Source organism: Dysgonomonas sp. 520, assembly GCF_010501095.1.
GTDB lineage: Bacteria > Bacteroidota > Bacteroidia > Bacteroidales > Dysgonomonadaceae > QVMP01.
In genome coordinates this window covers 49,280-106,950 of record NZ_QVMP01000002.1, presented here as the reverse complement: position 1 = coordinate 106,950, position 57,671 = coordinate 49,280, and the positions used below count along the sequence as shown (strand labels likewise).

Annotated in this window: 49 protein-coding genes and 1 tRNA gene (1 of these 50 cut by a window edge); 34 read left to right on the top strand and 16 right to left on the bottom strand. The window is 40.7% G+C overall.

Going from position 1 to position 57,671, the window contains the following annotated elements; all coding sequences use genetic code 11:
- From D0T56_RS16870 to D0T56_RS01780, 18 genes are all read left to right on the top strand, one after another.
- Positions 1-223, top strand: partial view of a histidine kinase gene (locus D0T56_RS16870; protein ID WP_370458777.1) — the 3' portion only. Its footprint begins 1,553 nt before the window's first position; 223 of the gene's 1,776 nt are visible here — the last part of the coding sequence; the start codon falls outside the window, past its left edge; the stop codon is at positions 221-223.
- A gap of 113 nt (positions 224-336) precedes the next feature.
- Positions 337-1,086 (top strand): LytTR family DNA-binding domain-containing protein, encoded by a 750-nt coding sequence (locus tag D0T56_RS01860; protein ID WP_163318445.1) that lies wholly within the window; start codon positions 337-339, stop codon positions 1,084-1,086.
- Between the two features lie 72 nt (positions 1,087-1,158).
- Positions 1,159-2,166, top strand: coding sequence for a 23S rRNA pseudouridine(2604) synthase RluF (gene rluF / locus D0T56_RS01855; RefSeq protein WP_163318444.1), 1,008 nt, complete (start codon positions 1,159-1,161; stop codon positions 2,164-2,166).
- A 144-nt stretch (positions 2,167-2,310) separates the two neighbouring features.
- On the top strand, positions 2,311-2,754 hold the full coding sequence (locus D0T56_RS01850; RefSeq protein ID WP_163318443.1) for a thioesterase family protein: 444 nt from the start codon (positions 2,311-2,313) through the stop codon (positions 2,752-2,754).
- Between the two features lie 17 nt (positions 2,755-2,771).
- On the top strand, positions 2,772-3,443 hold the full coding sequence (locus D0T56_RS01845; protein ID WP_163318442.1) for a 2-C-methyl-D-erythritol 4-phosphate cytidylyltransferase: 672 nt from the start codon (positions 2,772-2,774) through the stop codon (positions 3,441-3,443).
- Between the two features lie 358 nt (positions 3,444-3,801).
- Entirely contained in the window at positions 3,802-5,751 is a 1,950-nt protein-coding gene (locus tag D0T56_RS01840; protein WP_163318441.1) for an Ig-like domain-containing domain, read from the top strand.
- 401 nt (positions 5,752-6,152) lie between these two features.
- Positions 6,153-6,956, top strand: a complete 804-nt coding sequence (locus tag D0T56_RS01835) for a DUF3108 domain-containing protein (RefSeq protein ID WP_163318440.1) — start codon at positions 6,153-6,155, stop codon at positions 6,954-6,956.
- 161 nt (positions 6,957-7,117) lie between these two features.
- Positions 7,118-8,068, top strand: coding sequence for a type IX secretion system membrane protein PorP/SprF (locus tag D0T56_RS01830; protein ID WP_163318439.1), 951 nt, complete (start codon positions 7,118-7,120; stop codon positions 8,066-8,068).
- A gap of 78 nt (positions 8,069-8,146) precedes the next feature.
- Positions 8,147-9,568: an SUMF1/EgtB/PvdO family nonheme iron enzyme gene (locus D0T56_RS01825; protein WP_163318438.1), complete on the top strand. Its 1,422-nt coding sequence runs from the start codon at positions 8,147-8,149 to the stop codon at positions 9,566-9,568.
- Positions 9,569-9,598: 30 nt separating this feature from the next.
- Positions 9,599-10,654: a gliding motility protein GldL gene (gldL, locus tag D0T56_RS01820; protein WP_163318437.1), complete on the top strand. Its 1,056-nt coding sequence runs from the start codon at positions 9,599-9,601 to the stop codon at positions 10,652-10,654.
- Positions 10,655-10,685: 31 nt separating this feature from the next.
- Positions 10,686-12,254 (top strand): gliding motility protein GldM, encoded by a 1,569-nt coding sequence (gene gldM, locus D0T56_RS01815; protein WP_163318436.1) that lies wholly within the window; start codon positions 10,686-10,688, stop codon positions 12,252-12,254.
- A 49-nt stretch (positions 12,255-12,303) separates the two neighbouring features.
- Complete coding sequence (gene gldN / locus D0T56_RS01810; RefSeq protein WP_163318435.1) at positions 12,304-13,347, top strand: gliding motility protein GldN; 1,044 nt, start codon at positions 12,304-12,306, stop codon at positions 13,345-13,347.
- A gap of 104 nt (positions 13,348-13,451) precedes the next feature.
- Positions 13,452-13,525: transfer RNA gene (locus tag D0T56_RS01805), tRNA-Ala, on the top strand.
- Positions 13,526-13,591: 66 nt separating this feature from the next.
- Entirely contained in the window at positions 13,592-13,960 is a 369-nt protein-coding gene (locus D0T56_RS01800) for a hypothetical protein (RefSeq protein ID WP_163318434.1), read from the top strand.
- 92 nt (positions 13,961-14,052) lie between these two features.
- The gene (locus D0T56_RS01795) at positions 14,053-14,613 is read left to right on the top strand and encodes a hypothetical protein (protein WP_163318433.1); all 561 of its coding nucleotides are present in this window, start codon (positions 14,053-14,055) and stop codon (positions 14,611-14,613) included.
- Between the two features lie 510 nt (positions 14,614-15,123).
- Positions 15,124-15,609, top strand: a complete 486-nt coding sequence (locus tag D0T56_RS01790; protein ID WP_163318432.1) for a hypothetical protein — start codon at positions 15,124-15,126, stop codon at positions 15,607-15,609.
- Positions 15,610-15,742: 133 nt separating this feature from the next.
- Entirely contained in the window at positions 15,743-18,535 is a 2,793-nt protein-coding gene (gene uvrA, locus D0T56_RS01785; RefSeq protein ID WP_163318431.1) for an excinuclease ABC subunit UvrA, read from the top strand.
- Between the two features lie 203 nt (positions 18,536-18,738).
- On the top strand, positions 18,739-19,803 hold the full coding sequence (locus D0T56_RS01780) for an ROK family protein (protein ID WP_163318430.1): 1,065 nt from the start codon (positions 18,739-18,741) through the stop codon (positions 19,801-19,803).
- Positions 19,804-19,844: 41 nt separating this feature from the next.
- Here the strand turns inward: D0T56_RS01780 and D0T56_RS01775 are convergent, their stop codons facing one another.
- Positions 19,845-20,753 carry an AraC family transcriptional regulator gene (locus D0T56_RS01775; RefSeq protein ID WP_163318429.1) on the bottom strand — a complete coding sequence of 303 codons (909 nt, stop codon included), beginning with the start codon at positions 20,751-20,753 and terminating at the stop codon, positions 19,845-19,847.
- 322 nt (positions 20,754-21,075) lie between these two features.
- On the opposite strand from D0T56_RS01775, the gene D0T56_RS01770 reads away from it, so the two are divergent.
- Both D0T56_RS01770 and guaB read left to right on the top strand, forming a co-directional pair.
- Positions 21,076-21,909: a hypothetical protein gene (locus D0T56_RS01770; protein ID WP_163318428.1), complete on the top strand. Its 834-nt coding sequence runs from the start codon at positions 21,076-21,078 to the stop codon at positions 21,907-21,909.
- A gap of 417 nt (positions 21,910-22,326) precedes the next feature.
- Positions 22,327-23,802, top strand: coding sequence for an IMP dehydrogenase (guaB, locus tag D0T56_RS01765; RefSeq protein WP_163318427.1), 1,476 nt, complete (start codon positions 22,327-22,329; stop codon positions 23,800-23,802).
- A gap of 68 nt (positions 23,803-23,870) precedes the next feature.
- Here the strand turns inward: guaB and D0T56_RS01760 are convergent, their stop codons facing one another.
- The 9 genes from D0T56_RS01760 to D0T56_RS01720 form a co-directional block, all read right to left on the bottom strand.
- On the bottom strand, positions 23,871-24,806 hold the full coding sequence (locus D0T56_RS01760) for a YeiH family protein (RefSeq protein ID WP_255490972.1): 936 nt from the start codon (positions 24,804-24,806) through the stop codon (positions 23,871-23,873).
- Between the two features lie 83 nt (positions 24,807-24,889).
- Positions 24,890-25,159, bottom strand: coding sequence for a 30S ribosomal protein S15 (gene rpsO / locus D0T56_RS01755; protein ID WP_163318425.1), 270 nt, complete (start codon positions 25,157-25,159; stop codon positions 24,890-24,892).
- A gap of 77 nt (positions 25,160-25,236) precedes the next feature.
- Positions 25,237-26,010: a prephenate dehydrogenase/arogenate dehydrogenase family protein gene (locus D0T56_RS01750; protein ID WP_163318424.1), complete on the bottom strand. Its 774-nt coding sequence runs from the start codon at positions 26,008-26,010 to the stop codon at positions 25,237-25,239.
- 40 nt (positions 26,011-26,050) lie between these two features.
- Positions 26,051-27,091, bottom strand: coding sequence for a glycosyltransferase family 2 protein (locus D0T56_RS01745; RefSeq protein ID WP_163318423.1), 1,041 nt, complete (start codon positions 27,089-27,091; stop codon positions 26,051-26,053).
- An 18-nt stretch (positions 27,092-27,109) separates the two neighbouring features.
- The gene (locus D0T56_RS01740) at positions 27,110-28,177 is read right to left on the bottom strand and encodes a M20 family metallo-hydrolase (RefSeq protein WP_163318422.1); all 1,068 of its coding nucleotides are present in this window, start codon (positions 28,175-28,177) and stop codon (positions 27,110-27,112) included.
- Between the two features lie 85 nt (positions 28,178-28,262).
- Complete coding sequence (locus D0T56_RS01735) at positions 28,263-28,598, bottom strand: YegP family protein (RefSeq protein ID WP_163318421.1); 336 nt, start codon at positions 28,596-28,598, stop codon at positions 28,263-28,265.
- A 79-nt stretch (positions 28,599-28,677) separates the two neighbouring features.
- Positions 28,678-29,763: a CapA family protein gene (locus D0T56_RS01730; protein WP_163318420.1), complete on the bottom strand. Its 1,086-nt coding sequence runs from the start codon at positions 29,761-29,763 to the stop codon at positions 28,678-28,680.
- Positions 29,764-29,771: 8 nt separating this feature from the next.
- The gene (locus D0T56_RS01725; RefSeq protein WP_163318419.1) at positions 29,772-30,476 is read right to left on the bottom strand and encodes a hypothetical protein; all 705 of its coding nucleotides are present in this window, start codon (positions 30,474-30,476) and stop codon (positions 29,772-29,774) included.
- A gap of 131 nt (positions 30,477-30,607) precedes the next feature.
- The gene (locus tag D0T56_RS01720; RefSeq protein WP_163318418.1) at positions 30,608-30,811 is read right to left on the bottom strand and encodes a hypothetical protein; all 204 of its coding nucleotides are present in this window, start codon (positions 30,809-30,811) and stop codon (positions 30,608-30,610) included.
- Positions 30,812-30,884: 73 nt separating this feature from the next.
- Between D0T56_RS01720 and D0T56_RS01715 the strand changes: the two genes are divergently transcribed.
- On the top strand, positions 30,885-31,652 hold the full coding sequence (locus tag D0T56_RS01715) for a 4Fe-4S binding protein (RefSeq protein WP_163318417.1): 768 nt from the start codon (positions 30,885-30,887) through the stop codon (positions 31,650-31,652).
- A gap of 16 nt (positions 31,653-31,668) precedes the next feature.
- Here D0T56_RS01715 and D0T56_RS01710 read toward each other — a convergent pair whose 3' ends face one another.
- The gene (locus D0T56_RS01710) at positions 31,669-32,574 is read right to left on the bottom strand and encodes an RluA family pseudouridine synthase (RefSeq protein WP_163318416.1); all 906 of its coding nucleotides are present in this window, start codon (positions 32,572-32,574) and stop codon (positions 31,669-31,671) included.
- A gap of 98 nt (positions 32,575-32,672) precedes the next feature.
- Here D0T56_RS01710 and D0T56_RS01705 point away from each other — a divergent pair, with 98 nt between their 5' ends.
- From D0T56_RS01705 to D0T56_RS01680, 6 genes are all read left to right on the top strand, one after another.
- Complete coding sequence (locus D0T56_RS01705; RefSeq protein ID WP_163318415.1) at positions 32,673-34,826, top strand: S9 family peptidase; 2,154 nt, start codon at positions 32,673-32,675, stop codon at positions 34,824-34,826.
- Positions 34,827-35,074: 248 nt separating this feature from the next.
- Entirely contained in the window at positions 35,075-35,917 is an 843-nt protein-coding gene (gene lipA / locus D0T56_RS01700; RefSeq protein ID WP_163318414.1) for a lipoyl synthase, read from the top strand.
- Between the two features lie 152 nt (positions 35,918-36,069).
- Positions 36,070-37,212 (top strand): hypothetical protein, encoded by a 1,143-nt coding sequence (locus D0T56_RS01695; protein WP_163318413.1) that lies wholly within the window; start codon positions 36,070-36,072, stop codon positions 37,210-37,212.
- 127 nt (positions 37,213-37,339) lie between these two features.
- On the top strand, positions 37,340-39,253 hold the full coding sequence (dxs, locus tag D0T56_RS01690) for a 1-deoxy-D-xylulose-5-phosphate synthase (RefSeq protein ID WP_163318412.1): 1,914 nt from the start codon (positions 37,340-37,342) through the stop codon (positions 39,251-39,253).
- 1 nt (position 39,254) lies between these two features.
- On the top strand, positions 39,255-40,592 hold the full coding sequence (gene trkA, locus D0T56_RS01685) for a Trk system potassium transporter TrkA (protein ID WP_163318411.1): 1,338 nt from the start codon (positions 39,255-39,257) through the stop codon (positions 40,590-40,592).
- Positions 40,593-41,013: 421 nt separating this feature from the next.
- A complete protein-coding gene (locus D0T56_RS01680) occupies positions 41,014-42,474 on the top strand; it encodes a TrkH family potassium uptake protein (protein WP_163318410.1) in 1,461 nt (486 codons plus the stop codon).
- Positions 42,475-42,551: 77 nt separating this feature from the next.
- Here D0T56_RS01680 and D0T56_RS01675 read toward each other — a convergent pair whose 3' ends face one another.
- The 3 genes from D0T56_RS01675 to D0T56_RS01665 form a co-directional block, all read right to left on the bottom strand.
- Positions 42,552-43,148 carry an HAD-IB family hydrolase gene (locus D0T56_RS01675; RefSeq protein ID WP_163318409.1) on the bottom strand — a complete coding sequence of 199 codons (597 nt, stop codon included), beginning with the start codon at positions 43,146-43,148 and terminating at the stop codon, positions 42,552-42,554.
- A 3-nt stretch (positions 43,149-43,151) separates the two neighbouring features.
- A complete protein-coding gene (locus D0T56_RS01670; RefSeq protein WP_163318408.1) occupies positions 43,152-44,039 on the bottom strand; it encodes a decaprenyl-phosphate phosphoribosyltransferase in 888 nt (295 codons plus the stop codon).
- Between the two features lie 95 nt (positions 44,040-44,134).
- Positions 44,135-45,463 carry a DUF6080 domain-containing protein gene (locus tag D0T56_RS01665; protein WP_163318407.1) on the bottom strand — a complete coding sequence of 443 codons (1,329 nt, stop codon included), beginning with the start codon at positions 45,461-45,463 and terminating at the stop codon, positions 44,135-44,137.
- Positions 45,464-45,730: 267 nt separating this feature from the next.
- Between D0T56_RS01665 and D0T56_RS01660 the strand changes: the two genes are divergently transcribed.
- Entirely contained in the window at positions 45,731-46,261 is a 531-nt protein-coding gene (locus tag D0T56_RS01660; protein ID WP_163318406.1) for a GNAT family N-acetyltransferase, read from the top strand.
- Positions 46,262-46,267: 6 nt separating this feature from the next.
- Here the strand turns inward: D0T56_RS01660 and D0T56_RS01655 are convergent, their stop codons facing one another.
- On the bottom strand, positions 46,268-47,017 hold the full coding sequence (locus D0T56_RS01655) for a DUF5131 family protein (RefSeq protein WP_163318405.1): 750 nt from the start codon (positions 47,015-47,017) through the stop codon (positions 46,268-46,270).
- 35 nt (positions 47,018-47,052) lie between these two features.
- Positions 47,053-47,850 carry a nitroreductase family protein gene (locus D0T56_RS01650; RefSeq protein ID WP_163318404.1) on the bottom strand — a complete coding sequence of 266 codons (798 nt, stop codon included), beginning with the start codon at positions 47,848-47,850 and terminating at the stop codon, positions 47,053-47,055.
- Positions 47,851-48,328: 478 nt separating this feature from the next.
- On the opposite strand from D0T56_RS01650, the gene D0T56_RS01645 reads away from it, so the two are divergent.
- The 6 genes from D0T56_RS01645 (at position 48,329) to D0T56_RS01620 (ending at position 57,592) form a co-directional block, all read left to right on the top strand.
- The gene (locus D0T56_RS01645) at positions 48,329-49,327 is read left to right on the top strand and encodes a malate dehydrogenase (protein WP_163318403.1); all 999 of its coding nucleotides are present in this window, start codon (positions 48,329-48,331) and stop codon (positions 49,325-49,327) included.
- A 356-nt stretch (positions 49,328-49,683) separates the two neighbouring features.
- The gene (locus tag D0T56_RS01640) at positions 49,684-51,012 is read left to right on the top strand and encodes a DUF3575 domain-containing protein (protein WP_163318402.1); all 1,329 of its coding nucleotides are present in this window, start codon (positions 49,684-49,686) and stop codon (positions 51,010-51,012) included.
- Positions 51,009-51,992, top strand: coding sequence for a DUF5119 domain-containing protein (locus D0T56_RS01635; RefSeq protein ID WP_163318401.1), 984 nt, complete (start codon positions 51,009-51,011; stop codon positions 51,990-51,992). Before D0T56_RS01640 ends, D0T56_RS01635 begins: the two co-directional genes overlap by 4 nt.
- Positions 51,993-52,045: 53 nt before the next feature.
- Positions 52,046-54,133, top strand: a complete 2,088-nt coding sequence (locus D0T56_RS01630) for a fimbrillin family protein (protein ID WP_163318400.1) — start codon at positions 52,046-52,048, stop codon at positions 54,131-54,133.
- Between the two features lie 116 nt (positions 54,134-54,249).
- The gene (locus tag D0T56_RS01625; protein WP_163318399.1) at positions 54,250-55,260 is read left to right on the top strand and encodes a fimbrillin family protein; all 1,011 of its coding nucleotides are present in this window, start codon (positions 54,250-54,252) and stop codon (positions 55,258-55,260) included.
- Positions 55,261-55,876: 616 nt separating this feature from the next.
- Positions 55,877-57,592 (top strand): helix-turn-helix transcriptional regulator, encoded by a 1,716-nt coding sequence (locus tag D0T56_RS01620; RefSeq protein ID WP_163318398.1) that lies wholly within the window; start codon positions 55,877-55,879, stop codon positions 57,590-57,592.
- The last annotated feature ends 79 nt before the right edge of the window (positions 57,593-57,671 follow it).

Genomic DNA, 57,671 nt, shown 5'->3' with positions numbered 1-57,671 from the left:
CATAGAAGATAATGGAATCGGCATAAAAAGGAGTAATGAACTGAAAACAAAACACCAACGGGAACACAAATCGAGAGGACTGACCAATACGCAAGAACGGATAAGCCTGCTGAATAGCCTTTACAACATAGATATCTTTATGGAAATAAAAGATAAAACAGCAGACGAAACAGGGGTGATTGTGATGTTCAGTTTTCCTTTCTTGAACAAAAAATTGCTCTAGGTAAAACGTAAAAATATGAATAACTTCCAACTCGTTTACGCGTAACTTGTAACTCGTAACTTGTAACCCGTAACTTGTAACTCGTAACTCGTAACTCGTAACTACAAAAAGATATGTACCAAATAAAAAGCGTTATAGTTGAAGACGAACCGGCAGCCAGAGAGGTGCTGAAAAACTATCTGTCAAAATACTGCCCACAGGTAACAGTAATCGGTGAAGCACACAACTGTCAGGAAGCCATCCCCCTTCTGCATGAGCTGGAACCCGAATTGGTTTTTCTGGATGTGGAAATGCCATTCGGCAACGCTTTCGATGTTTTGGAGGGGTGTAAAGACCTTTATTTCGAAACCATTTTTGTTACGGCTTTTTCCGAATATTCGCTTCGGGCACTTAACCAGAGTGCAGCATATTATTTGCTGAAACCCGTAAGCATAGAAGATCTGATTCTGGCAGTCAACAAAGTGCAGCAACATATTATCAACAAAGAAATATTTAACAGAAACAGGGTACTTGTAGAAAATTTCAAGGAATCACGCCCCGAAAAGCAGCAAGTCATTTTGCCAACTCTCGAAGGTTTTGAGGTGGTGAAAATGGAAGAAATTCTCCGTTTGCAGGGAAACGGCAATTTTACGGATATCTACCTCACCAACAAAAGCAAGAAAATGGTTTGCCGTTTTCTCAAGCATTTTGCCGAAATACTACCTTATCCTTTTGTACGTGTGCATAAATCGCACATTATCAACTGCGATTACGTGAAATCGTATCACAAAAGTTCGGGAGGATATGTTGTGTTGTCTGATGAGACGGAAATAGAAATCTCGCCCAGTTATAAAGAAGAATTTTTGAGGCTATTTAAGGCATAATCAGAAATGAATGTAATATCTTTGCTCCGGCAAAAAAAAAGTCATTGTGGCTTTTTATAAAACACAGAATAAATGGAATACAGGCTAAACAAATATATCAGCAGTTCGGGATTTTGCTCACGCCGTGAGGCTGACCGCTTTATTGAAGAAGGACGGGTAACAGTGAATGGAAAACGGGCGTCGGTGGGGATGCGTGTTCTTCCCGGGCAAAAGGTGAAAGTAAACGGAGAGCTTATTGTGAATAGCATAGAGCCTGTATACATTGCTTTCAACAAGCCTGTTGGTATTGTGAGCACTACCGACCCTCAGGAGAAGGATAGCATTACCAATTTTATCAGGCACGAGCAACGTATATTTCCCATAGGACGTTTGGATAAGGATTCGCAAGGATTAATCCTGTTGACTAATGACGGAGATATTGTAAATAAAATATTAAGGGCAGGCAACAATCACAAAAAAGATTACCTGGTGAAGGTGAATAAACCTATAACAAAAGAGTTCTTAACCCGCATGGCTCACGGTGTGCCTATTCTGGACAGAGTCACCCGCAAGTGTGAAATTGTGGAGATAAACCCCTACATGTTTCAAATTTCGCTCATTCAAGGCTTGAACAGGCAAATCAGGCGCATGTGTGAGTATTTCGACTACGAAGTAGTCAAATTGGAGCGCATTCAGATAATGAATATTAAACTGGGCAACCTTGGGCAAGGAAACTGGCGAAATCTTACTGAATCGGAACTGGAAGGATTGTTTGATATGCTCGAAGATTCGGAAAAGATAGCGCCATCGAAAAAAGAGATGAACAGCAATAAGAGTTTTAATAAAGCTCTTGAAAAAGCCGATCTGAAAAAGGATTATCGCAAGGCCAACAGTGTTTCGAAATCTACTAAAAAGTCGAATAAAACCAACCAAACGACTGCTGCACAAACTGAAACTCCGACAGGTAAACCAAAGCCTAGAACCAAAGGTAAACCGGCTAGCGGACTAAGGGTCGGAAAACAAAAGGTGGCAGCGAATAAATCGGGTGCGAAGGCAAAACCAAGACAAAAACCGTCTTCGATAAAGAAAAAAAATATCTAAAAATCGTTTGTTTTATTCTTCCCGTTCTTTCTGAATAATGCGAATCAGTAGTTGAAAAACAGGTCGAATTTAAAACAATACTCAACGTAATCGACTAAAAAATAAGCCACATACAATATCATTCAATATAAACTTTATCAATTTATGGAAGAAGACGAAATAGTATACAACCATTCCTTGCCACTTCAAATACGCTTCAACGATATGGATCAATTTGGGCATGTCAACAACTCGGTTTATCTTAATTTTTATGATACAGCAAAAACCGATTACATCAGAACTGTCTGTCCCAATGTGAATTGGAAAGCAGATGCGATTGTAGTTGTACATATCGAAGTAACTTTCAAAGCTCAGATTTACAGTACGGACAACATAGCTGTGCAAACGGCAGTAACAGGTATCGGCACAAAGAGTTTTGACCTTACTCAGCGAATCATTGATATGGATACGAACGAAGAAAAATGTGTTGGCCGCTCCACTATGGTCGCTTACGATTTGATAGAACGGCAAACAAACCCTTTGAAAGACGAATGGGTAAAGGCTATTTGCGAATTTGAAGGTAAAGACCTGAGAAGAAAAAAGAACTAAAAAAAACAACTGTTCAAATGCCACAAACGAAGTCAGTTATAATAGTAGCAGGAGGAAAAGGGCTGCGCATGGGGCACGATCTGCCGAAACAGTTTATACCCATAGGAGGCAAACCTGTGCTAATGCGCACAATGGAAGCATTCTACAACTACGATTCCCAGGTCGATATCGTATTGGTTCTATCCCCCGACTATTATGACTATTGGCAAAAACTATGCGAGGAATATCAGTTCAGTATTCCCCATCAAATGACCCAAGGAGGCGAAACGCGCTATCATTCGGTAAAAAACGGTTTAAGTTTGGTAACGAGTGACGTTGTAGCCGTGCATGATGCTGCCCGTCCTTTCGTGTCGAACGATTTGATAGAACGGTGTTTCGAGAATATCGACTCACTGAAAGCCGTAGTCCCCGCAATAGAAGCCACAGACAGCCTGAGGGAGATGACAGATGGCACACACAGCAAAATTATAGACCGCAGCAAAATAAGGCTTGTGCAAACGCCACAGGTGTTCTCTGCAAATATATTGAAAGAAGCATATCGGCAAGAGTATACGTCGGTTTTCACGGATGATGCCTCCGTAGTAGAGTCCATTGGCATAGCTGTGCATTTGGTGAAAGGCGAAACTACGAATATCAAAATAACCACTCCTTTCGATCTGGAAGTTGCAAAACTGCTTTTAAAGGACTAATCAATACCCGTAGAGTATTAAAGGCTTTGGCGTTAACTTATTTATTATAAGATTTATACCCGTTTTGTCATTTTGAACGAAGTGAAAAATCTGTGTATATCAATCCAGATCCTTCGTTTTACTCAGGATGACAATGTAAATATGCATTATGTTTCAGTTAGTTATCTTTCATTTTCTAAATGCACTACGAGTTAATCAATAGTTTTTTCTATCCTCTTAAGTTATTTTAAAGGATGCAATCGGACCTTGTCTATAAAAAACATTGTATTTTTGTCGTTTAACATTGTGCAAGGTTAGCATAAATAACCCGTACCATGTATCTCGTCCACTTGTAACTAAAAGAATTTAATATAAACTCATGACCAGTCCGATCTCTAACCCAAACCTCAAGACCTTATTCTTTTTTGCTGTTTTCTGCATTATCACGGCTTGTGCTAGTATCGGCACTCCATCGGGAGGCGAATACGATCTTGATCCTCCCAAGGTGATGAAAAGCACACCGGGGTTTAATGAGATAAATGTGAAAACGAATAAGATAGAGATCGTTTTCGACGAATTGGTACAGTTGGAAAAACCGGAGGAGAAAGTTATTATAACACCTCCCCAGAAAACGTTGCCCGTTATTCAGGCCATAAGTAAAAAGGTGACGGTCGAGCTGAAGGATACTCTTGTGGCCAACACCACATACACAATCGACTTCACCGACGCCATAATGGACTACAACGAGAAAAACGCATTGGAGAATTTTTCCCTTTCTTTTTCAACGGGAAATCAGATAGACTCGCTCATTATCTCAGGTAAAGTTTTATCGGCAGACAATCTGGAACCCATGCCGGGAGTGTATGTAGGATTACATTCCAACCTTGCCGATTCGGCTTTCGTAACAGAGCCTTTTCTGCGTATATCACGCACCAATGAAAACGGTCTGTTTTCGATCAAAGGGATTGCCGAAGGCGAGTATCGCTTGTATGCCCTGAACGATATAAACCGGGACTACAAATACGATGACCCCGCCGAAGCAATTGCATTTTTCGACACCACCATCAAGCCATCGACCACAGAAGCCACAAGGGTAGACTCTATCTTCCTTGAAGATGGATTGACGTTAGATACTGTCATAACCAGTCAATATACACGGTTTTTGCCCGATGATATAATCCTCAGGTCTTTTACTTCGGACTTTAAGCGGCAATATCTGCTGAAACACGAAAGACCGAATGACAATGCCTTGAAAGTATATTTCGGTTCTCCAACACAAATGCCCAAATTGGAGCCTCTCAATTTCACGCCATCCTCTGCTGAATGGGCTTTATTGGAAAAGACTGTCGAAAACGACTCTCTGACCTATTGGATCGTCGACAAGTCGATAGCATCCATCGACACCCTGACTTTCGAAATGACATATCTGAAAACAGATTCTTTAAACCGGGCAGTAGAAGTGACTGATACTTGCAACTTTATCAACCGAAACAGAAAGCCTGAAAAAAAGGACGACAAGAAAAAGGATAAAGACGAACCTGTAAACTTTCTTAAAGTCGTTACCAATGCCACACAGTCACTTGAGGTATACGACAAACTATATTTCGAATTTGAAGAACCTTTACTCGATTTCTCGAAAGACAAACTCAAACTGCAAATACTTGTCGATACGCTTTATACGGATATGCCGTACGAAATAGAAACGGATTCTTTAAACCCTCGAAAATATATTCTCGATTTCAAAATAGAGCCGGGCAAGCAATACGCCATACAAGCCGATTCGGCGATATTCAACTCATACTATGGAAGATGGACAGACAAAATAGACAGCAAGTTTTCGGTAAGGAAACTTGATGAGTATGGCAGTCTCCAATTGTTTCTTTCCGGATTGGAGAAGGGACAGCATGCTTTCGTCGAAATTCTGGACTCATCCGATAAACCTTTTTGGAAAGAAACAGTCATAAATGATAAGGTTATGTTTTCTAACCTGAAACCGGGGAAATATTATGCACGCATTGTTCTCGACAGTAACAACAACGGTGTTTGGGATACCGGAGACTATGATGAACTAAAACAACCCGAAATGGTTTATTATTTCGATAAGTATGTAGAAATCAGGGCAAATTGGGAGTCGGAAGAAGATTGGGACATTACAGCCATATCTTTAGATAAGCAGAAGCCTCTGGATATAACAAAAAATAAACCCGTGAAAAAAGAAACAAAACGGGAACAGCTTGAAAAGCAAGATGAAAAAAACAATAAGAAAAGAAAACGGGACGAAGAACAACAGCGTCAACAAGAAAACCGCTCGAGAGGCGGTAGTTACTAATACCAATCAGTAGTTGGTTTTATTATAACAAAAAAAACGTTCTTTAATATTATACAAATCATTTCTTTGTTCTCTGGGGTTTGTAACCCCGGAGTTATTATTTTTCGGATATAAAATCCGGAGAGTAGCCAAGCATGGGATTGCAAATCCCATGCGACGAGGGGGCGTTTGTAGGGGCAGGGCTCTGCTCTGCCCGAAATGTTTGTCATGCTGAGCAACGCGAAGCATCTAAAAAAACAGATCCTTCACTCCGTTCAGAAACAGCGTTCGAGGAGCGAAGGCGACTCAATGACAGATCGAAAAACTTTGCGATCTTTATATCTTTGCGGTTTTCTTAATTTTTTAAAAAAATATTTTTCAAATACGGATTCGCATTACTAATTAAAATTCATTTTTACGCTATGATACAATCCATTAAAAAAATAGCTATTTCGCTCGGACTATTGTCAATATTTGCCATACCATCACTGGCACAATGCACATTGCCCAACAGTGCCTTTCAAGGCGGTGAATTTTTGCAATACGATTTGTATTTCAAATACGGATTGATAAATACCAAAGCGGGCAACGCTTCGCTGAGAACCACCAGCACCACCTACAACGGGCAATCGGCATACAGGATAGATATGCTGACAAAATCGACAGGTGTTGTAGACGCTGCGTTTTCGGTCGACGATACGCTCAAGGCTTTTGTCAATACAGGATTGGCTCCATTGGCATTCTTCAAGTATGCACATGAAGATGGCGATTATAACGTTGAAAGAATAAACTACACTTATGCTAACAACGCTGTCAGCATATCCACTACCCGTACAAAAAACGGCAAACATAGATATACGGAAACAATCAACACCAATCAATGCACATACGACTTTGTAAGTGTGGTTTCCTTTGCCCGTGCTTTGAACTATCCGGCAATGAAAAACGGCAACAGAACACGCATCAGCTTCATATCCGGCAAAAAACGGCAAAATATGGATATCGTGCTTCAGGGCACAGAAACCATAAAGGCAAACGATGGCAAAAAATACAGTTGCTACAAGCTATCGCTTGTCACGAGCGACGATGCTTTCCAGAACAAGAAAGAAGCCATGAAGATATACCTTTCGGCCGATAGCAACCGTATTCCTATCAGAATAGAAAGCAGTTTGAAAATCGGTTCGATGAGAGTTATACTGAAAAGATCTCAAGGACTTAAAAATTAAATCGAAATAAAAACAAACAAAGGCAAAACCGATCAGGACATCAGGTTTTCTCAAATTTCCAACTGTCTGCACAATATATCTTGCTATTTCAAGTTAATAATTAATAATTTAATGCTAATTTTACCGTCTGATTGACTTTTAAGCAATATACGATATACTTGATGCAGTTAAGAACCCTTATCCTCCTTTTCTCTGTTTGCATGTGCTTTGCCGAAGTGCATGCGCAATGGGATACACAAATAAGCCAGTATTGGAGGATAAAAACTTACTATAACCCATCCTTTGCAGGAGAAATAGACAGTTTGCATGTGGGAGGACTACATCGCCAACAATGGGTTGGTATAGACAATGCACCTAAAGCAACGATCATATCCGCAGATATGCCCTTCAACTTCTTAGATCGGAAACACGGAGTTGGGGCGTTGGTTGTTACCGAATCGAAGGGACTTTTCAAGAATACTACAATGTCAGGGCAATACGTCTATAAAAAGAAATTCAAGAAAAACCTGTTGAATGTGGGTATACAACTGGGTATCGCAAATATATCGTTCGATGCGGCAGGGATAGAAATACCCGATAGCAACGATCACGACAAGGGCGACGAAGGCATTCCGGGAAGCGACGCAGACAACTCGTCGGCGTTCGACATGGGACTGGGAGTTTCGTGGATAGCACCCAACTACTATGTGGGATTTTCGGCAACACACGTAATGGAACCAAACATAACACTAGACAAAACCCGTTCGGCATACATTCCACGAACATTTTATTTGACAGGTGGATACAATATAAAACTGAGGAATCCGTTAATAGAATTACAACCGTCATTTCTGGTAAAGTCAGATTTGGTGGCTACACAAATAGACGTCACCGCACGGGCAGTATATAACAAGATGTTTAATGGAGGAATATCTTGGCGGAAAGACGATGGTTTTATATTTTTGCTTGGTGTTACGTTCCGAAACTTTGATGTTGGCTATGCTTACGACCTGAGCACATCGGCAATATCAACAGTGAGTAAAGGTACACACGAGTTTTTTGTGCGTTATGCCATGCCCCTGAATTTGGATAAGCCAAAGAAAAACAGGCGCAAAAGCGTGCGGGTTTTGTAATACTTGAGAATAAAAAAAAAGAGAATAAATATATAATAAAAAGAAGAGAGCACGTCTCTCATGCTTAGAAATTAGAATATGAAAAAAATATTTATTGCAATATTCGGGTCTGTTATCCTGCTTTCTTCGTGTGGTAGACCATCAGGAAGCACCACCGGTGGCGAATTGATGGGAATGGGTGGAAGCGGATGGGCAGAACCAAGTCCTTACGGAATGGTACTTGTATCGCGCGGCTCTTATGCAATGGGACCTTCGGAGGTCGACTCCTTGTGGGGAATAGAAGCCAATGCAAAAGGAGTTTCCGTTGACGCTTTCTGGATGGACGACACGGAAATTACAAATTCTGAATATCGTCAATTCGTATATTGGGTACGTGACTCCATCATCCGCGAACGCTTGGCCGATCCGAACTATGGTAACGATGAGACATTCAAAATAACGGAAGACCGCTATGGCGAACCCATAAAGCCTTATCTCAACTGGCGAAAAGCAATTCCGTGGAAACGTGCCACAGAAGACGAAGAACGTGCCATAAACAGTACCATGTTCACAAACCCCATTACGGGCGAGGTTGGCGTAGACCATGCTCAGATGAACTTCAAATACGAATGGTTCGATCACACCGAGGCTGCCAAAAGAAGAAACAGGCTGAACCCCAACGAGCGCATACTGAACACAGATATTGTTATCGACCCCAACGCCATAGTAATGATATCGAAAGATACAGCCTACTACACCGAAGAGGGGGCGATCGTGAACCAGACAATCACCCGTCCACTGAGTTCATTATATGATTTTCTGAATACAAAAATCATCAACGTATATCCGGATACCACAGTCTGGGTGAACGACTTTAACAATTCGTACAATGAGCCTTACATGAGATTGTATTTCTCACATCCGGGATATAACGACTATCCGGTAGTGGGTGTAACATGGGAACAGGCAACAGCATTTTCGGAATGGAGAACAATGTTCTATCGTATGGGCATGGGACCAAATTCGAGAGACATAGAACCATACCGCCTGCCAACGGAAGGAGAATGGGAATATGCCGCCCGTAACGGAAAAACAGAGAACAAATATCCGTGGGACTCAAACTCGACAACACAAAACGATTGTTTCATGGCTAACTTTAAACCGGGTGAAGGAAACTACACCAAAGACGGAAACCTTGTTACGGCAAGGGTTGCCAGCTATTCGCCCAACCGGTTTGGATTGTATGACATGGCAGGTAACGTAGCCGAATGGACTTCAACAACATACACAGAGGCAGGAGCGCTGAACATGGACGACCTCAACCCGCAATATAGCTACAATGCAGCTAAAGAAGACCCCTATTCTATCAAGAAAAAAGTAGTGAAAGGCGGTTCGTGGAAAGATGTCGGCACATTCATCCGGGGCGATATGCGTGATTCGGAGTTTCAGAATCAACCACGCTCTTACATCGGATTCAGGTGTGTGAGATCACAAATCGGATTTTCAAAAGCAAAAAAATAAGAAAAACAGAATATAGAAAAGCTTACAATTATGGGCAAAAAATATAGAAGATATAAAAACTCGTTCGAAAAATTCATGGCGAGTGAAAAAGGAAAACGCTACTTCAACTTTTTCTATAGCTGGGGTGCGTCTATCGTTATCATTGGTGCTCTTTTCAAAATCAACCACTGGAAATACGGAACAGAGATTCTGGTTGTGGGTATGGTTGTGGAAGCCATTATTTTCTTTATCTCGGCGTTCGACCTTCCTGCCCGTGAATACAAGTGGGATCGCATATTTCCGGGATTGAACAAGAAAAAAGAGGGCGAAGAACCTTTGACTGAAGAAGAACGGGAGATAGAAGCTGCAATTGCTGCTGCCGGCGAAGAACGCACAGGCCCTGCAATTATGCATACATCAAAACCCTCGTCGCGTGGAGGTGCCGCCAACGCCGGAGGCGGATCAACCACAATCATTGTTGGGGGTTCAGGTTCGGGAAGCACAGGCGCAAGCAGTGGTGCTGAAAGCACAGTATCCGAAGGAGGTTCTGCAACTGGTGGAAGCATTAATCTGGGAGGTCCTATCGACCCGACAGAAGCAGCAGAAGTGATGGAAGCATCCGAAAAATATGCGGATCAGTTGAACAAAATGACTGCAAATATGGAAAAATTTGCAGAAGTGACCGAATCACTGACCAAGGTATCGGATACATTGCTCAATTCATTTAAGACCGTAACCGACAATCCCGATAGCATCGGCATAAATACACAGGCTTACGTAGACCAAATGCAAAACCTGAACCGTAATATTGCAGGATTGAACACGATATACGAAATTCAGTTGAAAGGCGTAAGCGGACAGATAAGCACTATCGAGCAGATAAATGCAGGTCTGGACAGAATCAAGAATCTGTATGCAGGTTCACTTGTCGACAGTTCGATATTCAAGAATGAGACAGAAAAAATGGCTGTACAACTTGCCGAACTGAACCGAGTATATGCCCGTATGCTTCAAGCCATGACCACCAACATGAACATGGGCATGGGAGGCGGATTTAACAATCCGGGCAATATACCTCCACAAGAAAGCAATACTGAAAATAAGTAAGAAAGAATAGGCTATAACCAAACATAAATAAATGGCAGCAAACTCTCCAAATTCACCAAGACAGAAGATGATAAATCTGATGTATCTGATTTTCATCGCTATGATGGCACTCAACGTTTCGTCGGAAGTGCTTGAAGGCTTTGAATTGGTGGAAAACGGACTTCAACAAACTATATCCAGCACCGAGAACCAAAACAACCTGATTCTCGGAAAACTGGAAGAATCGTACCAGCAAAACCCCGTAAAGGCTATGATGTGGTATAATTCGGCAAATCAATTCGCTAAAGAATCGGATTCGCTTTTCAGCCGCATTCAAGACCTGAAAGAAAAAATAGTAAAATATGCTGACGGTGTGGACGGGGATGTCCGCAATATAGACAACAAAGAAAGCGTTGATGCAGCTTATCAGATCATGTTGAGCAAAGATCAACGTGGAACAAAACTGAAAGAAGCATTAATTACATATCGGGAAAATGCGGGAAAACTCGTAAGCGACTCGAAACTAAGAACATCTATAATAGAAAGACTAAACACGGAACCATCCAAGAAAGCGAAGGAAAACAACATGAACTGGGAACAGTCTATGTTCGACCAGATGCCAACGGCAGCAGCCATAACGCTTCTCACACGCATTCAGAGTGATATCCGTGCCGTACAAGGTGAAGTATTAAATGACCTGTGGTCAAACATCGGAGGAGACGATTATCGTGTTAATAGCCTGACTGCTGCAGTTATACCCAGATCAATGATCGTGATGCAAGGTAGCAGCTACGAAGGAGAAATCCTTCTTGCGGCAGTTGATACGACAAAACGTCCTAAGATATATATTGGAAATACGATACTTCCCGAATCCAATCAAGGAAAATTTCAGATCGGAGCAGGGGCGGCAGGAACAAATAAAACATTCGCAGGGCACATAGAGTGGGAAAGAGCAGGGAAAGATCCTTTGAAAATTCCGTTTAGTTCTACCTATTCCGTTATTGAGCCAATGGCAACAGTTGCATCCATGCGTATGAATGTACTCTATGCGGGAATAAACAACGAACTGAGTATCTCCGTTCCGGGTGTTACGAGCGATAAGATACAAGCATCCGTAGCAAATGGAAACGGAACAGTGACAGCAACAAACAAATCATGGAACGCACGTCCGTCGAAAGTAGGGCAAGACATGATTGTTTCCGTAACTGCCGAAATGAATGGCAAACGTATGGAGGTAGCCAAACATACATTCAAGGTTCGAGCGTTGCCCGACCCTACTCCATATATAGAATATGCAGACAAGGACGGAAACCCTAAAATGTTTAAGGGAGGACGAATAAACAAAGCCGATGTGCTTTCCGTTCCCGGAATAAAAGCGGGAGTGGATGACGGTATACTGAATATACCATTCACAGTAACAGGCTTCACCATCGTATTTTTTGATAATATGGGAAATGGTATACGTGAGGTTTCGGACGGGGCAAACTTCTCGGATCGTCAGAAAGAACAGATCAGGCGTTTGCAGCGAGGCAGGTCGTTCTTTATCTCGGATGTGAAGGCAATCGGTCCGGACGGAATTCAGCGTAACGATGTTGCGGCAATAGAGGTCAGAGTAAACTAAAAAGAAACAATATATATTCTTATCAAAAAGAATTTAATATAAGAGCACAATGAAAAGATTATTTTCGATAGCATTGATCACATTTTGCGGATTTGCTTTCACTGCAAGCCTATCTTCACAGGAATCTGTGAGAGACAGGATAAACAGGAGGCAAGCGCAACAACAAGATAAGTCGATCCCTCAGTTGACGGTCAGAGCCGAGAACATGAACGCCGACCAGAAACAAGAGATTGGCGACGCTCCGTGGCTGCGCGAGATATACCGCTATGTGGATATGAATAAGGAGAAAAACGCAGCGTTATATTTCCCCGAAATGCCCATAGGCGACAGGATGAACCTCTTCACTATGGCATTCAAGCTCTTGGCTAACGGAGAAATAGAGGCGTTTGAATATCTCCCCGACGGACGGGAAGTCTTCACCGAAGCATACAAACTGAAGATGAAAGACTTTCTTGACAATCAAGGCATCTTGTATAAAGAAGAAAACGGAAAATTCGTTGTAGAAGATTTTGACATTCCAAGCAATGAGGTTTTGGGATATTATGTGAAAGAAGCATGGTATTTTGATAAATCGAGTTCGGTTGTAGACACCAAAATACTAGCTATTTGCCCTATATTGTTCCGTCAGGACGACTTTGGGGTAGACACCACACGTTACCCTCTGTTTTGGCTCCCATACGAGAATATACGCCCTTATGCGCAACGTATGCCAATCATGACATCGAACCTTAACAATGCACAGAATCAAACGATAGACGACTATTTCCGCAAACGCAGCTACGACGGTGAAATATACAAAACCACCAACATGCGTAATCAAACACTTGCTCAGTATTGCCCAACAGATTCGTTAATGAAAAGAGAGCAACGCAAGATTGAAAACCAGCTTGTCGACTTCAATAAAAAACTGTGGGCTGTGAATGACACTGTACCTCAGCTTGCCGATGCAAAAACGGTGAAAAAAGCAGAAAAAAAAGAAAGTACCTCCACCAGTGCAAAACGTGGAGAAAAAAAGAAGGAAAGCACACCGAAAGCTGAAAAGGCTAAAAGTTCCAGTGCTCCTGCCAAAAGTATGAGAAACAGAAGGCGATAACTCAAAAAAGTTCGCAAAATATAGAATAAGGCAATCTGGACGAAAAGATTGCCTTTATTTTTTAAAATATATCAAGATTATATTTTATCTTTGTCGAAAATAACGGGGCACTAGCTCATCTGGCTAGAGCGCAACACTGGCAGTGTTGAGGTGAGCGGTTCGAGTCCGCTGTGCTCCACAGATAAAAACTTACATTGAAAAAATGTAAGTTTTTTTAATAACATAAAACTTAACTTCTTATATTATGAAAAAACTACTAACTACAATTTTATTTTCTATTTTCTTCATTTCGGTTTTTGCTCAAAACGGAGACAGTTATGTTTACTGCGAATTAGTGGGCACAGGTAAATTTCTGAGTTCTAAAGTGAATGTTCAAGTAGACTATGGACAAGAAACAAGTTATTGGAAAGGTGTAGCCTATCTTAAAGATGAAAATGGGAAAAATAAATCTTTCAATTCGATGGTCGATGCAATGAACTTTATGGGAAAACAAGGATGGGAATTTGTTCAGGCATATGTTGTAACCACCAACAACCAAAATGTTTACCATTGGTTATTGAAAAAATCTATTTCTGAGAATGATTTAGATAAAGTTACTGAAGACGAAAAATAGAAACTAAAATATTCAAATAGCTTTAATAAATCCTCAGATAGAAATATCTGGGGATTTTTAATTATTATTGTAGAGTATTTTAATATGACAATATGAAAGCAATCTATTACTTCTCTATAGCCATAACAATCATCCTTTCAGGAATGAGCTGTTCTTCAAGCAGAACAAGTTATATTGTTTCGTGTGAATATGATAAATCCAAGAATGTCACATATTATAGCAAATTCCCCCTTGGTTCTGTATATATACCTGGAGAATGGCAACAAACGACATATAATTCGACAAGTAAACAACAATATTTCATTAATAAAGATAGTGTGATAATAGCAATAGCTATTGTTCCCAGTAATGGGTTTGAGTTTAATCAGGATAATTCAAAAAAAGGATTTGAATTCACAAAATCATTTTATGAATGGGATTCTGAATACCTTTCTAAAACTCATGGTTTACAGGTGAACATTGAAGAAGAAGACCCTGTTAAAAACTATATCATATGGACTATTCAAGGAAATGTGGATAATAATCCAATCCAATGTTGTTTTTTGTTTGGAGAATCTAATAATGTTGCAAAGAACTATTCTGTTCAAGTAGCAAAAGGATGGGATGGAGAACAAATTGTTTCTTTTTTGAGAAGTTTATATTTAAATAATTGATTCTTTGATAAAGCTAACAATTTTCTCATAATCCTCACAAAAAGAGTTCGAGACTTTGGTGCTGTGCTCCACGAATATTAGAATCCTCGAACAGAACTGTTTGGGGAGTTTCTCATTATTTCTGCAAACCTACAATGAGGTTTATCCGGCTAAGTAAATTACACCTGCAGTTGTTGTTATTACTATTAGGATTTGCGGCTATTATTGGAATGTTTTTTCATATTATTTAGGCTCACTGATAAGATGAGCAAAGAAAAAACTCATGCCCTAAAGTGGTTCTGAAGATGTATCACTGGAAGATTCTGAATAGGTGGGAATACCAGATACTTCGTCATTGTCGCACAAATATTATTGTAGGAACTGCGGTAATACGTTTTTTTTCGATATAATACCTCATCCTTTATTAAGTACAATACTCAATGACAGAGATTGATGTTTCATTATTTAATATATATTCATATATTTGCTGCGTTTTTAAGAATAAGTAAGAAAAAAACTAAAGTAGCTACTATGAAAAAAATCGTACTAATGATGGTTTGTATGCCATTATTGTTCACAAACTGCGCAAGCATGTTCACTAAATCTACTTATCCCGTAGCAATTAATTCTACTCCAGCAGACGCAAATCTTGTCATCACAGACAAAAAAGGAAATGAAGTGTTTGTTGGCAAGACTCCTTCAATTGTGAAGTTGAAATCAAGTTCAGGATTCTTTTCAAAAGCGGAATATCAAGTCAAAATCAGTATGGATGGCTATGCAGACAGACTCATTACCATCAACTCCAGCATTGAAGGTTGGTATTTTGCAAATATTCTTTTCGGCGGATTAATCGGGATGTTGATCGTAGACCCTGCAACAGGTGCTATGTGGACACTCGACACTGAAACCATAAATGCAACGCTGAATCCTGAAAACGGATCGGATGTATCTCTGATTATAAAAGATATTAACGAAATACCCCAAAACGAAAGGGGAAATCTTGTGAGATTGAACTAGAAGCATTGCGCAAACTTATTGGCACTGAGGTTAAGCTTTTTTAGCTTAGCCTCATGTTGTCTATATGAAGTCTTTTTGACACTAAATTCGTATCTTTACAGGTTCAAGAAAAAATACTTTACCGGATTATCGCATGTCAACAGAAAAAAATATACAGATAAAAGGAGCAAGGGTAAACAACCTGAAAAATATTGATGTGAACATTCCACGCAACAAGTTTGTGGTGATCACAGGACTATCCGGTTCCGGAAAATCTTCACTTGCTTTCGACACTCTTTATGCGGAGGGACAACGACGCTATGTGGAAAGCCTTTCGTCTTATGCACGCCAGTTTCTTGGCAGGATGAACAAACCCGAAGTGGATTACATAAAAGGTATTCCGCCGGCCATTGCCATCGAACAGAAAGTGAGTTCACGCAATCCACGTTCCACCGTCGGAACATCTACCGAAATATACGAATATCTGCGATTGTTGTTCTCCCGTGTCGGGAAAACAATATCTCCCGTGTCGGGCGAAATTGTAAAAAAACATCAGGTGGCAGATATCGTAAATGATATGCTTTCCTTCCCCGAATCGACCCGGTTGGCTATCCTCACAAAGATAATTTTGAGGGAAAATAGGTCGTACAAGGAGCAACTGGACGTTTTGTTCAAAGAAGGTTTCTCACGAGTAGAGGTGAATGGCGAGTTTGAACGAATAGATGATCTATTATCTTCTGAATCAATAAGTAAGATGGGCGACGATAATACATTTCTGCTCATAGACCGACTGGTATGTATGCAGGATAATGCCAACATAAGCCGTTTTTCGCAGTCAATTGAGACTGCATTTTTCGAAGGAGAGGGAGAGTGTATGGTTCGATTCTATACTCCCGATGAAACTATAACAAAAGAGTACTCTAAAAAGTTCGAAGCCGACGGAATTCAGTTCGATGAACCGACGGATTTAATGTTCAGTTTCAACAGTCCGATTGGTGCATGCCCCAAATGTGAAGGCTTTGGAAAAGTTATCGGAATAGACGAAAATCTGGTAGTGCCTAACAAATCTTTGTCATTATACGAAGATGCTATAATCTGCTGGAAAGGCGAAAAAATGAGCGAATGGAAGAAAGAGTTTATCAGGTCGTCCATGGAATATAATTTCCCTGTTCACAGATCCTACTTCGAACTGACAGATTCGGAGAAAGACTTGTTGTGGAGAGGTGCTCCGGGAGTACTCGGACTCGATGATTTTTTCAGGATGCTTGAAGAAAACCAATACAAGATACAATACCGAGTGATGCTTGCCCGATACCGGGGCAAAACAACCTGTCCCGAATGTAAAGGCTCAAGGCTGAAGCCTCAGGCATTGTACGTAAAGGTCGGGGACAGAACAATAGCAGATTTGGTAAATATACCGATCTCGGAATTGAAAATATTTTTCGATCAGCTGGATTTGGACGAAACCGATGCCGCAGTGGCAAAACGCCTGCTGACCGAGATAAACAACCGCATACAGTTTCTTATCAATGTCGGATTGGGTTATCTTACACTGAATAGGCTGTCTAATTCATTGTCGGGAGGTGAAAGTCAACGGATAAATCTTGCCACATCTCTGGGTAGTAGTTTGGTAGGCTCTCTTTATATACTTGATGAGCCGAGCATCGGACTGCACTCGAGAGATACAGACTTGTTAATCAAGGTTCTAAAACAACTGCAAGACTTGGGCAACACAGTGATTGTTGTGGAACATGATGAGGAAATAATCCGAGCGGCAGACTATATCATCGACATAGGGCCACAGGCCGGGCGGTTGGGCGGTGAGGTTGTTTATCAAGGCAACTTATCCGGTCTGGAAAAGAACACTGCCAGCTATACAGTTCGCTATCTGAATGGTGAGGAGCACATCGAAGTGCCAAAACAGCGCAGAAAATGGAACAACTACATAGCGGTGGAGGGCGCAAGGCAAAACAACCTGAAAAACGTGAATGTACGTTTTCCATTGAATGTTATGACTGTGGTGACAGGGGTCAGCGGATCGGGAAAATCTTCTCTTGTGACCGACGTTCTCAACAATGCCTTGAAAAAATATTATAAAGAATCGGGAGATTCAAACATCGAGTATAACAAGTTGTCGGGAGATTTGAAGCTCGTCTCCAATGTGGAAATGGTAGACCAGAACCCGATAGGCAAATCGTCACGATCCAACCCTGTAACATACATCAAGGCTTATGACGAGATAAGAAAACTGTTTGCAGATCAGGCGTTATCAAAACAAATGCACTTTACTCCTGCCTATTTCTCATTCAATGTAGAAGGAGGGCGGTGCGAAGAATGTAAGGGCGACGGGCGGATTACAGTTGAAATGCAGTTCATGGCCGACATTACTTTGGAGTGTGAGGCTTGTAAAGGAAAACGCTTCAAACAAGACATACTGGATGTTGAATACAGAGGAAAAAACATCCACGACATTCTGGAAATGACGATAGATCAGGCAATCGACTTCTTTGCCAAGGAGAAAGGCAGTGTCGAGAAAAAAATTCTGAAACGCATCAGCACTTTGCAGGAAGTAGGGCTTGGCTACGTGAAACTGGGGCAATCGTCTTCAACTCTTTCGGGCGGTGAAAACCAACGCCTCAAACTTGCTTATTTTCTGGGTGAAGAAAAGGCAGAGCCTACCATCTTCATTTTCGATGAACCGACAACAGGTTTGCACTTTCACGATATAAAAACCTTGCTAAAAGCATTCAACGCTTTGATAGACAGAGGACATACTGTCATAATCATCGAGCACAACATGGATGTAATAAAATGCGCCGACCATATTATAGATATAGGTCCCGAAGGAGGAAAAGGTGGGGGCGAAGTGGTTGCCGAGGGCACACCGGAAGATATTGCAAAGAACGCAAGGTCGTATACAGGAAAATTCCTTAAGGAAAAACTATAAGGCAGATCAGGCTGAAAAACACGCTAAAGTTACGATGTCAGGGTGTTTTCGGCATAGGTCGTAATTTGGAAATAAAGTTGTTAATTCCTCTTCATTTTTAGGTATTTCTGCAATATTTTTCGATTATATTACTTAGTTTTATAGTTAAATTCGGAAAAAATCGGAACAAATATATTTTTTTCACCCTTTAAAACTAACTAATCATGAGAGATCTTGCCGTAGGAATTGACATTGGCGGAGGCAGCACAACTGTCGGCATTGTAAACCGGACAAATGGAAAAGTTGTCCATTCAAATTGTAATGATCCCGAGTTAAGCCTGATTACTACGGATTATGCTACTCCGAAAAGCTATACAGATGCCCTTTGCAGAGTTATTAATGCATTGATAGACAAGGCAGGAGGAATAAACCAGATAGAAGGCATTGGAATTGGCGCTCCCAATGGTTCTTACCTGACGGGCAAGATAACAAATCCCCCCAATCTTCCTTGGAAGGAATTTGATATTGTGAAAATGGTAGAAGAACGCATCGCTCTGCAAGTTTACCTAGACAACGACGCCAACTGTGCCGCACTTGGCGAATGGCTATATGGCGGAGCCAAAGGGAAAGATGTAGACGGGAGTTGCAAAGATAAAAGAATGCAGCATTTTGTTATGATAACCCTAGGCACAGGGTTGGGTAGCGGAATTGTTTCGGAAGGAAAACTGCTGCGTGGCAAACATGGCTTTGCAGGCGAACTTGGTCACGTAATAGTAAGGCGAAACGAGGGGCGCAAATGCGGATGCGGGAGATACGGTTGTGTAGAAACATATTGTTCTGCAAAAGGACTTGCACGTACAGCCATCGAATTTCTGGATGTAAGTAAAAAAGATGAAGACAATCCGAGCAAATTCAGGGAATACTATCTGGAACGAAAGGCTAAAGGTTTAGGAGATAAGAATAAAGAAGACATGTTGATTACATCGAAAGATGTATGCGATTTTGCAAAAGAAGGAGATCCGACAGCAAAAGAGATATTCGAATATACAGGCAAGATATTGGGTGATGCCCTTGCCGATTTTGTGGCATTCAGCGACCCTGAAAAGATTTTCATATTTGGAGGTTTGGCTAATGCCGGAGAGTTCATTTTAGAGCCTGCCATCAGATATATGAACCAGTCTCTTTTAAGCATCTATAAAGGAAACGTTGAAGTGGAAATCTCTCAGCTGAACAGCAATTCTCTTGCTGCCGTATTGGGAGCCAGCGCTTTACTTTGGGAGGGTAAATAGATTTTTTCGATTGTAAATCGGGTATAATGAAAACTTTTTTCCTATCTTTGCATGGTAAATGCTTTGAAAAAAGAAACATCTGTCACTTTAAGGGTGACAGATGTTTCTTTTTTTGCACTTGGCGTATCTCGCCTTTTGTTTCTGATTTGTCTGGGCGAACCGCCCAACACTTTATAGCAAAATTCATTGAAATGAGACAAGGTGCAGAACTTATTATCCGATGATATTTGTTTCAGGCTTTTGTTCGTATGATACAATTCATAATAAACAGTATTCGCCCGTTTGTTCCTGAGCCACAAGTAGGCCGACACGCCAAAAACCTTGCGGAAACGCTTGTTAAACCCCGAATAACTATAATTCATTTTCTCGGCCAACTGCCTCACATTCCTGATATTCTGAGAAAGACGATGCACCTGTTGAGAAAAATTCAGGTCGTTGGTCAGGAACATACTAAAAAGCCTGACAAAGTCTTTTTCTTTATAAAAAGCCTTAATGATGCAGACTAGTTCTTTTGCTTTAATCTCAAGCAAGCATCTGTCATTCACACTGTTATTCCGATACACTAAAAGAGATTGTATATAACCCGAAACACCCTCATTGATATTTAAAATGGGAATAATATATTCGTTTCCCTGGTCTTCACATTCCTCAGGTTTATCAAAATACTGCTTGCCGAACAGATAATTTTCTTCACAAATATCTACAAAGATGATCGAAGATTTTTCTAAAGTACTCATAGAGAGTACACCTCCTGAGGGTAAAAAGAAAAGTTTTCCCGAAGAAACATTCTTTTCCCCGTACATCGGGATTGAAAAATTTAATCGCCCTTCCGTCAGCAATACAATTCCACTTTCACTTTGTTCGACCGTACATTTCTCATCCTTTTTAAGGTTCAAAAACCGTATTGGCAGTTTTCGATCGTCTAATTCAAATTTTTCATAATCCATCATTTTTGTTGTTTAAGTATTTGTATTTCTGCATGTTTAACTAATGTTTGTGTGATATTTAATTTTTCACAATTCCAGAAAACATATAACGATCTGTTTATTAATTGTTTACTGAGCCAAAAATCGACTCGCCTGTTTCATGTTACACAACTGTTTGACAAAAAGCATAATCTCTTCTTATCCATATTTCATAAATCACTCATAATCAACTATGTAAACACTTCAATATTAAGGCTCTGTCACCCTTAAAGTGACGGATATGTAAAGCGTTAATATTCAAACAAATAATAAAACAAAGACATACTAACACAAAACAAAAAGCGATATGAAAAAAAATCAAAAAACAATGAAGAAGAAGTTATTAATATTATCGGCTCTATTTTTTACAGCTACACTAACAGCACAAGTAGGAGTCAATACCGAATCGCCACAAGGCGTGTTTCACATTGATGCTGCACGAGATACAAGCGGGGACACAAATGTGGCGGACGATGTGATAGTAAATAGTAGTGGAAACCTAGGCGTAGGGACAAACGATCCTCAAACCAAAGTGGATATAAGAAGCAGTACTCAAGGAGGTGGTTTTCGCTTACAGGATGGAACACAAGGCAATAGCATGGTACTAACCAGCGATGCCAATGGCAACGGAAGATGGTCTGCTCCGGGGTTTAGTGAATTTGCTCAACTTCCCGGATACACATCTCCTGTTATAAATTTTACAGATACTATGTTTTATGATACCGGTTATTCTTTTACTTTAGGTAGTAGAGGTACTTATTTTATTTCTTTAGCTATGCGAATTGATGTAAGCACACCTGTTGCCAGTACCTTATATGAAAAACTGGGACGCTCTGCATTAATCTTCCGATCAACGAATAACCCTGATGATTATACTAATAATGGTATACGTTTTTTAGGATCTTATGAACAACCTCTGATGATAGTGGATCTTGAAGTCGAGAACACAGCAAGAAAGGGAACATCTTTATTTGGGACTATGAATCAAATAATTACAACAGAAAGAGACAATCAGAGAGTATATGTTTTGTTTTGGTCTAGCCCTGGACCAAGTTTCGCTAGGGAGAACGGAGTTTTTAAGGTAAGAGCAGGAGAAGGAGGGCTACAGATATCCGGTGGAGCTTGTGTTCGTATCAACTAGAAGGAATAATTGGTCGTTAATGCCAATCAGTAGTTGAGATACACCTCTCCCCCCTCTCCAAAAGAGAGGGGGGGTGTAGGGGCAGACTAGAAGCCTGCCCGAAAGATTTGTCATGTTGAGCAACGCGAAGCATCTAAAGAACACATAACAGTTAACATCTTGTTCTCCGGGGTTACAAACCCCGGAGAACAAGAAAATTCACCCGATATTGTTGATATGAGGGCGTAAGATTTTACGCCCCTACTAGGAAGACATTGTACAATTTGAAAGAACGTTTTGGTTATAGTAAATCCAACTACTGATTGGCATTAATATAGAGTTTTTAGTTAAAAAGCGAATATTTTCTTACACTATCACGCAGTTTTTGGTTGGAAATGACTACTTTTGCATGCAATAATTTTTAAAAAGGAGTTTTTTATGTCATTTATTGCAGATAAAGTAGTCATGGACGGGCTTACATTCGACGATGTACTGTTGATTCCCGCCTATTCGGAAGTTCTTCCTCGTAATGTCGACCTCACGACAAGATTCTCACGCAACATCAAATTGAATATCCCCTTTGTTTCGGCAGCTATGGATACTGTTACCGAAGCCAAGCTGGCTATTGCCATCGCTCGTGAGGGTGGTATTGGTGTTATTCATAAAAACATGACCATAGAAGAACAAGCCAGACAGGTGAAATCTGTGAAACGTGCCGAAAATGGTATGATATCAAACCCTGTAAGTATTCTTCGAGACAAAACAGTGAAAGAGGCTCTGGACTTGATGGCTGAATATAAAATTGGAGGGATTCCTGTTGTTGATGAGCAGAATTATCTTGTTGGTATTGTTACAAATCGTGACTTGCGCTTTCAACGAGATATGGGCAAGAAGATTGATGATGTGATGACTAAAGAAAAACTTGTTACAACACAACAATCGACCGATCTGGAAGCTGCTGCTGACATATTGCAACAATATAAGATTGAAAAACTACCGGTTGTTGATGCCAACAATAAATTGGTAGGACTAATCACATACAAAGACATAACTAAAGCTAAAGATAAACCTAATGCCTGCAAAGACGAAAGAGGGCGTTTGCGTGTGGCTGCCGGGGTAGGGGTTACGCATGATACGCTAGAAAGAGTGCAGGCTCTTGTGGATGCGGGTGTAGATGCAATAGTTATCGACACGGCACACGGACATTCGAAAGGGGTGGTTGAGGTTTTGAAAAAAGTGAAAACCGCTTTCCCGAATGTAGATGTTGTGGTTGGAAACATTGCAACAGGCGATGCAGCCAAATACTTGGCTGATGCAGGAGCCGATGGCATTAAAGTAGGTATAGGCCCGGGTTCTATCTGTACAACCCGTGTGGTGGCCGGAGTTGGCGTTCCTCAGTTGTCGGCTATCTACGATGTTGCCAAAGCTCTTCAAGGAACAGGTGTTCCTCTCATTGCTGATGGCGGATTGCGCTATTCGGGCGATATAGTGAAAGCTATTGCAGCCGGAGGTGCTTCGGTGATGATGGGATCTATGTTTGCAGGAGTGGAAGAGTCTCCGGGCGAAACAGTTATCTTTAATGGTCGAAAATTCAAAACATATAGAGGCATGGGTTCTCTCGAAGCCATGCAAAAAGGTTCGAAAGACCGCTATTTTCAAGATGTGGAAGACGATATAAAGAAACTTGTTCCGGAAGGAATTGCTGCCCGTGTGCCATTCAAAGGGACTTTGTTCGAAGTCGTTTATCAGATGCTTGGCGGATTGCGTGCAGGTATGGGCTATTGTGGTGCTAAAGATATCAAAGCCTTACAACAAGCCAAATTTACCCGCATCACAAATGCCGGTGTGGCAGAAAGCCATCCGCACGATGTGCAGATAACCAGAGAAGCGCCTAACTATAGTAGAGGCGAATAAGATTCTCGTAAATATACAACGAAAGGTCAACTATCAAAGTTGACCTTTTTTATTTTCTTCCGACAATTTTATATCGAAGAGATATTCAATATGCCAATTAATGATATTACCGAGATAAATATCCAAAGGATGATGCCTTGTAGTAGAGGCTTGAAACCGATCACCTTTAATGCTTCTTTTGTCAACCCTGCACCAATCAGGAACAAGGTCAAGGTTAGCCCCCTTTTGGCTATCATAACAATGGTGGGACTTATGGTTTGCACTTGAGGAACAAATGTGTTTATAACCATTGCCACAACGTATAGGAATATAAAGTATGGAATGTAAAATTTCTTCCCGTTTCTTTTATAGAACAATGTTGCAATTAACGAGAGAGGTATAATCCAGAGTGCCCGCTCCAGTTTTATGGTGGTGGCGATACGTAACGCCTCGTCTCCGTATTTTTGTGCTGCGCCAACCACAGAGCTGGTATCGTGTATTGCGATTGCCGACCACACGCCAAATTGTTCTTGTGTCAAGTTGAGCAAATGCCCGATCACAGGAAATATAAGCAGGGCAATGGAATTAAGAACGAAGATAATACCGAGAGAAACAGAGGTTTCTTCTTCGTTCGCATCCACAATGGGTGTCATAGCTGCAATGGCACTGCCGCCGCAAATAGCCGTTCCCGAAGAAATGAGGACGCTTGTTTTTTGAGCTGTTTTAAATAGTTTGCCTAACAGCATACCAAATGCAAGAGTTAAGACGATTGTCGAAACTGTAAAAATCAATCCATCCTTACCCACTTCGGCAGCTTCGTAGATGTTCATCCCAAAACCTAACCCTACAACAGATGCCTGTAAAAGTATTTTCGTTGCTTTGCTTGTTTCTTTCTTGAAGGGTGTCCCTATAAAAAACGAAAAAAAGAACCCTGCCAATAAAGCTATTGGAGGCTCAACAAAAGGAAGTAAACACACAATTGCAATAATAATAAACAAACCTTTCTTCAAAACTTCTTTTCTCATAATATCCATACCATTTGATTTGGTTATATAACAAATGAGCCTGTCGTTAGTTTGACAGGCTCATTTATTTTTTACTAAGCAGATTATTTTCTGATACCTAGTTCTTTAATGATAGCACGATATCTGCTAATGTCTGTTGCGATAAGATAATCCAACAAACGACGGCGTTTACCTACTAACATTTTCAAGGATCTTTCAGTGTTATAATCTTTGTGATTTGACTTCAAGTGTTCAGTCAAATGCGAAATACGGTACGAAAACAATGCTATCTGCGCTTCTGGTGAGCCAGTATCAGTGTTAGACTTTCCGTACTTAGCGAAGATTTCTTTCTTTTTCTCTGAATCTAAATACATGATATTTATTATATAAAATTAAATGTGGGTGCAAAGGTAAAAGTTATTTTTTGATATACAAACTTTTACCTCTGTTTTCATCCTATTTTTTTCCTCAATTGTGTTAGGAATTGTTTCATTTCTGCCGAATCTTTTTTCTCTATTATAGTCAGCAGATGTGCCAGTTCTGCCCTTATTTGTTCCACTTGTTGGGGGGTGTAAGGGTTGAAAAGGATTTCGGTCAGCAGATAATCATCTTCCGAAAGAAGTCCTTTGGTAATGTCCATGTGCTTTTTGAATGTTGTACCCGGAGCTTCCTGATGCTTCATAACCGAAGCAAAAACAAGAGTAGACGCAAAAGGTATGGACAGGGAATAAGCAATAGTCTGGTCATGTTCGTCGAATGTGTATTCAAAAACATTCAAGTTCAGCTTATTGTATAAGTCTAAGAAAAATTGTTTCCCCTTTTCGCTCGATTCTGATATAACAATGGCATTCTGAGTGCTCAAGTCACGCAGATCGGCAAAAGTGGGGCCGAACATAGGGTGGGAAGAGGCAAAAGGTTGCTTAACGGATTTATAGAAATCTTCCAATCCTGTTTTCACGGATGCTATATCCGATATTATACAAGTTTCGCTTATATACGGCAATATCAACTTGAAAGCGTCAATCGTATATTTTATTGTGGATGCGTTCAAAACCAACTCAGGATCGAACTCCGTAATTTCTTTCGGGTCGCTCATCCTGACAGTATTGTACGTAAATCTCAATTTTTGAGGATCTACATCAAAAACCGCCAACTCGTGATCGAAACTCAACACATCTGCAAAGAAAGACCCCATCTTTCCTGCTCCTAATATCAATATTCTCATAATGTTAGTTAGTTATTTCTCTTTGGTGTGCAAAGATAAATTAAAAGTTGGTCTTCTCTTCTTTTTTTTGAGCAAAGTGTGCTCCTATAGTCATACCTGATTTTGGAGAATAGATATGATATTGTATATCTTTCTGTTTGTTCGAGTCCATTATCGAAATAATTTCTTCGTACGACAAAGATGTGTGGTCGAGTAAAACTATATTATCATTGGGCAATTCTTCGCTTTTAATACCAATTAATCGCCTAAGGGCAGAAACGGAAGCTCTTAGCCATATACCGGAAGAAATAAAGAAGGAGTATATTTTCCCATAATTGGGGTAGTGCTTTTTGAAGAAAATGAACATTGCCTGATAGAAGACTTTTACATACTTCATTTCGTCTTTACTTGTACTTTCACCCTTATAGTGAATAATTTTCTCGGGCAGATAATAATTTTTATATCCGGCTTTTACTATCCGGTACGATAAATCAATATCTTCCCCATACATGAAAAAAGTTTCATCTAAGTATCCTGCCTTATCAATGACCGATTTACGTAACATCATGAAAGCACCTGCCAAAACATCAACTTTGTGTGTTTTATTTTCGTCAAGATATCGAAGATGGTATTTCCCGAATACTTTAGATTTAGGAAACAGTTTAGTTAGCCCGAATATTTTACAAAAAGAATTCCATGGAGAAGGGAATCCTCTTTTTGATTCAGGAAGAAACTGTCCAGATCCGTTTATCATTTTTACGCCAATAGCTCCCGATTCAGGATGGATATCCATGAATCGGCAAATGTTTTGCAAAACATTTTCACCAACGACTGTATCTGGATTTAGAAGAAGCACATACTCTCCTCTGCTTATCTTGATGGCTTGGTTATTGGCTTTTGAAAATCCGGGATTATCTGTGTTTTGTATATAATGTGTTTGCGGAAACCGTTCTGTTATATATTGTTGCGAATTATCTGTAGAGTTATTGTCTACCACAATGACCTCCATCTCGAAATCTGTTTTTGATTCGTAGACAGAAAGTAAACATTGTTCCAGAAAATATTTTACGTTATAGTTTACAATAATAACAGAGAGCTTCATTTTATGTCTTTTTTTGAATCAGATTCTTAAACCATCTAAAAGTTTTACATAGAATTCGATAGCTTCACGAATTTCACTTAATAGTATATATTCATCTGCCGTATGTGACCGGGCAGAATCTCCCGGACCGATTTTCACCGATGGAAAATTCATCAAAGCCTGATCGGATAGAGTCGGGGAGCCAAAAGGTTTACGCCCCATCATTATCGCCCTTTGCACAAAAGGGTTTTCAATTGCGATGCCGGACGAATTAAGTCTGAATGAGCGTGCCTTTACTTCACATTCTGTATGTTTATTTATCAGCTCAAATATTTGCTGATTGCTATATAATTCGTTGGAGCGTATATCTACAACAAATTCACATTTATCAGGTACAACATTGTGTTGGGTTCCTGAGTTTATCATGGTTACTGTCATCTTCACGCTTCCGAGCATTTCGCTATCTTCCGGAAATTGAAAAGTCCTGAACCATTCTATATCTTGCATAGCCTTATAGATGGCATTTTCGCCCTCATTACGTGCCGCATGCCCCGATTTGCCATACGAAGTACAATCCAATACCATCAAGCCTTTTTCTGCAATGGCGGGTTGCATTCCCGTGGGTTCGCCAACAATGGCAAAAGTTGGCACAGGCAATTCATTAAGAGCCAATTCGATGCCGTTTTTGCCGGAAACCTCTTCTTCGCAAGATGCCAGAAATATGAGATTATAGCTTTGCGTTTTTTGGTCGAGGAGAAAAAAAGAATGAATCAGTGAAACAACACTTGCCCCTGCGTCATTGCTTCCTAAACCGTATAAAATATCATCGTCCGCACTGGGGATAAAGGGTTCTTTTGTCCACCCTGATACAGGTTTCACCGTATCTATATGAGAATTGAGCAGGATGATTGGCTTTGATTCATCAAAACACTTCGACTTCATCCACAGATTATTTCCTATCCTTCCAACAGAATAGCCATGGCTGCTCATGTAGGTTTCGAGCATGTCGGCCACTTGCTTTTCTTCCCTGCTGAAAGATGGGATTGAAATCATTTCTTTCAGCAAGTCGACAGCTTTATAGTATAAATCGTCAATATCATAATTCATATTGCAAAGATAAGATTTCGATAACATCCGAAACTAAAAAAGCACAAGTCTTTTACTTGTGCCTCTTTTTCAATATCAGTTTTACTTAATTCTCTGTTAAATCCACTGTGTCTGCATCCGGCGCATTTTTCTTAACAGACTCGATGCCATTGTCCCTGCCCGCAACACTTTCATACATTTCGCTCGTGCCGATGATTTGTCCGTTAGTGGCTTTCAGATTGAAATACCATTTTCCGTTTTTCGACTCTTTTCTTTCGTAACGTTCATCTATCGGTCCGTTTTTCTTTACCGATTCGATTCCGTTTTTGCAGTTGGCTTTTGTTGTATAGCCTTCGCTGCTTAAAATAACTTGTCCGTTAGTGGCTTTCAAATTGAACTGAAATTCACCATTCTTTCTTAAAGAGATTTCAAATTTTCCCATAACAATTATAGTTTTTAAAGTATTATGTATATTGAACAAATATAGAAATATAATGTTCAAGTTGTTGTATAACAAAAGGTTAATTTTGCTTATTCCATAAGCTTTCAACCGCAGCCTTTGCGTTTTTATAAAATACCTCCATCTTGCCAAATGCTTCGGCTCCCATAAATGCTTTACCCTCTTCGTTATTATATTTTTCCACTGGGATTAATTGATACATTGCCCGCCCGTTTTCGACAGGTTTATGCACAAATACCAAAGAATAGGAGCAATTGTCAATCTTCACAGGGGCATCTTCACTCTCTTTGCTGATCTCTATTTTTACCATCATTCCCCCGTCCGTATTCACCACACGCATACCCGAAACCAGATTGCCCATAGAATAAACTACAATGTTTTCGATAGAGTCTCCTGCCTTCCTTATATCTATTGGCTGCACAACATGAGGGTGCCCTCCAATTACAAGCTGCACACCATTGTCAATCAAGAATTGAGCCAAGCCGGCCTGTGTTTTATTGTTCTTCAGTTTATATTCTTCGCCCCAGTGCATATTGGCTACGATGATATCGGCTTTCATTATTTTGCATAATTCGATATCCCTCAATATCTGCTTCTTATTGATAAGATTCACAATATTGGGCGCAGGAACGGGCATCCCGTTGGTGTCGTACGAATAGTTAAGCATGGCTATGCGAATGCCATTTTTCACAACAAGCAAAGGGTAGCTGTTATCCTTGTGCTTTTGATCTTTGTACGTGCCCAAGTGCTTCACGCCTATCGAATCCAATATATCTAATGTACGCTCTATACCCAGCTTTCCTTTATCTGCCGAGTGGTTGTTTGCGGTGAGGAAAATGTCAAATCCTGCATCTTTCAGGGCAAAGGCAAAGCTGTCGGGCGACCCGAATTTCGGATATCCTGTATAATTTTTTCCCGGCAAAGTTGTTTCCAGATTCACAACCGCTATATCAACCGCGCTGACTTCATCTTTAATGTGTTGGTAGTATGACGAATAATCGTAGCCTGTTTTGGTTTTGGCTGCATCCAACTGCCGTTGGTGTTGCATGGCATCACCTGCAAACAGCAGGCTTACTTTCTGTTCCTGCGAATAAACACTTGCTGCGATGAACAGTAAGGCGCACAGTGTTGCGAAATATCTTTTCATAGTCTCTGTTATTGAAATTCGTTTAAGTTTATATCTTCCTTTTTACACAAGATCATATCTATATCATCTATTCTGATCTTAACCACCTCATTAGTATTGTTTAACCAAAACGCAGGGCGGTTTGAACCATAACCCTCTATCACCACCTTTTTTGCTAAAACATTTTTGTTTCCAAGTTGAATTTTTTCATCCTCCGTATATTCAAAACTGACATTGTTGTCGCAAGATATATTTTTAATATCCATCATGTTGAAATTCAAGATTTTTCCTTTTGTGTGATAATTGAGTTTTGTCAGTAAGAAAAAAGAAGAATACATATCAACGGTAGGATATTCCGATGTTATAATGCGTTCTATCTTGTCTGCAGTTATTTCCCATTGCAACAAGCTATTATCCAACTTTTTCACGGTTCCCACCAGTGTATGACGGTAATTCCTTTTACCCACATCTATTCTCGCAGTTTTCGTTGTCAGGAAGCTATCTTTTTCGTTGGTTATCTTTGCATCGAAAGCGAAAATACCACCTTCTGCCATCCTCAGTTCCATCAATATCTCATATTCATCGGCATATTCGTTCACCACATAGTGCATATATCCTTTATGGTCTTCGAACTTCAAGGTATACCATTTATCTTGAATGTTTTTGCCTTGAGAAAAAGAGCAAACCGGAAGAAGCAAAAAGGCGAAGAAAATAAGTTTGCAATGAATATTCATGGTAGAATGTGTGTTACGTTGGATAGCAAAGATAATAAGATTCTGTAATTTTTCTGTTTTTTGTTGTGTAAACAAAAAATCCCTCACCATTAGCAGGGAGGGACACAATTGAAATTGCAGAAACTTCTACATCAGCCTCTGCTGTCCATGCTTTCTTTGTCGGGACTGAGTTTTTTATTCACATCCTCCACTTTTTCGTCCGAAACTTCTTCCGCTGTGTAACGCTCTTCATCCCTTTCTATATTCTCTTTTTGATATATCAGGTTCTTTGCCTCTGCACGGGCATTCTCGTCCGACGATATTCTGTTATCTTGCTTTTTTTTATCTTCTTCCATTCTATTTAAAATTTTATGTCTAATTTTAGAAACAATCTCGAAAGCAATAAGTTTAAAGGTCAAAAAAAACAGTATGGAAAGAATACACCTTGTTTATTATAGTCCTGCGTTTTCAACAAGGAAAACGCTTCGTGTCATTGCCGATAATTTGAATGTTCCGGTCAAAGAGCATGATATAACGCAAGGCATAAAAGAACCATTGTCTTTTGGGAGGGATGAACTGGTAATATTAGGTATCCCCGTTTATGCCGGACGTGTTCCTGCCCACGCTGTAGATATTTTGGACAAGATAAAAGGAAAAGATACGCCAGCTGTTGTTGTATGTGTCTATGGCAACAGAGACTATGATGATGCTTTGCTTGAACTGAAAGATATTTCAGAAAAGAATGGGTTTGTACCAATTGCAGCCGGAGCTTTTATCGCACGCCATTCTATATTTCCAAGAGTAGCACAAAACCGCCCCGATAAATCGGACGATCAGGAGTTGATAGAGTTTGGCAAACAATGTTATCAAAGATTCTTGAACTTGGAAGACGTTAAAGGCACAAGCTTGACAGTAAAAGGAAACTTCCCATACAAAGAGCCATCCAAAATACCGTTCGCCCCTACGGGTGATTCAAAATGTGACAATTGCGGAACTTGTGTCAAGAAATGCCCTGTAAATGCCATTTCCTCGGATAATCCAAGAAAAACAAACAAAGATTTGTGTATGGCTTGTGCCCGTTGCATAGCTGTATGCCCCAAGCAAGCACGGAGATTCAAAGGATTGCTATATACGGCTGTTCGAAAGAAATTTGAATCGTCTTATTCGGAAAGGAAAAAGCCGGAAACGTTCTTCTAATACAGACTCGCATCTCTTATTGAACAACAGGTTCCACCAACTTTTGCATCAACTGAGGAATGGGAGATTTAAGCACTATTGTCTCGTTTGTGGCAGGATGCTTTATAACAAGTTCGTGAGCATGCAATGCCATTCTTTTTATCGGGTTGATACTTGCCCCATATTTTTTATCGCCCACTATCGAGTGCCCAATGTGTTTCATGTGAACCCTTATCTGATTTTTTCGGGCAGTTTCGGTTACTATCTCCAACATTGCAAACCGGCGAACAGACTTCAGGGTATTGTAATGTGTTATCGCTTTTTGCCCACCATTGTCCCTGTCGGAAGAGTGCATCACATAGTTTTTATCTTCGGTCAGCCATGTTTCTATCGTGCCTTCCGTTGGCGAAGGCCTGCCTTCAACCACCGCAACATATTTTTGAGCAAGGATTATATCGTTCCAGTTTTTCTGTATTTTCTCCTGAATGAATGGCGTTTTCGCATAAATCATCAAGCCCGAAACATCCCTGTCAAGCCTGTGAAGCACATAAGGACGGGCATCGGGATTTGCCGTACGCAAATATCTTGATACAACACCGTATGCCGTTTCCAGTTTTTCTTTATCGGTGGCAATTGACAGCAATCGAGCGTCTTTGCTCACAACCAACAAATATTCATCTTCGAAAATCACTTGCACCCCATCCAGTTGTTTTGTGTCGTAAGCATGACTGGCTTTGTGAATGGTAACGACATCGCCTGCCGAAATTTCGAAATTGAACAGAGTTTCGACCTTTCCGTTCACTTTCACTTGTTTGTGGCTTAGAAGCGATTTTATTGCGTTGCGGCTTTTCCGTACTTTCTGATCGATGAGGAAGGGCAATAATTGAGCCTTTTCTTCCACTTTTAGGGTTTGTAATATAATGTCTTTCTCTTCTTTTTTCATCCTAAATTTTCTTTAATTGCCAAAGGTATAATTTTTTACAAGCCATTTCAATAAAAAAGAATGTTTATCTTTGTTCGTTTCAATAAAAAGTGATGTATATGAATAGATTATTGGCATTAATATTGATCGGTTTCTCGGTGCTGTCTTTATCAGCGCAAAAACTATCCTTAAAAGATATTACAGGCGGAAAATATATTCCTCAAAGAACAAACGGGTTTGTTTCGTCTGCCGACGGTGAATTTTATTATCAACCAGATGAAAGACAATCAAAAATAATAAAATATTCCTTCAAAACAGGACTGCCCGTTGATACGGTGTTCGACACAAAACGAGCCAGAAACTGTACGTTCGATAGCTTTCAGGGTTTTGAGATGAGTCCCGACGAAAAAAGGCTTATTGTGTATAATGATGCCGAGAGCATTTACAGGCACTCTTTCAAAGCCAATTATTTTTACTACGACATTCGCCGCAATCTGATTCGACCCCTCACCGAAAACAAATCGAAACAAATGGCTCCTGTCTTTTCAAAAGATGGGCGAATGTTGGCTTTCGTTGTAGATAACAATATTTGGTTGGCAAAATTTGATTACGATTCTGAGTCGCAAGTAACAAAAGACGGATCATTCGGAAAAATAATAAATGGCGCGACGGACTGGGTTTATGAAGAAGAACTTATGACAACACACCTCATGGATTTTTCGGCCGACAACAAACTATTGGCATTTGTCCGCTTCGACGAAACGGAAGTACCCGAATATTCTTTCCCTGTCTATAACGGACAATTATACCCATCGCAACTATCATTCAAATACCCGAAAGCAGGAGAAAAGAACTCGAAAGTAACATGCAACGTGTTCGATATCGACTCCAAAACAATCCGCCCGATGAATATACCGGATGGTATGGAGTATATTCCACGTATAGCTTTTTTGCCGGAAGGTGACCAGCTGGCCATAATGACTCTGAATCGTGAGCAGAACGAGTTTAACATGTATTATGCCAATGCCCGTTCGGCAGTGTCTCGTATGGTGTTGCAAGAAAAAAGCAAGCAATACATAAACATTGAATTTCTGAATTCGATACATTTTTTCGATAATCAATTTACTTACATCAGCGAAAGGAGTGGGTACAGCCATATTTATCTTTACGAAAACACAGGCGTTCAGAAAAAAATGCTGACATCGGGCAATTTTGATGTCAAGGAATTGTTGGCTGTCGACCCTGTTGCAAAAACAGTCTTCTATTCATCCACAGAAGAAAGTCCGCTTCGCCGAAGCATTTATAAGGTTGATTTGGTGAAAGGAACGAAAGCAAAACTATCACAGAAAGAAGGATATAACATAGCCCAATTTAGTAATAACGGAAAATATTATGTAAACAATTGGTCGGATTCTAAAACGCCTAACCGCATCACGGTGAATGATGCTTCGGGAAAAGAAATCCGAACATTGGAAGACAATGCCGAGGTTAAATCCATTCTGGCATCCTCTCAACTCCCTCAAAAAGAATTTATTACCGTACCTTCCAATTCGGGCATCAGTCTTAACGCCTGGATAATGAAACCTGTAGATTTTAATCCGAACAAGAAATACCCCCTTGTGATGGTTCAATATAGCGGTCCTTATTCGCAAGAAGTTTTGGATCGTTTCAATATAGACTGGACATATTATCTGGCTTCACAAGGCTTTATTGTGGCCTGTGTAGACGGACGGGGAACAGGAGGACGAGGAACCGACTTCGGAAAATCGACTTATATGAATCTCGGTATAAAAGAATCGGACGACCAGATAGAATCGGCAAAATATTTTGGTTCGCTGTCATACATCGACCCGAACAACATTGCCATTTGGGGATGGAGCTTTGGCGGATACAATGTGCTGATGAGCATGAGCCGGAGCAATGTATTTAAGGCAGGTGTGGCAATTGCGCCCGTAACCGATTGGCGGTTCTACGATACGGTTTACACAGAACGTTTTATGCGTACCCCGCAAGAAAACAGCAACGGTTATAATCATGGTTCTCCGATACTTCTGGCAAGCAAGTTGCAAGGCAATCTGATGCTGATTCATGGCTCTGCCGACGACAACGTCCACCTCCAAAATACGATGGAGTATGCAAGGGCACTGATTAATGCAGGAAAACACTTCGAAATGTTTGTTATGCCCGATCGAGATCATTCGATGCGAGGAGAGCAAAACAGGACATATTTGTTCGGAAATGTTGTAAATTTTCTGAAAAGAAACCTGAAATAGGGATATTTTTGTCTAAAAATGCTGACTTTTATAGCAAAGTCATCTAGACTTTTTAAATTATACTTAATTTTTGAGTTTTTGTCATGTTGAACGTAGTGAAACATCTAAAAAAAACAGATCCTTCGATACTCTCAGGATGACAAAATTAAATAAAACGAAAAAGTCTAGACAGTTTCAGCAAAAGAACATAAATAAAAAGCTATTTTTGAATTCTTTTTACCGAAAAAGTATATACTGATACATTTGGCATGGAGCGAATAAAAAAGCCGGATTGGCTTAAAATAAAATTGGGTGGCAACGAGCGGTTTACACAAACTAAAAAGATTGTGGAAAGCCATTGTCTGAATACGATATGCTCCAGCGGGAAATGCCCCAACATGGGTGAATGTTGGGAGCGGGGAACCGCCACTTTTATGATTGCCGGAGATGTATGCACCCGCTCGTGCAAGTTTTGCAATACCCTCACAGGGAAGCCATTGCCTCTCGACAAGAGCGAGCCGGCACATGTAGCCGAATCCATCAGACTAATGAAATTGAAGCATGCTGTCATCACATCGGTAGACCGTGACGACTTGCCCGATCTGGGAGCTTCGCATTGGGTTGAAACAATCCATGCCATCAGGCAGCTGAACCCCGAAACCACCATCGAAGTTTTGATACCCGATTTTCAAGGCAAAGAACAACTTGTAGACTTGGTATGCAGTGCCAAGCCGGATATTATCGGGCACAATATGGAAACCGTAAGAGCCCTTACTCCAAAAGTGCGGAGCGCAGCGAAATATGATATAAGCCTGAAAGTTCTGAAACGCATCGGAGAAAACGGATGCAGGTCGAAATCGGGCATAATGGTAGGCTTAGGCGAAAAGAAAGAAGAAATTTTCGAACTAATGAACGACCTTATACAAGCAGGATGCAAACGCCTCACAATAGGGCAATATCTGCAACCCACACGCAAGCATATTCCTGTATCGGAATACGTTTCTCCTGAAATTTTTTTAGAATACAAGACTGTCGGTATTTCTATGGGATTCAGCCACATAGAAAGCGGGCCGCTTGTCAGGTCATCTTATTTTGCAGATAAATCACTTTAAATTATGAACAAAATTGATTTAAGATTGTTTAATACACACAGGCTGATACAGGAATAGACATCCTAATCAAAAAAAATGACAACTGATAAATACACTAAATCTATACTAATACGGTACAAAAAAGGATTCTTTGAGAAGTACCTCACAACAATATGCTTACTAGCGGACATAAAAAATATTTGAAAAATCCCACATTAGGGCTTACCCCTTTTATGGTTTTTCTATTGAGCTTTGCTTTCTCGCTCGAGATTGTAGCGTCGCTGGTTATTGGCCTTGGGTATGCTCTGATTGTTGAGGCTTTTTTGAGATATTATGCAAAATCAAAAGTATCATTTCTCACTTTCGGGGTTGTTTCGTTTCCTCTGTTACTTACACTCATCACCAAGTTAATTCTTGTAAATCACATATATAGTTCAGGGTTGTACATACTTCTCACAGAAATGTACCTCGTTTGTCTGTTAATGATAGCCAGAGCTTTCAAAGATCAGATAATCAGGAGTTTTTTCTGGAATAAAAATTACAGTCAGAAGCCATTTCTCGACGATTTTTTCAATACGGCACGATTCACACAGTACATACTGACGCTGCATCTTTTCTACATGATCATATACCTTTACATACGCGACAGGTCGGCAGGATATGAATTTATAGATATGTTCAGTTATGTATGGTTTCCTTTCCTTTGCGGCATTGGAACAATCATCTACGAAAACATGAAGATTATAAGGCTTTCGAGAAGACTGAGCCAGGAATCGTGGCTACCCATCGTAAACGAAAAAGGAGAAGTATCGGGGAAAATCGCAAAATCAGAAACATTGAAGCTGAAAAACAAGTTCATGCACCCCGTCATCAGGATTGCCTTGATATACAAAGACCAGATTTACCTGCAACCCCGAAAGAAAGAATTAGACCTTGAGACTGGCGCTTGGGATCATCCTTTCGAAAAATATCTCATGTTCAACGACGAAATAAATATTGCCGCCCGAAACAGTATTGCCGATATTCTGGATAAAGAAAAAGATTCGAATTTCCGATTCCTGATCAAATACAGTTACAAGAACGAAGAAGTCAACAGGTTGGTTTTCCTGTACACATTACGTATGGATTCGGAAGAAACGTTATCGGGATTTGATAATTTGAACGGCAAATTCTGGACAATGAAACAGATTGAAGAAAATATAGAAAAAGATCATATATTCAGCGAATGTTTCATGCAGGAATACGAATACATGAAAAATACCATACTGATGACAGAGAAGATTAAGAACGCCAACATGGAACAGTTAAAAAGCTAGACAAGCAGATTAACATTACACAAACAACTAAAAACTGAAATTTGTGTAGGATTAGTTCTGTTTGTTTTATATTTTTGTCCTTTCGCTTATCCATAAAAATGGATTGCTTAAATCGGAAACAAAAACTATGTCAGAACAAAACAGCAATAATATTTCACTTCTAAACCAAATAAACTATCCTTCAGATTTAAAAAATCTTACTATAGAACAATTGGAGACAGTTTGTGACGAATTGAGAACATTCATCATAGACCAGCTGTGTGCCAATCCCGGACACTTCGGGTCTAGTCTGGGTACCGTAGAACTTACCGTTGCCTTGCACTATATTTACAACACTCCGTTCGACCGCATTGTGTGGGATGTGGGGCATCAGGCATACAGCCATAAAATATTGACCGGCAGACGGGATAAATTTTCCACCAACCGAAAATTCGGAGGTTTGTCGGGGTTCCCGAATCCCGAAGAAAGTGAATACGATTCTTTTATTGCAGGACATGCTTCCAACTCCATTTCGGCAGCATTGGGTATGGCTGTGGCTTCTACGCTGAAAAATGAAAACAGGCATGTAGTAGCAGTAATCGGAGACGGCTCCATGACCGGCGGGTTGGCTTATGAAGCCATCAACAATGCCAGTTCGCAACCCAACGACATGCTGATCATTCTGAATGATAACGACATGGCAATTGACGACAATGTGGGTGGTTTCCGAGACTATATGGTGAAACTGACCACATCGCAAACATACAACCGATTGCGCTACGACGTGTATCAGAAATTCAAGAAAAACAACCTGATAACGGAAAAAGGCAAAAACTTCATTCTCCGGTTCAATAATAGCCTTAAGTCTCTTCTGACCAAACAGCAGAATATGTTTGAAGGCTTCAATATCCGCTATTTTGGCCCTGTCTACGGACACGACCTGCCCGGACTGGTGCGCATTTTGAATAACATAAAAGACCTGAAAGGCCCTAAGATACTTCATGTTCACACGATAAAAGGAAAAGGATACAAACCTGCCGAGGAGTCGGCAGCCGAGTGGCATGCTCCCGGTAAGTTTAACAAAGAAACAGGAGAACGTATTGTTGTTAAATCGAAAGATCAGCCACAATTGTATCAGGATGTTTTCGGGCATACATTGCTTGAATTGGCAAGAAAAGACGACCGCATTGTCGGAGTAACTCCCGCCATGCCATCGGGTTCGTCAATGAACATTATGATGCGTGAACTTCCCGACCGGGCATTTGATGTCGGCATTGCCGAGGCTCATGCCGTAACCTACTCGGCCGGATTGGCAAAAGAAGGCTTGATACCTTTCTGCAATATATATTCTTCGTTTATGCAACGAGCTTATGATCAGGTGATTCACGATGTGGCAATTCAAAAGCTACACGTTGTTATGTGCCTCGATAGAGCCGGGCTTGTTGGTGAAGACGGACCAACTCACCACGGAGCATTCGACCTCGCATTTATGCGATGTGTGCCCAATTTGGTTGTAGCGTCTCCATTTAACGAGCACTATCTTCGCCACCTCATGTATACAGCAACCTACGGAAACGACGGGCCTTTTGTTATCCGTTATCCGAGGGGGCAAGGCGAATTGACCGACTGGGAATGTCCCATGAAAATTCTCAAGGTAGGAAAAGGCCGTAAGTTGAAAGACGGAAAAGACTTGGCGGTTGTTTCGATAGGGCCAATCGGAAACACTGCACGAAAAGCAATCATGGATATTGAGCAACAAGGCTATACTATTGCCCATTATGACGCTATTTTCTTAAAGCCGATCGACACCGAAATGCTGACAGAAATAGCACAGAATTTCAAGAAAGTTGTTACTATCGAAAATGGTGTTATCACAGGTGGATTAGGTTCTGCCGTACTTGAATTTTTTGCAGATAATAAATATAAAGATATAGATGTGACCCGCATCGGATTGCCGGACGAATTTGTGACGCATGGCTCAATAAAAGAACTGAATAAGCTGTGTGAACTGGACGAAGAGGGCATAAAGAACAAATTATTATCTGTGTTAAAAGCAGAATAATATGAAAATAGTAATAGCAGGGGCAGGAGCCGTCGGAACGCATCTGGCAAAGTTGCTTTCTATGGAAAATCAGGATGTAATACTGATGGATCCTGACAAAGAAAAGCTGAACTTCTTCCGCAACAATCTGGAAATGATAACCATGGTTGGTTCGTCTACTTCCCTCAAAGATTTGGACGAAGTGGGCATTAAGGGAGCAGATATGTTTATTGCTGTTACCCCCGACGAGTCGGTCAACATTACTTCCTGCATGCTTGCATCCCGCATGGGCGCAAAGAAAACCTTTGCCCGCATAGATAACTACGAATACCTTTTACCTAAAAATAAAGACTTCTTCGAATCGCTGGGTGTCCATGCCATGGTATACCCCGAAATGCTTGCTGCAAAAGAAATTGTATCGGCCATAAAACGACCTTGGGTAAGATTCTGGGTCGAGCTTTGTGGTGGTGCTATCATTGTGGCAGGGGTGAAGTTGAGGTCAAACTCCACGCTGGTAAATAAACATCTCTACGACTTGGGCAATGAACGGAAGAAATTCCACATCGTAGCCGTCAAGCGTAGCAACAGGACAATAATTCCCACGGGAGATTTCCAGATACTGGAAAACGATATTGTATTCTTTGCAACAACAAACGAATTTGTACAGGAACTTCCCGAACTGGCAGGAAAGGAAGACTTCGAGATAAAAAATGTGATGATGATGGGCGGTAGCCGCATCGCTATCCGCACAAGCCAGTATTTGCCGGATAAAACAAATATCAAGCTATTGGAGGTAGACAGGGATAAATGTCACAAGTTGCTGGAAGTGTTACCTAAAAACGTAACGGTTTACAACGACGACGGGCGCAACGCCGATTTCCTGTTGCAGGAAGGCATTTACGACACAGATGCCTTCATTGCAGTGACAGGCAACTCCGAAGCCAATATATTGGCATGCTTGGCTGCAAAGCAATTCGGGGTGAGAAAAACCGTTGCCGAAGTTGAAAACATGGATTACATATCAATGGCAGAAAATCTGGGCATAGGAACCATTATCAACAAAAAACTGATAACGGTTAATAACATATACCGTTTTCTTCTGAACGCCGATGTTTCTACGGTTAAATCTCTGGCATTTGCAAATGCCGATGTAGCGGAAATAGTGGCGCGCCCAAATTCGAGGATAACCAAGAAAGAGATAAAACGCCTCACATTACCAAAGAATGTAACTTTGGGAGGACTGATAAGAAATGGTGAGCCTATGATGATAAACGGAGATACTCAGGTTGAACCTTACGATCATGTTGTTGTTTTCTGTCTGGAAGATGCCTTGCTCGATATCGAAAAGTTCTTTAATTGATGTTAATCAGTAGTTTGAATTTATTATAGCAAAAACGTTCTTTTAATTTTGCGTAAATTACATTTTCGGGTGTAGGGTGCGTTTTGTAAGGAGGCGTCCAAAAAGTTCCCAAATTCTGTTCTTCGGGGGTTTGTAACCCCGAAGTTATTATTTTTCGGATTTAAAATCCGGATAGTAGCCAAGCATGGGATTGTAAATCCCATGCGACGACAGGGCTCTGATTCTCAGCTGTTTCAAAAGTCCCCTTTAGGGGATTAGGGATAGAAAAGACTTTTTGGACACCTCCGAAAGTAGAGGGTGTAAAATCTTACGCCCGGTATGCGTTGTTCCTGTCGGAAAAATACAATTTGTAAAATAAAAAAAGAACCTATTTCAAAATGCTGATTAGTATATTAGCGGATTAAAACTGATAACTGAAAAAATGAATAAATTTAACTTTCGCTTTGTTCTCAAAACACTTGGATTTCTATTGATAATAGAGTCCATTTTTATGATGACGGCGACTGTTACCTCTTTTTATTACGAGGAAGATTGCAGCGATGCCATGCTGTTATCTTCGGTGATAACCATCATCAGCGGAGTGTTTTTCAGAATCTTCGGCACGGAAAATTTTCAAAGTCCGATAGGGAAAAGGGAAAGTTTCCTTGTTGTTACCCTTAGCTGGCTCATAATGTCGGCTTTCGGTATGCTCCCCTTCTACCTGAGTGGCGCTATTCCGGATATAAGCAACGCATACTTCGAAACTGTGTCGGGTTTCACAACCACAGGCTCTTCCATACTGCTCAATATAGACGAAATGCCCTACGGACTGCTGTTCTGGCGTTGCATGACCCAATGGATCGGTGGTATGGGGATAATCGTCTTTGCATTGGCTCTATTGCCGATGATCGGAGGAAATGCTTCAGCCTTGTACGATGCCGAAACCACAGGCATAGTGCACGAACGTTTTCAGCCTCGTGTAACCCAGATTGCAAAACGCATCTGGGGAGTCTACATCACCATTACGGCAATATTGTGTTTCTTGCTTTGGCTGGGACCTATGAATCTGTTCGATTCTGTATGTCATGCCATGTCAACAATGGCAACGGGCGGATATTCGACCAAACAAGCGAGCATTGCATACTGGAATTCTCCATATCTGGAATATATCATCAGCTTGTTTATGTTTATAGGGGGAACAAATTTTGCCCTCATCTACTTTGTTTTCAAAGGAGTACCCAAAAGATTGTTCAGAGACGAAGAGTTCAGGTGGTATGCCGTAATTGTGGGGATATTTGTGATTGCCCTTGCATCCATGCTCTTTTTCACAAAACAAATGGCCAATCCTGAGCAGGCCTTCCGCACATCTTTGTTTCAGGTTATTTCAACGATCACCACAACGGGATTTGCCACGGCAGACTATACCACATGGGGTGCGTTCTATACATTTGCCCTCTGTCTGTTGATGATTTTCTGCGCCTGTGCCGGATCAACATCGGGAGGTATCAAGATTGTACGTATCATCGTTTTGTTCAAGAATGCGATAAACGAGTTTAAACGGCAAGTACACCCAAATGCTATTCTGCCTGTAAGGCTTAACGGACAAGTTGTTTCCATCGAGATAGTTACCAAAATTCTGGCATTTATATTTTTGTATCTGGGAATAATCGTCGTGAGTCTTCTTGTATTATCCTTGTCAGGAATGGGATTTGAAGAATCGGTTGGTTCTGCCCTTACATGTATGGGCAATGTTGGTCCCGGGTTAGGCGAAACCGGACCAAGCGGACATTTTGCCGATGTGCCCACTTTTTCCAAATGGTATTTGTGCTTCCTGATGGTAACAGGGCGTCTCGAACTGTTTACCGTTCTTTCGCTGTTTATGCCTGCTTTCTGGAGAAGATAAACAAATCTTTCGGGCAAACCAGAAGCCTGCTCCTGATTACCATTCGTTATTTCTTTTTTTTCTTGAAAAATTCTCCGTTATTTATACAATGTAGGATAATCGGCATAAGCCAGTAGTTCTTTGTCGCCCCTACTGTCTCCGTAAGCATAGAGGGTATAATCTTCCCTGTTTGGAAATGTCTCTTTCAGCCTGTTCACTTTCTCTTGTCCATAACAATTCGGACTGCTGAATCTGCCTGTAAGAATATCTCCCTCAACCTCTATCTGTGTAGCCAGCACATCACCTAGCCCCGATTTTAATGCCCAAGGCTTTATCCAATTTTCAACAGATGCACTTATGATTACTACCTGATGATTTTGATTTCTGTGCCATTTTATTCGCTCCAAGGTTTTTGCTTTGCAGATAGAATCAATCCTCAAGGAATAGTTTGCACAAACGAGATTAAAATCATTGATATTGACTCCTTTAAAGAAATGGGAGAATAGTTTTTGCTTGGCTCTGTCATTGCGGATGAAACCTAATTTGAAAAGAATAAGAACAGGAGAGAGCCAAATCATGCCAAGCAAGAGTTTCGTTTTCCCATGATAGAATTTAATGAAATCGAACAAGGTATCCTTTGTTGTGATGGTTCCATCAAAGTCGAAAGCTGCTATGACAGGCTTGGAGGTGTTCATCAATTAAAAAACTTTCAGATACGAAATAAGTATGAACGAGACAAGCCACAAGAGGAAGCTGATATACAGAAACTTATCTTTCAAGAAAAGTTTTGTCGGGTTATCCCCACCTTTGTCAAGGAAAAGCACTTGCAGATAGCGCAGCAGTCCCACGCCCACAAACAGAGATGTCAGATAAAGATATTCGCCATTCCGTTCCACCACTTGCGGCGAAATGGTGTACATGATATAGGCAACAATCGTAACGGCTGTTACTATCATTATTATAGCCGTGAGAAAATCACTATTATATCCCGTAATGCTTTTGCGCATTTGCCTGCCCGTTTCTTCGTATATGGCTACATCGTGCTTGCGTTTTCCCAGAACAATGAGCAATGCCCCAAGAAACGTCATTATAATGAGCCAGTGAGTCAGCATAATACCGGTAACCAATCCACCCACAAAGACGCGGATAACATAACACAATGCCACAATTGTTATATCAATAATGGCATACTGTTTCAGTTTCAGAGAGTATGCGAGATTGAGAATAAAGTAGCATAACACAACAATAGCCGCCTTGTAATTGTCAAGAATAAACAGGAATACAGATGCTCCTGCAAACACAAGGAATATGAGAAGAATCAAAGCCTCCTTTCTATTTACGGCTCCCGATGCCAAAGGTCGGAATTTCTTTTTTGGATGCAGCTTGTCTGCCTCTATGTCACACCAATCATTGATTACGTATATAGAACTGGCGATGAAGGAAAAACCTATGAAAGCCAAGATAGCATTATATATTGCGTCATAATTGTTGAAACTGAGGGAAAACAGGATAGGAGCGAAAATGAACATGTTTTTTATCCATTGATCCACCCTGATTAACTTTATATATGACTTTACCTTCTGCATTTTGTCAGTAGTATGGGTTATATTCTAATGCAAAGTTAACAAAATTACTTAATCGTGTAAATCAGCAGTTAAGGTATTGGCTCAGGGTCTGCATATCAATTGTATGTGGCATCGTATGTTTTCCAGAGATCGACTTCCGATTCGGGATGTGGAGGGAAATTCTCGATCGAGAGATTAACAAAATCAACCAATTGATAAATGTTATTCACCAACATAACCACGAATAATACAGATACAACCACAAGCATAATCTTTCTGTATCTCAGTTCTTTCAGAGTAGAATAGAGCCACCCCAGCAACATGGGTACAATAAACACCCAATGCCCTCCATAAATGAAAGAATCCCTCAGCCCGTATCTGATGATGGCATGAATCACAATATCAACAGAAAGCATCAACAATAGCACCTGTACGTACTTGTTTTTATAATTTTTTACTACACTATAAGCCAATGTTGCGAATAAAGTAAGGGCAAAGGCATACTGCCACCAATGCCTGTAATAATCTACCGATATTACGGTTTCCATCAAGCCGTAAACCCTGATAGAGTCGAGGAATATTCCGGGCATAAGTATCGGGCCGCAGAATAGCATATCAATTATTTTTTCATAATATACACCTCTCGACGGCAGGCTGATATTACTATCCAACCGAAACTTTATCTGGCTGATGAAGTCGTATTTATATTGTATCCACAAGATGCACAGCCCGAAAACAACACCGACTATAATGATCTTACGGACAATTGTCTTACGGCTTTCTTTGGCAAAAAGCATGGGCACTATGCCTTTGGCAAAGTTTGTAACCGTAATTCCTCCCAAACCGATGGCAAAGAAACCATTGGTTAATAACCTCACGCCTTTTCCCTGTTGCATGCAGTGCGCATAATAATAAATTGTAAATGATAGCAAAAAGGCTGTCACGGTAAACGATTCGGGGGTGAAACACAAAATAAGGCTGGTGGAGAAGAATCCATAGAATAAGACAAAAAGCGAAAGAGCAAAACCTTCTACTTTCACAATTTCCTTCAAATAGCGATATACATACACAACCGACATGGATATGAAAAACAGGCAAAGCAGCACTAGCAATACGGTTTTTGCTTTATACCCCAGAAACGTGCCCAAACAATTTCCGAGAAGGAGAAACGGATATGTGAAATACACCATCAGAGGATGGCCTTCCATGTAGACGTAACCTTTGTTGTATATGATGGGATTGTCGAACGAAAAATACACATCATATATCAAGTGTTGGTTGTCTATGACAGATGTATTGAAAACGAGCAAAATGGAATACGAAAAGTAGAAAACAAAGAAACCCGCAAACAATATACACTCTTGCTTTCCTTGAGGTAACAATAATTTTAACACTTCGCCCAATTGTCGGAAATTTTCCTTAGTCCGAATAAATTTCTTCTCCATTTTCATTATTTTTTTCAATTTGTAAAAATACAAGAATATCTCCGTTTTTTGTTACAAATAACTATTTAAATACGATGAAAAACAACCGGATAATTCCATTAAAGGTATATCTTTGCCAACAGTGAATGAACTCCTGCTTTCGGGCAGACTGGAAGCCTGTCCCTACAAGCGGATGGGATGTTGTCGTCGCATGGGATTTGCAATCCCTGTAGAATGCGAATTGTAGAGAACAACAACTAACATAATCCGATTGAAAAAGACTTTAAAATGAAAATAATAGAAACCGAACGATTGGTTCTTCGTCCGATAAAAGAAAACGACGCAGAAGCAATATTTGAATACTGCAAGAATGAAAATGTAGGCTCAAATGCTGGGTGGAAACCTCATGAAAGCATTGAAGAATCGCGCGAAATTATCAAACTCGTCTTTTTAGATCAAGACTTTGTTTTTGGCATGGAGTTGAAAGAAACAGGCAAGCTGTTTGGTTCTATCGGTTTGATTCCCGACCCAAAAAGGCAAAACGACAGAACAAAAATGATCGGATACGCTATCGGGGAGGATTATTGGGGTAAAGGATTTATGACGGAAGCTACACTTGCCATACTTCGTTTTGGTTTCGAGGATATTAACCTTGACCTGATTTCCGCCTACTGTTACCCATTCAACGAAAGATCGAAGAATGTTTTGAAGAAGTGCGGATTCAATTACGAAGGGTTGCTCCGATTGGCAGAAGAACGCTACGATGAAAAAATTCTCGATCATGAGTGTTATTCAATAATCAATCCCGGAATAAAATAACAATCTTTACCTTGCATCAAAGTTAATCCCCGATTTGCGGGCTTGGGAGTGTTGAAATCGGCGATTGATATTATACAGCTTTCCGTCTTTGATAAATTTTGCTCCGGTTTGTTTGAACCAGAACGAAACATTCTGTTCTACACACAAGTTGCGCAACTCCATAATCCATTCGAAGTTGCAGTGCCGTGCTTCGTAGCCCGACTCGCCTCCGGCAACAACCTGTTCTGCCCATAAGCCAATACCATGCCCACTGAGGTCAATCCGTTCGAGAAGCGGCTCGCAAATAATTATTTTATGTTTTATGGGAGCATCTTTAAATACAGGCAGACGGTAATCGGCTCTGTCCTGATTTTCGATAGTACAACAAATGGTTACATTGTCATACCCCTCTCCCCAATCGTCGGGTAAAGACTGTTGAAAGCGATCGATACGTTTGGTTATCATCATAAATCTCAGATCGCTTCTGACCCGCATCATCTGCCACGCCTCCACGCGCCACTCGTCAGCGTCATCCAGAAAGAAATCGGAAGTAAAACAGGTATAAACCAACGACCCGGAAGGAATTTTATATTCGCCGTTTCGTTTTTTTTGCAGAGGCAGGTCAAAATTCTTGGTTTTGGTAACAACGCTACTGTCAACACCCCGCCTCGAATCGCCCCGATACACATAGCAATGCTTACAGCCTGCGCTCAGCTTATGACAGCCATGCCAGGGATTCCACATTTTCGACTTCGATTCAATAGCGTTTTTAGGCATCTCCCTCTGTTGCTTTAAGTTTATAGCAATTTTTTCTACTCAGTTATCCATGACATTATATATTCCACATCATTAGAGCCTGATATATCAGCGATTCTTTCAAAATGCCCATTCAATCCTAACTCATTGCAAGTGAGTTCGAAATGGCAGAGGGCAATTCCAATGTCATTCACAGAGAAGCGTCCTGTTCGATAGTAGAAATGAAAACCCCCGTCTTTCATTACAACACGCCAAGGCTGCTTGTTGCTGCCAGATGGGGCAAGCCGTACCATTTCCAATGGAGTGTTATAGTTGCCGGCATCCGCTTCTGTTAAAGGTATTTCAAATGTGCCATTGAAGAATAAAGACCCAAAAGGTTTACGTTTGTCACTCCTTGCACCGGTTCTCATTATTGAATCCAAGAGTGTTCTTTTTTCTCTTTTATAGCCAACAGGAGAAATAACAATCAGTTCTTCATCGCCGGAAAGACGAATCTGTGTTAAGAAGTCGCCACGTTTCAATGTCCCTCCAAGCCAGCAGGTTCCGAGTCCTAGTCCGGTACAAAAAAGAATAGCCTGCTCAAACATATAACCCGCTCCGGCCTCCGACATTAAACCTTTCTCCCCAATCAGGAGCAGAAAGTCCGTTGCGCCGCTTATCACACCATAAGTGCCGAGTTTGACAGGCTGTTCGCCTGTTTTTGCACTGATTAACCGTATCCTTGCTTTTGCTCCGAAAGGAGGATTAAGCCGTTCTATATAGTTGTTTATACTATCAACAAGTTCTTTGTTTAACGGCTCTCCGGTGTAGCTTCGTACCGATTTACGCTCTTTTATCAATTCTATAACAGACATACTCATTATATTTGAAAATGTTTTGCATGTAAATATAGTTATTATTGAACGATCATCAACCCTCATTCATGCGCAGAAGGAACTAATGTTCTGATTTAAAGGATTACTCAATTTTCCCTTGAACAACAGCCGATAACTTTTGTTATTATAATTACAGTACAGTGGCTCATTTTTTTGAAAAATGAATATTACATCGAATAAAGTGTTATGCCATGTTTACTATATACTCAGCATGACAGAATAAAAACTCTGCGTTCTTTGTGTTTTTGCTGTCTGTCTAAATTTGAACAACTAAAAATAAACTATGAAACCGTCTAGACTTTTTCGTTTTATTCAATTTTGTCATCCTGAGAGTATCGAAGGATCTGTTTTTTAGATGTTTCACTACGTTCAACATGACAAAAACTCAAAAATTAAGTATAATTTAAAAAGTCTAGATGACTTCTATATATAAACTTTAATAAAATCGAGAAACGATATGAAAACTCTTACATCAGAAAAATTAACAATTGTCGGAGCTGCCGGAATGATAGGTTCTAATATGGCGCAATCTGCCATTCTTATGGGGTTATCATCTAATATTTGTTTATACGACCCTTATTCTAAAGGCTTGGAGGGTGTTGCCGAAGAATTACTGCAATGCGGATTCAAAGGAGTTACCATCACCTACACCAACAATATAGACGAAGCGTTGAAAGACAGCAAATATGTTATTACTTCGGGAGGCGCTGCACGCAAAGAGGGAATGACACGGGAAGATTTGCTGAAAGGAAATGCCGAAGTTGCCATACAGTTTGGAAAAGACATTAAGCAATACTGCCCTGAGGTGAAACATGTTGTGGTGATTTTTAACCCTGCTGATATAACAGGGCTACTGGTTTTGCTCTATTCAGGATTAAAACCTTCGCAGGTATCCACTCTGGCAGCTTTGGATAGTACAAGACTACGTAACGAGTTGGCAAAACACTTTAACATTCATCCTGACAACGTGACTAATTGCAGAACATACGGAGGGCACGGGGAGCAAATGGCTGTGTTTTCTTCTACGGCAAGTGTAGACGGCAAACCTCTGAACGATTTGATCGGAACACCTATTCTCACTAACGAAACATGGAAGGGCATCAAGGAAAAAGTAATACAGGGAGGAAAAAGAATTATCGAACTAAGGGGGCGTTCCTCGTTTCAAAGTCCGGCATACCTGTCTCTTGAGATGATGCAGGCCGTTATGGGTGGAGACAAGTTCAACTGGCCGGTGGGTGTATATGTATCGAGCAATAAGTTTTCGAATATCATGATGGCTATGGAAACAACACTTGACAAAAGTGGAGTACATTATCAGATTGTGGAGGGTACTGCCGAAGAGCAAAAGGCATTAGAACAAAGTTACCGGCATTTATGTAATTTGAGAGACGAGCTTATCAAATCAGGAGTTATTCCCGAAATAGATAAATGGAATTCGATAAATCCGAACTTATAAAACCTCTGTCAACAGCGAAAGACTACCTTCATAACGACTGAGTCTGTATAAAACACTATTGCATCACGGGTAAAAGGTAGTCTTTCAGCTGGTAATAAGTCCGGATTAATTCATCAAATTTCAATATGTTAAAAAATACATAAAATTGTAATCGCTTTTTTTAGGGTAAGCAATTCTGAATAGAAATGAAGGGGGGTAAGTGTAAAATAACCTAATATTTTTTTAAAAAAAGACTGTTTTTAGAAAGAAGTTCTTGCTATTTATCTTTTTTTCAGTACCTTTGCCTTTAATTGTTTAGATTAGGGTACAAATTCATTAGTATTATTACAAACAGAAGAGCAAATTTTTCAAAACTCATGATTCTACGACAACTTAGGGGAATACTCCTCTTCTGGAGTGGGTTAGTTTGTATTGTAAGTTCGTTGGGAGCCACCACATTTACATCCGATAGCGATTTTGTCGAGATTTTCTTGAACACAGAAAAAGAAAGCAACTCTTCTTTTCCCACATCTGTACGTATTTATTATCGTGTAAATCGCACAGAAATAGATAGTAATTATATGGGCAATGCCAATACATTGAGCATTATAGATAAAATGTTTTCTTCAATGGAAGATGAAGATTTAATTGTCATTTCCAGTACCGCCTCACCCGAAGGTGGTTTTGCAAACAACGAATGGTTGGCAAAAGAAAGAGCAATTTCGCTCAAAAACTACATAAGAAAAAAATATCCCAGAATTAGAGACAACCAATTTGTAATGTTCCCCACAGCCGAAGACTGGGACGGACTTATAAGAATGATTGAAGAGGATGAGGCTGTGCCCGGACGCACCCAATTGCTGAATATCCTTAACAGCAGTCTCAGTTGGGAAAGTAAGAAAATAAGAATAAAAAAATTGCACAGAGGAGAACCATACAAATATTTACTGAAACATATACTGCCTTATCTGCGAGGAAGTGTTACCGGTACGATATACACACCAAAGAAAGAGCAACCCGTTAGGACAGACACGGTAGAAGTGGTGCGTTTCGACACCGTTTTCATAGAAAAAGAAGTGATTAGGATCGACACCATCTGTCCCGAAAATATATTTCCAAACCGGAAGAAGACGTTTGTCATGGCTGTCAAAAACAACTTGATCTACGATGCCGCACTATTGCCCAACCTGGCAATTGAAATTCCTTTCGGGCGCAATTACAATTGGTCGGCAGGAATAGAAGGAAACTGGTCGTGGTGGAATACCGATGCCAGCAGCTACTATTATCATCGTATACAAATAGCGGGAGTTGAGCTGCGCCGATGGTTTAATCGGGAAAAAGATCAAAAGCCACTCACCGGATGGTTTGTTGGTGCATACGGATACGGAGGAACCTACGACATACGCTTGTTTACAAAGAAAAACAGCGACGAAGGGCAGCTAAGCAATTGGAGCTATTCGGGCGGATTAACATTTGGGTATGCCATATCCATCGCCAAAAGGTTTAACCTCGAATTTGGGATCGGTGCCGGATATTTTGGCGGAAAATATCACAAATACACTGTTGGGGCATGCGATGAATGTGTCTTCCCGTGGAAAAGCACACATCAAAGAAATTATATAGGACTAACCAAAGCCAATATTTCGCTGGTGTGGCTGATAGGTAACGTTTTCGGTAAAAGCAAAGGAAAGGAGAACCAACGATGAGAAATATTCTGTTCCTGTTCATATTGGCTTTATTGACCACGGTTTCTTGCAAAAACAAGAGCCTGTGCGATGCGGGCTTGTGTGTGGAAGGGGATGTAGCCATCAAGGTGGTTGTGAATTGGGAAGACCAGGCTGACGTACGGGTTATGCGAATGAATATTTTTTCACAAACCAGTGGGGTAATAGATTACGGAAGGAATAACATCCCGATCAGTGGCGAAAAAATGATAAAGCTGGTCACCAACGCATCTTATATTCCGCTATGCTACGACAACAACTCGAACGTAAGTTTGAGAAACGAAACCACACTTGAGTCTTTTCAGGCGTATTGTGCCGAAACTTCGCGCCAAACCTACAACCTGAAAGCCATGCCCGTATCGGGCGAAAAAACGGTGATAGACCCAAAAGGAGATTTCTTTGTACACTCGTGGCAAGAAACATTCGATGTCATATTTTGCAACGAATGCGAAGATTTTCTGATTCTTAACTTCTATCCTAAAAATATACTTCGTGAGTTCACCTACCGGATTAACGGCATATCGGGGACGAAAAATATAGCGGAAGCGCGGGGTGCCATATCCGGAATGGCTGCGACATATTTCTTCAAAACAGATGAACTGACCACCGAACGCTCAACCGTTTTGTTCGAAAATTCGACCGTGGGAATCGACGAAAACGGAGTGGGATACATTGAAGGCTCTTTCTATACTTTTGGACCTGTATATCCATATCAGAATAGATTTACGATAGAAATACTATCAAAAATAAACGGATATTACACGGCCTATTGGGATGTGTCGGGTCAGATAGGCGAGTCGATGGCCGATAGGGAAGCTAAATTGCAAAGGGATGGGTATGACATTCTTATAGAAAATAAAGACGAAATACCAGAAATACCAGAACCCGGGGGAAATCCCGGCGATGGAGGAGGATTTGAAATCGGGGTTGGAGAATGGGACAACGTAGATGTCTATTTGTAAACCTCAAAATATTAATATTACGCTAATTATTTAATAAATTTAAACTTGACAAAATGAGAAAATTATTTTTATTTATTGCAACAATCGCTCTTACGTTGGCATCTTGCTCCAACGATGAAGATTTAGGCTTTGTGGACAATGGCACAAGCGGTGCGATAGAATTTCGTACACTAACGGATAAATCATCCAACTTGCGTGCAGCTATCACCAATGGAGACAATATCCTGAGCTTTACAGTTACAGGTATCAAGAGTATGGACAACGACTACTTGTTCAATGCATTTGGCATTACAAGAGGTGAGGATGACAGTTGGGCTTACACACCAAAACGCTATTGGCCTGCAGACGGAACTGTAGACTTTGTTGCCTATAGTCCTTCTTCTTCTAAGAACTTAGCCTCGGGACTTATGGATTTTGTGCCAGCAACATCTCGTCTGAAGTACACAGTTCCTGAAATTGACGAAACAAATGCACAGGAAGACTTCTTGGTTGCGCAGATTAAAAAACAAGACAAAAACACAGGAACTGTTAAATTGAACTTCCACCACGCTCTTTCGCGCGTTATGTTCTTCGCTAAAACCTCTCAGAAGAATATAACTTATACTATCGAAAGTGTAGAATTATTGCAACTGAACCAAACTGGTACTTTGGATATCAGCAACGACTCTATTGCAGAATCAGGAACATTGGCTTATGGCACTGCCCCATTTGTACTTTGGAGAGATCAGGAAACTCTGACCGATTATGCTGTAGACATGGGTGCTTCTCCTATCTACTTGCTTAACGAGTATAAATCTATATTGGGTAAAACAGGTGCTATGCTGGTATTGCCACAAGCAACTAAAATCTCTTCAAACGGAACAGGTAAAACAGCTCCTGCTTCAGGCGAATTTGCAATCAAAGTAGCTTACAAAGCATTTGTTGATGATATCTATTATGCGGGAAGCGCAGCAAAGCCGGAAGTGAAATATTTTGCAGTAAAAGATATTAATGGTGCACAAGATAATGGAAAAGACCTAGGTATCACGTTCGAGATGGGACGCCAATACAATTTCTATCTTGGCTTTGGTGAAGACGTTAGTGGTGAAGTAAGCTTCGAAGTTGGTGTAAGCCCATGGAGCGATACTCCTGACCAATATATTCCTGAATTGGATAACTATGCACCACTTATCAGTAATCAATTGGCGAAGAAAGCAAACTCTGCGTTTGACCCGACAAACAACAATATGGTAACTGCAGCAGATATAGCTTCTGTAACAGGAGAGTTGGTTGCTACTGGCGACTTTGGGTTCAAAGGTATCGAATACTTCAAGGGAGTTACTAAACTTACGCTTAATAATGTTACCGGTGGTGGAGACTTAGACATATCTAAAAATCCATTGATTACCGAAGTGGCTATTAATGGTTCTACACTTGGTGACGTGAACTTGCTGAATGGTACTCTTGCAAAACTAGCGTTCTCTGGAAACAATACGTTTACATCATTGGATGCATCGAACAACAATAAACTCGATGCTTTAACTTTCGCTTCAACTACTAAAATAGATGGTGATTTGAATTTATCAAACAATCCTTCGTTAATTGCAGTAGATCTTTCCGGTGTGACTATTAATGGTGCTAGTCCTGCTAAATTTGACTTAGATTTGTCAAATTGTAGTTTGACTACCTTTACCATGACTTCGGGTAAAATGACTAATCTTAACTTGTCGAATAATAAGTTTGTAACTCTTTCTATATCAAATTCTACTTTCGAGAACCTGGATATCTCAAACAACACATTGCTGAAAACGTTTAACTTTGAGAAGAGTTCTGTTAGAAAAGGAACAGGCGTTTCTGGAACAGGTTTGCTAAATGCAAAAGGAAATACTGCTTTAGAAAGATATGAAACCGTTTCACCTGGTTCCGGCTCGGATGTTTATGTGATAAACAATTTTGATATATCAGACAGTAAGAATATCAAAATGATGAATATACGTTATGCTTACACAATAAATGTTTTGACTGTTTGGGATGGATGTACTCAAGCTTATTTAAACGCTAATAATATAGTGAACATACATTCAAACGCTGGTGACAAAGGACTTGTGAACATTATTAAAACAGTTGATGGAACACAAATAAAACCAGTTCCAACTCCATAATTTGCCTCACCCTATGCCTTCCTTTTTAATTAGAATGGTGTAGAATCTATAAGCCGGAAGGGGTTGAATGTTCCCCTTCCGGTTACTAATAAAAAAAATAAAAGTCACGCAAAAACATGCAAACGAACAACAAATACAGGCTAAATATCGAGAGGATGATTTTCTCTCTCCTGATAGTTCTATTTTTTGCCGGGTGCTCTAAAGACGATAACGACATAGACAATGGAATGGGCGAAAATGCCATTGCGTTCGATTGTTCAACGTCAAATTTGCGTGCCGCAAAAGCCGTGACCGACGATATGCAATATTTTCGCGTGTCGGCCATTTGGGAAAAAGAAACAGGAGTCTACGAGCCGTTTATGACCAACCAGCTGGTCGAAAAACAAGGAGACAGCTGGGTATATTCGCCAATAAGATATTTTCCGGGATACGGTTCGGTCAGTTTTTTTGCTTACAGCCCGGCAACACCGTCGGGGGTAGATCCGGAATTGATTAATATTAACAATTCTGCAAATCAAATCACCATTCAATACAATGTTAGCACCAACTATCAGCAGCAAGAAGACTTTTTGGTAGCTACCAGTCTCGACAGAAGAGAATCTCCGGTCAAACTCAAGTTTCAGCATGCACTCTCCAGTGTTGTTTTTCAGGCATGCAGCAACGAACCTAATGTAGCATTCCGCATAAATGAAATAAAACTAATCAACTTATTCAGCACGGGGCTTATCACGGGAGTGGCTGCCGGAGAAACTTCAACCTGGTTGTGGTACGAACATCTCGTACCACAAAATTATGTTGTATATCAAAAATACCCCTTCGAGACACAATGTGGTGATTATAAGGAAGTTGGGGGGTTGATGGTACTCCCTCAAAAAATGGTATATCCTATCGAAAAACCAGTGAATAATTTTGAAATAGTTGTAAGCTATGAAAAAGTTGGTACACCCAACAGTGAAACGAAAGGCAGATATACGCTTGATGACGATTTCGTTTTCGAAATGGGTAAGAAATATACATTTAATCTGAGTTTGGGTACAAAACCATCGTCCAGAAGTTCGAGGCAAGCTATCGACTTGACGAAAACAGAGATTAAATGGCACATTGTTTGTGAGCCAAACAACGAATAATTGCTATTAGAAGTCTCGTAACAAAAACACATCTTACCTTACCCCCCCCATAGTACATTTTATTAATAATGCGAATCAGTAGTTGAGAAAGGTTGGTTTTTTATTTTACTTTTTTCTTATCAACTTTTTGGTGTCAAAAAGTTGCAAAAAACAGTGCTTCGCTCCTCGCCGACCTGACAATGCGGCTTGTTGACTAAACTAAATAAACTCGCCTTTCAGGCTCAAACAGAATTTAGTTTTTATGTCAACTTCACCGGTCAGGTAACCCGGCTGCGTCACTGATGCACGTCCCGGCTTACGCGAGAAATGACATTGGCTAATATACGGGGCACCCGCACAACGAAGCGGAGCAAACAGAACAAAAGCTGTTTGAGGACTGACAGGTCCGAGTTATTTTTGTTCTGCGAAGCAAGTTGCCTGCGGGTCGTATAGAAGTCACAGTCTTGACCTTTTGGTTCGTTTTGTGTCAAGACAAAATGAACGAAGGCAAGCATCGACAGATGCGCGGCAGTAAAAAAAGTAGAATAAAAAAAAACCTTTTTGTTATAGTAAATCCAAATACCGATTGGCATTAATTTTTTCGATAACTTTGTACTATCTAAGAAACGGAACGGGCATGCCAAATATCAATATACGCTATTTTTTATTGTTACTGACACTTACAGTTGTCGGCTGTTGTTGTGCCGGCAACGACAAGCAAAAAACAGACAACCTGCTCGACTCCGTAAAGCAATACTTTTACACAAACCCGATAAAAGGACGCAACTTTGTTCTTGAACTTGAAAAAGAAGCCGAACGACAAAAAGACACCCGCAATCAGGCAAAGGCAAAAGCCAAGATGGTAGAATATTACTACCCGCAGTTCGACAACGACAGCATTGTTGCTGCTGCCGAAGCTGCCGAAACATTTGCCCGCAAACACGAAGAATACGATATCATGTTTGTGGTGCAGCAAACCATCATACAACGCTATGCCAATCAGGGTATGTTCACTCTGGCATTGGCTAAAGCCCGCCAGATGTACGACGAAGCCCGCAATCTGAACGACAACCTCAATATGGCACGGGCGACTGCGGCGTTGGCAAACACCCATAAACACATGAATCAGTATGAAGAAAGTTCCACCTATCTGCACGAAAGTTTAGGATTACTGAGGCAGACCGATGGCGGGGCAACTTCTGCCCTGACTCTCGAAAACTATCAGGAACTGGCTTTTATCGGTTTAAGTCTTGAGAAATACGAGCAAACCATACTTTATGCCGACTCCATGTATGTCTGCATCAACTTGAGACGCAAAGAGAAAGGGAGTAATGATGCGGAATCGGTTTTCATTGCCGAATATCTGTTGGCTCAGGCAAATATCTACCTGAACAGGCAAGAACAAGCAAAAAAACATATCGACAAAACTGAACAACTATACAACGAAGACTACCCTCTCTCGTTCCGTTTCCTGCTCGACCAGATGTATGTCAATTACCACACGCAACGCAAAGAGTATCAGCAGGCATACACATACAACGAGCGGATGTTGCAACTGATAAGGCAATATGAACTACAATCCGACCTGCCCGAAGTGCTTATCAACAAAGCCGAGTTGCTGGCGCACCTCAATCGCCATAGCGAAGCCGTGCAAGCCTATGCCGAAGCAATAGCAGAACAGAAAGAAAACAACCGTAGCGAATATAAACTGCAGTTGAACGAGTTGAGCATCTTATACGACCTCAACCGCATCGAGCAGCAAGCACGGGAAGACCGTATGCAACTGCAATTCACACGGCGCATAGTTGTTGCCATAGCCGTTGTTGCGCTTCTGCTTGTTGTGTTAGCAGTGGTTATGTACCGCAACAGCCGCCGTATAAACTTCAAAAACAAAAGGCTTGTGTTGCGGCTTCAGGAACAAGACGCTTTGGCTAAGAGAAACAGCCTGCTGGAAGAGCAAATAAAGGAGCTGCAACCAATGGGCGAAGACCTGCTAAAACATACCGACCTGCAATGGCTTGAAGCATTGCAACAGCTGATGGACACCAACAAGCGATACACCGACAACAAGCTGTCGAGAAAAGATGTTCAGGAGGAGCTCAACATAAGCGAAAAAAACCTGCGTACGCTTATAATGGAACATTACGGACAAACATACTCCACATACGTTTCGCACAAAAGGGTGCGGCATGCACGCCAATTATTGTCCGACACGGGCAACACCGAAACCGTAGAACGCATCGGCTACGAATCGGGATTCGGGTCACGATCTACTTTCTACCGTCAGTTTCGTGAATATTATGGACTCACCCCCGACGAATATCGCCGGCATGTGCTGAATCGGGAAAATTAAAAATAACCCGTGGTGCATTTAGGCCTTTGATATAAACTTATTTATTATAAGATTCATATTGGTTTTGTCATCCTGAACA

Coding starts and splice junctions, on each gene's coding strand:
- D0T56_RS01860 (WP_163318445.1), top strand. CDS start 337: ATGTACCAAATAAAAAGCGTTATAGTTGAAGACGAACCGGCAGCCAGA.
- rluF (WP_163318444.1), top strand. CDS start 1,159: ATGGAATACAGGCTAAACAAATATATCAGCAGTTCGGGATTTTGCTCA.
- D0T56_RS01850 (WP_163318443.1), top strand. CDS start 2,311: ATGGAAGAAGACGAAATAGTATACAACCATTCCTTGCCACTTCAAATA.
- D0T56_RS01845 (WP_163318442.1), top strand. CDS start 2,772: ATGCCACAAACGAAGTCAGTTATAATAGTAGCAGGAGGAAAAGGGCTG.
- D0T56_RS01840 (WP_163318441.1), top strand. CDS start 3,802: ATGACCAGTCCGATCTCTAACCCAAACCTCAAGACCTTATTCTTTTTT.
- D0T56_RS01835 (WP_163318440.1), top strand. CDS start 6,153: ATGATACAATCCATTAAAAAAATAGCTATTTCGCTCGGACTATTGTCA.
- D0T56_RS01830 (WP_163318439.1), top strand. CDS start 7,118: ATGCAGTTAAGAACCCTTATCCTCCTTTTCTCTGTTTGCATGTGCTTT.
- D0T56_RS01825 (WP_163318438.1), top strand. CDS start 8,147: ATGAAAAAAATATTTATTGCAATATTCGGGTCTGTTATCCTGCTTTCT.
- gldL (WP_163318437.1), top strand. CDS start 9,599: ATGGGCAAAAAATATAGAAGATATAAAAACTCGTTCGAAAAATTCATG.
- gldM (WP_163318436.1), top strand. CDS start 10,686: ATGGCAGCAAACTCTCCAAATTCACCAAGACAGAAGATGATAAATCTG.
- gldN (WP_163318435.1), top strand. CDS start 12,304: ATGAAAAGATTATTTTCGATAGCATTGATCACATTTTGCGGATTTGCT.
- D0T56_RS01800 (WP_163318434.1), top strand. CDS start 13,592: ATGAAAAAACTACTAACTACAATTTTATTTTCTATTTTCTTCATTTCG.
- D0T56_RS01795 (WP_163318433.1), top strand. CDS start 14,053: ATGAAAGCAATCTATTACTTCTCTATAGCCATAACAATCATCCTTTCA.
- D0T56_RS01790 (WP_163318432.1), top strand. CDS start 15,124: ATGAAAAAAATCGTACTAATGATGGTTTGTATGCCATTATTGTTCACA.
- uvrA (WP_163318431.1), top strand. CDS start 15,743: ATGTCAACAGAAAAAAATATACAGATAAAAGGAGCAAGGGTAAACAAC.
- D0T56_RS01780 (WP_163318430.1), top strand. CDS start 18,739: ATGAGAGATCTTGCCGTAGGAATTGACATTGGCGGAGGCAGCACAACT.
- D0T56_RS01775 (WP_163318429.1), bottom strand. CDS start 20,753: ATGATGGATTATGAAAAATTTGAATTAGACGATCGAAAACTGCCAATA.
- D0T56_RS01770 (WP_163318428.1), top strand. CDS start 21,076: ATGAAAAAAAATCAAAAAACAATGAAGAAGAAGTTATTAATATTATCG.
- guaB (WP_163318427.1), top strand. CDS start 22,327: ATGTCATTTATTGCAGATAAAGTAGTCATGGACGGGCTTACATTCGAC.
- D0T56_RS01760 (WP_255490972.1), bottom strand. CDS start 24,806: ATGAGAAAAGAAGTTTTGAAGAAAGGTTTGTTTATTATTATTGCAATT.
- rpsO (WP_163318425.1), bottom strand. CDS start 25,159: ATGTATTTAGATTCAGAGAAAAAGAAAGAAATCTTCGCTAAGTACGGA.
- D0T56_RS01750 (WP_163318424.1), bottom strand. CDS start 26,010: ATGAGAATATTGATATTAGGAGCAGGAAAGATGGGGTCTTTCTTTGCA.
- D0T56_RS01745 (WP_163318423.1), bottom strand. CDS start 27,091: ATGAAGCTCTCTGTTATTATTGTAAACTATAACGTAAAATATTTTCTG.
- D0T56_RS01740 (WP_163318422.1), bottom strand. CDS start 28,177: ATGAATTATGATATTGACGATTTATACTATAAAGCTGTCGACTTGCTG.
- D0T56_RS01735 (WP_163318421.1), bottom strand. CDS start 28,598: ATGGGAAAATTTGAAATCTCTTTAAGAAAGAATGGTGAATTTCAGTTC.
- D0T56_RS01730 (WP_163318420.1), bottom strand. CDS start 29,763: ATGAAAAGATATTTCGCAACACTGTGCGCCTTACTGTTCATCGCAGCA.
- D0T56_RS01725 (WP_163318419.1), bottom strand. CDS start 30,476: ATGAATATTCATTGCAAACTTATTTTCTTCGCCTTTTTGCTTCTTCCG.
- D0T56_RS01720 (WP_163318418.1), bottom strand. CDS start 30,811: ATGGAAGAAGATAAAAAAAAGCAAGATAACAGAATATCGTCGGACGAG.
- D0T56_RS01715 (WP_163318417.1), top strand. CDS start 30,885: ATGGAAAGAATACACCTTGTTTATTATAGTCCTGCGTTTTCAACAAGG.
- D0T56_RS01710 (WP_163318416.1), bottom strand. CDS start 32,574: ATGAAAAAAGAAGAGAAAGACATTATATTACAAACCCTAAAAGTGGAA.
- D0T56_RS01705 (WP_163318415.1), top strand. CDS start 32,673: ATGAATAGATTATTGGCATTAATATTGATCGGTTTCTCGGTGCTGTCT.
- lipA (WP_163318414.1), top strand. CDS start 35,075: ATGGAGCGAATAAAAAAGCCGGATTGGCTTAAAATAAAATTGGGTGGC.
- D0T56_RS01695 (WP_163318413.1), top strand. CDS start 36,070: ATGCTTACTAGCGGACATAAAAAATATTTGAAAAATCCCACATTAGGG.
- dxs (WP_163318412.1), top strand. CDS start 37,340: ATGTCAGAACAAAACAGCAATAATATTTCACTTCTAAACCAAATAAAC.
- trkA (WP_163318411.1), top strand. CDS start 39,255: ATGAAAATAGTAATAGCAGGGGCAGGAGCCGTCGGAACGCATCTGGCA.
- D0T56_RS01680 (WP_163318410.1), top strand. CDS start 41,014: ATGAATAAATTTAACTTTCGCTTTGTTCTCAAAACACTTGGATTTCTA.
- D0T56_RS01675 (WP_163318409.1), bottom strand. CDS start 43,148: ATGAACACCTCCAAGCCTGTCATAGCAGCTTTCGACTTTGATGGAACC.
- D0T56_RS01670 (WP_163318408.1), bottom strand. CDS start 44,039: ATGCAGAAGGTAAAGTCATATATAAAGTTAATCAGGGTGGATCAATGG.
- D0T56_RS01665 (WP_163318407.1), bottom strand. CDS start 45,463: ATGGAGAAGAAATTTATTCGGACTAAGGAAAATTTCCGACAATTGGGC.
- D0T56_RS01660 (WP_163318406.1), top strand. CDS start 45,731: ATGAAAATAATAGAAACCGAACGATTGGTTCTTCGTCCGATAAAAGAA.
- D0T56_RS01655 (WP_163318405.1), bottom strand. CDS start 47,017: ATGCCTAAAAACGCTATTGAATCGAAGTCGAAAATGTGGAATCCCTGG.
- D0T56_RS01650 (WP_163318404.1), bottom strand. CDS start 47,850: ATGTCTGTTATAGAATTGATAAAAGAGCGTAAATCGGTACGAAGCTAC.
- D0T56_RS01645 (WP_163318403.1), top strand. CDS start 48,329: ATGAAAACTCTTACATCAGAAAAATTAACAATTGTCGGAGCTGCCGGA.
- D0T56_RS01640 (WP_163318402.1), top strand. CDS start 49,684: ATGATTCTACGACAACTTAGGGGAATACTCCTCTTCTGGAGTGGGTTA.
- D0T56_RS01635 (WP_163318401.1), top strand. CDS start 51,009: ATGAGAAATATTCTGTTCCTGTTCATATTGGCTTTATTGACCACGGTT.
- D0T56_RS01630 (WP_163318400.1), top strand. CDS start 52,046: ATGAGAAAATTATTTTTATTTATTGCAACAATCGCTCTTACGTTGGCA.
- D0T56_RS01625 (WP_163318399.1), top strand. CDS start 54,250: ATGCAAACGAACAACAAATACAGGCTAAATATCGAGAGGATGATTTTC.
- D0T56_RS01620 (WP_163318398.1), top strand. CDS start 55,877: ATGCCAAATATCAATATACGCTATTTTTTATTGTTACTGACACTTACA.